The following is a 44,753-nucleotide window of genomic DNA, read 5'->3' on the forward strand; positions in this document are numbered from 1 at the left end:
AACTGTGGAAAAAATGTCCCGGCAGTTAAACAACTGCCAAAGGAATCACCCACCGAACCTGAACCCTCCGAAGAAGGAAACAAGCCGGCCGGGGTATTACTTAATTGGCACTGGCTTATCAAGCACCTTGTTGAGTTCTCAAAGAACAACCACACCCGGTTGACTGCCCCGGGGCACTCGCTCAACTTTACTTGGGCTTTTCCTTCTCGTCAAACCCGGTTAATTTCCCGGAAATGACCTTCAGGAACTGCTCAAGCCCGCAGAAATCTACGCCAGCTATTGCTGAAGCTTTTCTCTGGGGTCCTCCAGGACGGCCGCTCCGGACCTCCGAGGAGTTCCGTTCGCTCGCCCGTCTCCCTGGCGGCTCCGAAAACATTACAGGCCCCCGGCCCGAGCACCAAATCGGCCCCCTGCGAGCCACGTCACAGGGGGCCAATCAAGATCAAGACCACCACCCCAACCCACCCTCCCAGGGGGCCCCCTCGATCCATTGTCCTCGGGTTGGGGGCCCTCGAGGGATGTCGACGGGTGGGGCTGTGGATAGCCGCGAAGGCTGTGGACAGCGCTGGGACGGTGAGCAAGTTGTGCTAGGCGATGCCCACAGCTGCGAGCGCCGGGGGCAAGACCCACGCTCGGAAGGTGAAGAAGCTGCGCCAAGCGCTGCCCACAGCTACGCGGGCCGGGGACAGCGCTCGGAAGGTGAAGAAGCTGCGCCAAGCGCGGCCCACGGCTGTAAAGGCCATGGACAGCGCTGGGGACGTGAAGAAGTTGGGCTAGGCGGTGTAGGCGATGCCGGCGAACGTTCGCTTTCCGCGACGTAGGACCAGGAACTCTCCGTGCAGCAGAGAGCTGGTCTCGGGCACGGCCTCACCGTCGATGATGCGCACGTTGTTCGCGTAGGCGCCGCCCTCGGTGATGGTTCGCCGGGCCTCGTTCGCGCTTGCCACCAGGCCCGACTCCTTGAGCAAGGTTGTGTAGTTGGGCATCTCGCCGCGTACGTCAAGGAGCCCGGCCTCGCCCAACGCCGCGCGCAGGGTGTCGGGCGAGAGCTCGTCGAGGGAACCCCGCCCGAACAGGGCCTGACTGGCCGCGATCGCCTGGGACGCCTCGGCCGGGCCGTGGACCAGGGCGGTGATCTCCTCGGCCAGTGCGCGCTGGGCCAGGCGGGCCTGGGGACGGTCGGCGGTCGCCTTCTCGAGCTCTTCCAACTCCTCGCGGCTCTTGAAGCTGAAGAACCGCAGGTAGTTGTTGACGTCTCGGTCGTCCGCGTTGATCCAGAACTGGTAGAACGCGTACGGCGTGGTCATCTCGGGGTCGAGCCAGATCGCTCCGCCCTCGCTCTTGCCGAACTTGGTGCCGTCGGCTTTGAGGACCAGCGGCGTGGTGAAAGCGTGCACCGGTCCGGCTCCGCGGCGCCGCACGAAGTCGACGCCGGCGGTGATGTTGCCCCACTGGTCGGAACCGCCGAACTGCAGCGCGCAGCCGTGCCGCTCGTGCAGCTGGTAGAAGTCGTTGGCCTGCAGCAGCTGGTAGCTGAACTCGGTGAAGCTGATGCCGCTCTCGAGGCGGTTGCGCACCACGTCGCGGGCCAGCATCTTGTTGACCGGGAAATGCTTGCCGACGTCGCGCAGGAATTCGATGACCGAGGTCGGACCGGTCCAGTCGAGGTTGTTGACCAGGGTGGCCGCGTTGTTTCCCTCGTACGTCACGAAGGGCGCGAGCTGGGTGCGGATGCGCTCGACCCAGCCCGAGACCACCTCGGGCGAGTTGAGCGAGCGCTCGCTGGACTCGCGCGGGTCGCCGATCTGGCCGGTCGCGCCGCCGACGAGCAGCAGCGGGCGGTGCCCGGCCAGTTGGAGCCGGCGAGCGGTCATGACCTGCATGAGGTGACCGACGTGCAGGGACGCGGCGGTGGGGTCGAAGCCCACATAGAACGTGATCGGCTCACCGGTGAGTGCTTCGGCCAGGGCGGCCGGGTCGGTCGAGTCCTGGATCAGTCCGCGCCATGTCAGGTCGTCTACGAGAGTCACCAGCAAAGTGTCCCGCATGGCTCCACAACCGGGACACCGGGTTTCGAACGCGCAGGCCGGCGCCCCGAGAAGGAGCGCGCGGCGCCCCGAGAAGGAACAGGCCGGGCACCGCGAGAAGGAGCGGGCCCGGCGCCGCGAAAAGCGGAGAGCGGAATGCGGAAAGGGCAGGACCCGGCGGTGCGAAACGCGAAGAACAGGACCATGCTGTACGGATGAGTCGCCTGGGTAGCGGTGCACCGCCGATCGAGATCTCGAAGAAGAAGGCTGTCGCCCGTCTCGAGGAGGCGCAGGAACGCCTGTTGCGGCTGCGCCTGATCCTCGGCGGTCAGATCGCCGAGCAGAAGATCGGCCCGCCGCTGACCTGTGTCTTCGAGGGCTGGGACGCCTCCGGCAAGGGCGGTGCCATCAAGCGCCTGGTCGCGCCGCTCGACCCGCGGTTCGTACGCGTCTCCCAGTTCGCGGCGCCCACGTACGACGAGAAGCGGCACCATTTTCTCTGGCGGTTCTGGCCGAAGCTGCCGGGCTGGGGCGGCATGGCCGTCTTCGACCGCTCCTGGTACGGCCGTGTGCTGGTCGAGCGGGTCGAGGGGTTCGCGACCAAGGAGCAGTGGTCGCGGGCGTACAACGAGATCGTCGAGTTCGAGCGGACGCTGGTCGCCGAGGGGATGATCATCGTCAAGTTCTGGATGCACGTGGACGAGGACGAGCAACTGCGCCGCTTCGAGGACCGGGCCGGCGACCCCTTGCGGCAGTGGAAGCTGACCGAGGAGGACTGGCGTAACCGGGAGAAGCGTTCGGCCTACGAGGACGCCGTACGGGAAATGCTCGAACGCACCGACCCGACGTGGGCGCCCTGGCACGTGATCCCCGGCAACGACAAGCACTACGCCCGGCTGGCCGTGGTCGAGACGGTCTGCGAGGCGATCGAGGCCGAGCTCAAGAAGCGCGGCCGCGAGGTCTGACCCGCGATCAGGAGGCGACCGCCTCACGGACGACCGAGCGCAGCCACGAATGCGCGCCGTCGGCGTCGTAGCGCTGGTGCCAGGCCATGCCGATCTCGATCGGCGGCAGGGGCATCGGCGGGTCGAGCGCGACCAGCCCCAGCGACTCGAGGGTGGCCGCGCCGAGCCCCCGGGGCATGAGCCCGACCAGGTCGGTGCGGGCCACCACCAGCAGTCCGGCCGAGAAGGTCGGCACCACCATCGCGACCTGCCGGCGCAGCCCGTGCTCGGCCAGGTCGTCGTCGACCGGGCCGGTGAGCTTGCCCCGGCGGGAAGCGCTGACGTGCGCCGCCGCGGCCAGACGGGGCCGGGTCAGGCGGCCGGTGGCGAGCGGGTGCCCGGCCCGCACCACGACCGCCATCGTGTCGGTGACCAGCGGTTCGACCCGGATCTCGGGCGGCGGCCGGTGGATGACGCCGATGTCGAGGTCGGCCGGCCCGTCGCGGAGCTGGGCGGCGTCGGCGGTCGGGGTCTCACCGAGGAAGCGCAGCACGACCTGGGGCGCCACCGCCCGTACGCGGGCCAGCAGGTCGGGGCCGAGCGAGATGGCGGCGTCGGAGGCGAGCACGGTGAAGGTGCGTTCGAGCCGGCCCAGGTCGGGCTCGCCGGGCGGGGTGAAGACGGCCTGCGCCCGCTCGACCAGGGCGTGCACCTCGGCCCGGATGGCCTGGGCCCGCGGTGTGGGCACCATCGCGCGGCCGGAGCGGACCAGGATCGGGTCGCCGATGGCGGCCCGGATGCGTCCGAGGGCCCGGCTGGTCGCCGGCTCGGAGAGGTGCAGCCGCCGGGCCGCGCCGCCGACGCTGCCTTCTTCGAGCAGGGCATCGAGCGCGGTCAGCAGGTTCAAATCTAATTGCACGAAGCGCAACCTTCACATGTGAAGCATGCATTTGACGTTAGGTATGGCCGATCCTAGCGTCGATCACGTGAGAACGAACCGAACCCTCCCGCTGATGTGCGCGACCGTCCTGGTGCTCCAGGCCCTGGTCGCGGCCATCAATCTGGCGTTGCCGCAGCTGGCCGCGAGCGCCCTGCACCCGACCGGCGGTCAGCTGGTCTGGATCGTCGACACCTACGTGCTGGCATTCGCCGCACTGCTGATCCCGGCCGGTGCGCTCGGTGACCGGATGGGCCGCAAGGGTGTGCTGATCGCCGGTCTGCTGCTGTTCGCCGGGGCCAACCTGGTCAGTGCGTTCGCGCCGTCGGTGGGCGTGCTGCTGGCCGGGCGGGCGCTGGCCGGGGCGGGGGCGGCGATGGCCCAGCCGGCCACTCTGGCGCTGCTGCTGCACCACAGCCGGCCCGAGCGGCGCCCGCACGCGATCGCGTTGTGGACCACGTTCCTCGGGCTCGGCGGCATGGTGGGCAACCTCGTGGCGGGCGCGGTGCTGCACTGGGCCGGCTGGCCGGTGCTGTTCGCGGTCTTCGTGCCGGTGGCGCTGCTGCTCGCGGCCGGGGTGGCGCTGGCGGTGCCCCGGGTTCCGCGCCACCCCGCGGCCCTCGATCCGGTCGGCGCGACACTGCTCACCGGCGGTCTGTTCGCCCTGCTCTTCGGCATCATCGAGGGTCCGGAGCGCGGCTGGGGCGACGTCGCCGTGCTGGGCGGGTTCGCGGCCGGCCTGCTGTTGATCACTGCGTTTTCCGCGTACGCCTTCCGGACCGCCAACCCCCTGCTCGACCCGCGCGTGTTCCGGTTGCCGACCGTGCGGGCCGGTGCCCTGGGCGTCGGTGCCGGCTTCCTGGCGCTGTTCGGGCTGTTCTATGTCAACGCCCAGTTCCTGCAGGAGGTCAAGGGCTACTCGACGCTGGTCACCGGCGTCGCGATCGCACCCCTGGCCGTCGGCATGGGCCTGCTCTCGCGCCGGGCGGTTCCGCTGACCGAGCGGTTCGGCGCGCGGCGCATGATCGGGGCCGGGCTTGGCGTCATCGCCGTCGGCATGCTCGCGCTCTCCACGGCGACGGCGACGACCCCGTACGCCCTCTACGCCGTCTACCTCGTGGTGGTGGCGGCCGGCATGGCCGCCTGTGCCCCCGCCCTGACCGGGGGCATCCTCGCCGGTCTGCCCGCCGACCGGGCCGGCCTGGGCTCGGGCATCAACTCGGCCTCCCGCGAGATCGGGGCCGCGCTGGGCGTGGCGGTGATCGGCACGGTGCTCAACTCCCACGGCGCCCTCGACTCCCCCGCTCACCTCAACGACGGCCTGGCCGTGGGTTACCGGGTGCTCGCCGGAGTGCTGATCGTGCTCGCCGTGACCGTGGTCGCGATGTGGCCGGCACCGGCGAAACAAGAGCCGGAGACGGCAACCGTGTGAGGCCCCCGCGAAGCGAAAGGAACCCGGCCGACGCGGGAGGCCGCCTCGAAGCGGACGAAGGAACCGCCAGGCGCGTGCGGCCCCGGCGGCCGGCGCCAGCCTCAGCCGGCGGGCTTGTACGGCGGCAGGCTCAGCGTCTCGCGGATGGCCTGCTGCACCTCGTCGACCGTCGGCCGGGCGTCGATGTTGTGGACGACCTCCTTGCGGCCGAACAGGTCGAGCACCGGCTTGGTCTTCTCGTGGTAGTCGCGCAACCGGGCCTCCAGGGCCTCGGGGGTGTCGTCGGCCCGGGTGACCAGCTCGTGGCCGCAGATGTCGCAGCGGCCCTCGACCTCGGGCCGGTCGGCGATGAGGTTGTAGTCCATGCCGCAGTTCGGGCAGAGGCGACGGCTGAGCACGCGGCGGCGCACCTCGTCCTCGGGCAGTTCGAGGTGGATGACGGCGTCGATGTCGTAGCTCTCCATGAAGAACTCGGCCTGCCGCCCGTTGCGCGGGAACCCGTCGACCACGAAGCCGTAGTTCCAGTCGTGCCGGTCGAGGCGCTCCCGCACCACCGCCTCGACCAGGTCGTCGCCGACCAGGTCGCCGGCGGACATCGTGCGGCGCACCTGCGCGCCGAGCTTGGTGTGGTTCTGCACGTTCCAGCGGAAGATGTCACCGACGGCGATGTGCACCAGGTCGAGGTCGGCGCAGAGCAGTTCGCTCTGGGTTCCCTTGCCGCTGCCCTGCACTCCCATGATCACGAACTTGCGCATGGTGGCCCTCTCAGTCGGCTGCGCCGATCCGCAGCGGTCCCGGCGCGGGGCGCCCGGTCAGAGTGGTGGGGTCAATGCTCCAGGCGCCCGCCACGGCGAGCACGTCTTTTTCACCCACCAGGACGGTTGTCTCGTCGTTCAGGACACCGGGCAGGCCGGCGTCGCGTTCGGCCGGGTCGGGCTCGCCGTGCCACGACGTGACCTCGCCGGTCTGGCCCACATAGCCGAAGGCGCGGACCAGCTCCCCCTCGGCTGCACGCTGCCAGCGGTGCAACTCGGTGACCCGGTGAGTGGCGAAGAACTGCACCTCGGTGCCGAGCCCGGCCGAGAGCCCGATCACGTCGACCGGCGTGCCGGGACGCATGAGCCACCGGCCGGTGGCGAGCACCCACAGCTGGTCGCGGGCGCCGGGCAGCGGCGGGGTGACGGCCACCCGGTCGTCGGTGAGGTGAGCCAGGTCGATGCCGTCCCGCCACGGCACCTCGCCGAGGTCGCGCAGCCCGAGCGCGGTGATCACGCTCGCGGCGGCGTCGTCCCGGCCGTCGGCACGGACGGCGAGCCAGGCCTGCTTGCCGCCGAAACCGACCATTACGTCCTTATCCATACCCCCAACGCTATCCGGACCGCTCGTGACGCTGTCCAGTGAGCGGGCCCACTCAGCGCCAGCCGTAGTCCTGGCGTAGCCGAGCGGCGATCCGGTCGAACCGCGCCCGCTCCAGGATCGCACCCTCGCGGCGGATGCCGTCGTGGTCGACCTCGATCACCCGATCGAGGCGGATCCAGCTCGGGCGGGACTCGCGGTCCCACGCGCCGGGGCCGAGCGCGAGCCAGTTGCGCTGCCCGTCGCGGTCGCTCTGCGACGACAGCATGAGCGCGAGGACGTCGTGCCCGTCCCGGCCGACCACGAGGACGGGACGGTCCTTGCCCTGGGACGGGTCGTCCTCGTAGGGCACCCAGGTCCACACGACCTCACCCGGGTCGGCGTCGCCGTCCAGGTTCGGCGCGTATTCGATGACCCGCCCGCGGTCGCCGGTCGGAACGTGCCGGGTCTGATGCGGCTGGCGCTGCGCCGGGGCCGGTGCGGGACGGCGGGCAGTCACGCGCTGCAGGAGGGACTTCAGAATCTTGGCCACCGCTGCACCTTAAGGCCTCTCCGATGACCGAGCGCGATCGAAGCGGTTCCCGGCACGCGATCTAAGCGGTGACCGAACGAGAAGGAGGCGGTGGCCGGGCTCGATCAAAGCAGGGCCCAGATCTAGGCTGCCCCCATGACTCCGGACATCGATGCCTGGCAACCGTGGCGGCCCGAGCAGGTCGCCGAGCGGCTGGACGGTGTCGGGGTGCCCTGGTACGTCGCCGGCGGCTGGGCGATCGACCTGCACCTCGGCGGCGGGCTGCGCGAGCACGAGGACCTCGAGATCGCGGTCCCCCGGGAGCGGTTCGAACCGGTCGCCGGGCGCTTTCCCGATCTGGCGTTCTGGGTGGCCGGTGACGGCAAGGTGGTTCCGGCGACGCCGGCCGCGCTGGCCGAGCAGTATCAGACCTGGGCCTACGACACCGCGGCCGACGTGTGGCGTTTCGACGTGTTCCGCGAGCCGCACGACGGCGACACGTGGATCTCCCGCCGCCACGAGAGCCTGCGCCGCCCGTACGGGGAAATGATCCTCACCGACCGCAACGGGATCCCCTACCTCAGCCCCGAGGTGGTGTTGCTGTTCAAGGCCAAGCACCAGCGGCCGAAGGACGAGCAGGACTACGCGGCGGTCGCGCCCCGTCTCACGCCGGCCCAGCGGGACTGGCTTAACCACGCGCTCGGGATCGTGCACCCGGGGCACGCGTGGATCGTCAGTTGACGAAGTCCTGAACCATCCAGGTGACGCCCTTGCCGTCGCGCACGATGCTCAGGCCGATCCGCTTGAGGCCCGGGTTGAGCAGGTTCTTGCGGTGGCCGTCGTTGGGCGGCACCTCGGCCAGCATGCTGTCGGTGAGGCCGTTGGCCGCCTTCACCTGGGCCGAGGCGCTGGCGTCGCTGGAGCCGTAGCCGATGTTCTCGGCCGCGCCCGACCATTTGACGCCCTGGGCGCTGAACCGGTCGCCGATGCCGCCCTCGCCGGGGCACTGGTGCGACAGACCGCAGCCGTCGATCATCTTCTGGTTGTGGATCGCGGCCGCCTTGGACAGGTCGGCGTCGAGCTGGAACGGGGCCAGGCCCTCGTCCTTGCGGGCGGCGTTGATGTGGGCCAGCACCTGCTCGACCACCGTGCCGCTGGTCTCGGGAACGGTCGCCGGCGGCTTGGTCGTCTTCTTCGGCTTGGTGGGCTTGGGCGACGAGGTCTTCTTCTTCGACGGGGTGGGCGACGGCGCCTTCGACGTGGGGGCGGCCGAAACCGTCGCGGAGGGGGTGGCCGACGGCTCGCCGGATGGCGTGGGCGCGAGATCCACCCGCAGGGTCTGCTGCTCCGAGGCCCGGTCGACCGCGGTGTCGGCCTCGGCGTTGCGGGTGATCCCGACGAAGGTGAAGCCTCCCCCGATCACCACGGCCGTGGCTCCGGCCACCAGCGTGTAACGGAAACGGGCGGCGGCGGACATCGGCACGGGAGGGTCACCTCGGGCATGGGGGACAACGCGGCCCTCACTATGCGTCGCCCACCGGCCGTGATCGGCGGCCCTAAGAACTCCTTAAGGTTCGGAACACCGAGATCTAAAGATCCAGGTCGAATTCGCCGTCGCGGACCCCGCCGAGGAACGCGTCCCACTCGGCGTGCGTGAAGACCAGCGCCGCGCCGTCACGGTGTTTGCTGTCACGCACCGCGACGATGCCGGGCAGGTTGACGGCGACCTCGACGCAGTCGCCCCCGTTGCCGCCGCTGCGCTTGCTCTTGTGCCAGATGGCACCGGTCAGGTCAGCCATCGCTCTCCTTGATGATCGCCCCGATGAGATCGTCGGAGTCGGCCCGGGACAACGCGACGGACTCGAGTTCGCCCCAGATCGATTCATAAGTCGTGACTTCGTGGAGCTTATCGAGGTAGAGCGCGCCGGTGAGACTCTCGCAATAGATCGTTGTCGGTTCGGGAGAGGCGGTTCCCACACCGAGGAACTCGAGGATGGTGAACTGTCCGGAACTGGCCGCTTTGTGGGGGCCGGCCGCGAACGGGATCACCCGCACGCTGATGCCCGGCCGGTCCGGCGTGTTGACCAGATGGGCCAGCTGCCGTTGCATACCGAGGGCGTCGGGGATGGCGCGGCGCAGCACCCCCTCGTCGATCAGCACGTCCAGTTCGGGCGCGCGGGGACGCGTACGGGAAAGCAGTGATTGTCTTTCCAGGCGCATGGCGACCGCGTTGTCGACGGCGGCCTCGTCGGCCCCGATCCACTTGCGGAAGATCCACTCGGCGTACTCCGGGCGCTGGAGCAGGCCCGGGATCACGCTCGGGGCGAAGGACCGCAGCCGGCTCGCGGCCTGTTCCATGCCGACGTAGAGCTCGAACCAGGCCGGCACGACATCGCCGTACGCGTGCCACCAGCCCTTCGCCTTGGACTCGTGGGCGAGGCCGATCAGCACCTCGGTGATCCGTGCGGGCGCCCGGTACACGTTGCACATCGCGATGACGTCGTGCTTGCGGACCGGAACCTCACCCTTCTCGATCCGGTACATGCGGGCCCGCGAGAACTCGAGTTCCTCGGCCGCGCCCATCAGGGAGATCCCGGCCTGCTCGCGCAGCTGGCGCAGCAGCCGGCCAACCTGACGGCGGGGGACGGTGGACCCGGTTTCGCTCATCGATCTCCTCTGTCAGGGCGGAACCTGCTGTGCCGAACGAGACAGTTTTCCCGCCTCGATCGAGACAACGAGAATCCCTTTCCGGGAATCTCGCGGCGCCATATATTAAGCCATCTCCATACCTCTCGGTAAGTGTGCAGTTGCTAACGGTAATTCTTTACTCCTGACAAGATCCAATTAGGATGGTTGTCATGACCGACAGGTTCGACTCCGGCACCGCCCACCCGGCCCGCCGCTACAACTACTGGCTGGGCGGCAAGGACAACTTCGCCGCCGACCGAGAGTCCGGTGACCTGCTGGCCAAGTCGTATCCGGCGGCGCGCATCGCGGCCCGGGCCAACCGCGCGTTCCTCGGGCGGGCCGTGCGCTTCCTGGCCGCCGAGGCCGGCATCCGCCAGTTCCTCGACATCGGCACCGGCCTGCCCACCGCCGACAACACGCACGAGGTCGCGCAGGGCGTCGCCCCCGAGTCGCGCATCGTCTATGTCGACAACGACCCGATGGTGATGGCGCACGCGCGGGCCCTGCTCACCAGCACGCCGGACGGCGAGACGACCTATCTCGAGGAAGACCTGCGCAACCCCGAGCGGATCCTCGCCTCGGCCGGGATCCTCGACTTCACCCGGCCGGTCGGGCTGATCCTGGTCGCCGTGGTCCACTTCCTGCCCGGTCAGGAGGAGTCGCTGCGGATCGTGCGCACGCTGGTCGACGCGCTGCCCGCGGGCAGCCACCTGGTGATGTCGCTGGCCACCACCGACCTGCTGACCCCCGAGCTCAAGGCGGCGTGGGACGAGTCCCTGCGTACGGGCCGGTCCGACGTGTACCCCCGCACGCGCGAGGAGTTCGCCGCCTACTTCGAAGGTCTCGACCTCGTGGCGCCGGGGATCGCGCCGGTCGGCGACTGGCGGCCCGACCCGGAGGCCGAGGAGCACCCCACCCCGGTGGAGGCGTCAATCTTCGGCGCGGTCGGGCACAAAAAGGCCGGCTAGGGTCAGCTGCACGGCCGAGATCAGCTCGGCCGACCGGGCGCACGCGGCCTTCGCCCGGTCGAGCGTCTCCTGATAGCGGTGCGGGACCTGCCGCGGGATGGTGGCGGTCACCTGGCGGCGGGACGAGTGCGCGACCGCGATCGTGGAACGGGGCGGGTCGGATTCCTTCAGCGCGGCCCGCAGACGGCGTACGGCCGGGTTGCCCGCCGGGGTCACGTAACCCAGCCGCAGCGCGAGTTGCTCCAGCGTGACCGTGCCCAGGCGGTAGTCGTCGAGCGCGGCCGGGTCGAGGGGCGGACGGGCCCGGCTGCCGCTCGGACGGCGCTTGATCCCGTAGTCGACCAGCAGCTCCCGGACCGCCTCGGCGCTGACCCCGGCCTCCCGCGCGATCTGCGGGCAGCTCAGCCCCTCGTCCTGATAGAGCTTGACGAGCGTGTCGCGGGTCAGCTGGCGGCGCAGCCGCGGGGCCGGTCCGGGCCGGCCGGACGACAGGCGGTAGCGCGCCAGGCGGTAGCGCACCTGACGGGCGGTCGTGCCGGTCAGCGCGGCGACCTGGGCCGCGGTGAACCCCTCCCGGACGACCCAGTCGCGCAGCAGATGCTCGGGCAGCGGGTCTTCGGGCGAGCCGACCACAAAATAGCTGCGGTCGGGAACCAGCACGGCCGCGGTCACCAGCCGTTCCCGCACGCCGTCGGGCGCGAGGCCGGTCTCGGTGGCGATGCGGGAGGTGAGCATGCCGGCCCGCCAGAGAGCGAGCAGGCGTTCCTGCGACAGGAACGGTCCGCCGGTGACGATGCTGTAGCGGCGCAGCCAGCCATAGACGGCGGCACGGCTCAGACCGAGACGGACGCCTATCTCGGCGGCCGGCACACGGTCACGCAGGGCCCACTGCTGGAGCTGATCCGGATCGGGACGCATCGCCACACCCCCGTCCCCATCATGGCCCAGAAGCGCTCCATTTCCGGGTGTGCTTGGCTGATCGGGTGGAGGAAAACTGGCTCGACCTGCCCGCCGCCGAGGTTGACCTGGCTGCCCGGCGTCTGCTCGGGTGGCGTCTGGCGGCCAACGGCGTCACCCTCCGGCTGACCGAGGTGGAGGCCTACAGCGGGCTCGGCGAAGACCCGGCGTCGCACGCGCACCGCGGGATGACCAACCGCAACGCGGTCATGTTCGGGCCGGCCGGGTTCCTGTACGTCTATCAGATCTACGGCATGCACTTCTGCGCCAACATCGTCTGCGGCGAAGAGGGCCGCGCGGCCGCCGTGCTGCTGCGCGCCGGCGAGGTGGTCGAGGGTCTGTCCGTGGCCAGGGAGCGCCGCCCGGCCGCCCGCGGCGACTCGGACCTGGCCGCCGGCCCGGCCAAGCTGATGCAGGTGCTGGCGCTCGACCGGTCGGCCAACGGCACGTCGGTGATCGACGGGACCGGCCCGCTCACCGTGTCGGCGCCGGCCGATCCGCCCGGGGTGATCGAGGCCGGGCCGCGGGTCGGGGTGACCTCGGCCCACGACGTGGCGTGGCGTTTCTGGATCGCGGGCGATCCCACGGTGAGCGCCTACCGCCGGCATTCGGCGAAAACCCGGCGTCGGAGCGTCCCGGACCGCTAGCTTCAGGTCTGATGATCTCGCAGCGGTGGTTGATCGCGGCCGGCGCGATGTGCTCGGCCGGCCTGCTCTGGTCGGTGGTGCTCATCGCGGGCCTGCTGGCGGGCGTGCGCCTGGTGCCGACCGCGGTCGCGGTGGCCGTCGCGGCCGTGCTGACCCTGCCCGCCGTGATCGCCGGGGTGCTCGGCAACCGGTGGTACTACCGGACGACCCGGCCCCGCGTGCGGTGGAGCCTGACCTCGTGGGTGCCGCCGCACGTGCCGCACTGGGCGAGCATGCTGGCCGGGGTCTTCTTCTTCGGCTTCTGGCTCGCCGTCGTGGTGGCCTTCGCCGGGCTCGACGGCCGGACCGACGGGCCGCTCCCGCCGGCCGACCAGGCCCGGCAGCAGGCCCTGGAACAGCAGATCTCGCTGGGCGTGCTGGGGGCGCTGGCCGTGGGCGGGGTGTTCATGACCGGGGCGATCCTGACCCACCACGCCGCCCCGCAGCCCACCGAGACCCAGTCGGCCGGCCAGGCCCTGGCCTGAGCGCTCAGGTGCGGCTCGCGCCCGCTTCCGGGCCGGCCACCCGCTGGGCCAGCCACACCGGCAGCACGGACAGCACGATCAGCACGGCCGCGACCACGTTCACGACCGGCGCCTGGTTGGGGCGGAACAGGTTGTTGAAGATCCAGATGGGTAACGTCTGGATCCCGGGACCGGCGGTGAACGTCGTCACGATGATCTCGTCGAACGACAGCGCGAACGCGAGCAGGCCGCCCGCCAGCAGCGCCGATCGGATCATCGGGAACGTGATGTAGCGGAACGTCTGCCCGGGCGACGCCCCCAGGTCGGCCGACGCCTCCTCGAACGAGACACCGCTGCGGCGCAGCCGGGCCAGCACGTTGTTGTAGACGGTCACCACGCAGAACGTGGCGTGCCCGACGACCACCGAGAACAGGCCCTTGCCGAGACCCAGCGGGGCGATCACCGAGCGCCACGCGCTGTCCAGGGCGATGCCGGTGACGATGCCGGGCAGGGCGATCGGCAGCACGACCAGCAGCGAGACGGTGTCGCGGCCGAAGAACTTGTAGCGCTGCACGGCGAACGCGATCATCGTGCCGAGCACCAGGGCGATCGCGGTGGCGCCGAGCCCGGCCTTCACCGAGGTCCACAGGGCGTCCCGCGCGCCGCCGTTGTTCCACGCGGCCGTCCACCACCGGGTGGTGAAGTCGTGCGGCGGCCATCCGAACGTACGGTCGCCGTTGAAGGAATTGACCAGCACGAGCAGCAGCGGCACATAGATGAAGAACAGGCCGAGCGCCATCACCGCCCGCAACGCCCAGCGCGCCGATGGGGACAGGGTCACAGCTCCTCCAGGGCGCCCGAGCGGCGGACCGCGGTCAGATAGATCACCATGATCAGCACCGGGATGCAGGCGATCGCGGCCGCGAACGGCAGGTTGTTGGCCGCGCCGACGTTGGCGTAGACCAGGTTGCCGATCAGCTGGGTCTTGCCGCCGACGATCTGCACGGTGATGTAGTCGCCCAGCGACAGCGAGAACGTGAAGATCGACCCGGCGAAGATCGAGGGCACCAGGATCGGCAGGACCACTCCGCGGAACGTCCGCCCGGCCCGCGCGCCCAGATCGGCCGACGCCTCGAGCATCGAGTCGGGCAGCCGTTCGAGGCCCGCGTAGATCGGCAGGATCATGTACGGCAGCCACAGGTAGGACAGCACGATGACGACCGCGACCAGACCGTAGCCGGGCGTGCCGATCAGCGAGTCGAGCGGGCCGTCGTTGGCCAGCAGCACCCGCCACGCGTACGCCTTGACCAGGTACGACGCCCACAGCGGGGTGAGGATGGCGATGACCAGCCAGCCCCGCGCCCGCGGCGAGGCCACCTTGGCCATGTAGAACGCCATCGGCAGGGCCAGCAGCACGCAGATCACGGTCACCGCGACGGCCACCCCGAGGCTGCGCAGCGTGACGTTGCGATAGACCTCCTCGGTGACGATGGTCCGGAAGTTCTGCAGCGTGAACTCCCGGACCACCTCCCCGGTGAACCCGTTGACGGCCCAGAACGCGGACACCAGCAGCACGGCCAGCGCACCCAGATAGGCGACGACCAGCCAGAGCATGGGCGCCGAGAGCAGGGCGGCCAGCCGCAACCGCGGGTGCCGGTGGAGAAAGCTCACGCTAGCCCTTGATCGTCGTCCAGGCCTGGGTCCAGGCCGCGTAGTCCTTGCAGGTGACGTCCGTACGCCCGTCGACGCACTGGGCCAGCGGCGTGGTCCAGTACCAGACCTGGTCGAAATAGGCTTCGTCCTCGGCGTGGAACGTCTTGCAGTGGTTCTTGTCGGCGGTCTCGGCGCAGGACAGCTTGTTGGCCGGCGCCTCCCCGAACCACTCGGCGACCCCGGCGTTGGCCTTGGGCGAGATGATGTGGTTCATCCACAGGTAGCCGCAGTTCGGGTGCTTGGCCTTCGACGAGATCATCCACGTGTCGGACCAGCCGGTCGCGCCCTCGCTGGGCAGCACCGCCTCGACCGGCGCCTTGTCGGCCTGGGCCAGGTTGGTGATGACCTGCCAGGTGGTGCCGAGCACGGAGTCGCCGCTCTTGAAGGCCTGCACCTCCTTGGTGTAGTCCGACCAGTATTCGCCGATCAGCTCGTTCTGCTGGGTCAGCAGGTCGGTCGCGGCCTTGAACTGGGTGTCGTCGAGCGCGTAGGGGTTCTTGATGCCGAGGTCGGGCTTGGTCTTCATCAGATAGAGCGCGGCGTCGGCGATGTAGATCGGGGAGTCGTACGCGGTGATCTTGCCCTTGTACGGGGAGTTGGCGTCGAACACCGCACCCCACGAGGTCGGCGCCGGCTTGACCGTGTCGGTGCGGTACATCAGCAGGTTGGCGCCGCGGCCGTGCGGCACGCCGTAGGGCTGCCCGCCGACCGAGTTCCAGGCCTTGTTCTTGAGCCCGTCGAAGACATCGGAGTAGTTCGCGATCAGGTCGGTGTTCACCGGCGCGACGTCACCGCCGTAGATCAGCCGCAGCGACGCGTCACCCGAGGCCGAGACCACGTCGTACTCGCCGGTCTTCATCAGCGTGACCATCTCGTCCGAGGTGCCGGCGACCTTGGTGTTGACCTGGCAGCCGGTCTCCTTCTCGAAGCCGGACACCCAGTCGACCTTGGGATCGGTCGAGCCGTCCTCGACGTAACCGGCCCAGGCGATCACGTTGACCGTGCCCTCACCAGCGCCGAGCGACGCCAGTTTGTCGATCTTGGGGACGCTGAGACCGCCGGGACCCGCCGCCGCGCCCTCGCCGTCGTCACCCCCGCCTCCGCACCCGGCGAGCACGAGCACACCCGCCGCCAGCACCGAGGTCAGCACTCTATGACGCATGGTTCACTCCAATCTCGATCACGTGCTCGTCCTGCCACGTCAGCTGGACTCGTTTCCCCCGCATCTGCGACAAGGTCGATTTCCCCGTACGGCGGTTCTGCTCGACCACGACCATCCGCGCGCCCGCGTCGAGGTCGACCACGAAGCGGGTCACCGGCCCGGCGTAGATCACCTCGGCCACAGTCCCGTTTCCCGCGCCCTCCGTCAGTTCGATCTTCTCGGGACGTACGGAGAAGGTCCCTTCACGACCGATCAGCTGCCGCGCGGCGTCACCCCGGAGCAGGTTGGACGTTCCGACGAACCCGGCCACGAACGGCGTCGCCGGATGCTCGTAGACCTCCTCGGGCGTGCCCACCTGGGCGATCCGCCCGCTGTCGAACACGGCCACCCGGTCGCTCATGGTCAGCGCCTCGTCCTGGTCGTGGGTGACGAAGACGAACGTGATCCCGACGTCGCGCTGGATCTGCTTGAGCTCGACCTGCATCTGCTCGCGCAGCTTGAGGTCGAGCGCGCCCAGCGGCTCGTCGAGCAGCAGCACCCGGGGCCGGTTGACCAGCGCCCGGGCCAGCGCCACCCGTTGCCGCTGCCCACCCGACATCGCGCTCGGCTTGCGCCCGCCGAAACCGGGCAGCCGCACCGATTCCAGCGCGGCCTCGGCACGGGCCCGGCGCTCGCGGCGGGCCACCTTGCGCACCTTCAGTCCATACTCGACGTTCTCGAGGACGCTCAGATGCGGGAACAACGCGTAGTCCTGGAAGACCGTGTTGACGTCCCGCTCGTACGGGGCCTGGCGGGTCACGTCGCGGCCGCTCAACCACACGGTCCCGGCCGTCGGCAGCTCGAACCCGGCGATCATGCGCAGCACCGTGGTCTTGCCGGATCCGGACGGGCCGAGCATCGAGAAGAACTCGCCGTCGGCGATCTCGAGGTCGATCCCGGCCACCGCCTCGACGGCGCCGAACGTCTTGCGTAGCCCGGACAGGGCGATCGCGGGCTCAGTTGTGCTCATGGGCTCACCATCACGAATTCGAGGTCGCCCCGCGGCGCGGGGGCCGGATCGGCCGGCACGCGGGCGGCATGCGACGCCGAGCCGGGGTGGCGGGACGGGTCGGCGACGACAGCACCCCCTCCGCGACGTGTTGCACGTCACCGTAAAGGCGGTGAGTGATCGCGGTAAATGGACAACCATCCAGTCCTTACGCGACATCGTTGTGCGGCAGTACAGTCCCTCAATGAAGCTCCGATTGGCGGATGTCCTCGCCGATCCCGACCTGGGCCTGCGCCTGGTCGACGGCGAACCGGCCGCGCTCAACCAGCCGGTGCGCTGGTGCGCGGTCACCGAACTGGCCGACCCGCGCCCGTTCCTGAGCGGCGGCGAGCTCGTGCTGACCACCGGGCTCAGCCAGACCGAGCCGGCCGCGCAACGGCAGTTCGTGCAACGGGTCGCCGAGCGCCGGGCGTCCGGGCTGGGCTTCGGCATCGGGCTCACCCACTCGCTCATCCCCGACGCGACGATCGCCGCCGCCCGCCAGGCCCGGTTGCCGGTGATCGAGATCCCGTACGCCACCCCGTTCATCGCGGTCGACCGGTTCGTCGCCGACCGGGTGCTCGAGGAGCAGTACGGCCGGTTCGCCGACCTGCTCGACGAGCACGACACCCTGGCCAAGGCATTGCTGTCGGGGCGCGGGCTGGGGGCGCTGATCGAGTCGCTGCACCAGATCCTCGGAGCGCCGGCCATGGTGCTCGACCTCTACGGACGGGTGCTGGCCACGGCGCCGGCCGGTGCGGCCTGGCCGGTCGAGCAGATCCTGTCCGCGGCTCGCGCCAAGGCCACCGGCGAGTCGCCGACCGCGATTCCGGTGAGCGTGGAAGACACCGTGGTGGCCTACCTGTGTTGCCGCCGTCCCCGGCGATCGGCGGACGTCCTGCCGTACGCGGTCTCGCTCGTGGGTCTGGAACTCGCGCGCCGCCAGGCCGAACTGGCCGGCAAGCGACGACTGGCCGGGCAGGTGCTCGAAGACCTGGTGCGCGGGACGATCGGCGCGCCCGAGGCCTCGCGGCGGCTGGCCCCCTTCGGCATCCGCCCCGACGACGAACACGCGCTCGTCGTGGCCGCCGCCTCCTCCCCGCAGGGACTGCTCTCCAGTCCCCCGCTGGCCGGCGCGACCACCGCGGTGTTCGACGACTGCCTGATCGCCGTGCTCGAACCGGGCCGGCCCGCCCGCGAGGCCGCCCGGCAGCTGCACGCCCATCTGGGCCGGCACGGCGGCGAGGTGCGGGTCGGCATCGGCGGCTGGTACACCGGCATGAACGGGCTGCGGTGGAGCTACTACGAGGCGTACGAGGCGATGACCCGTGGGCCCGGCATCAACGAGCGCGAGCAGATGAGCCTGTCCGGGTTGTTGCTGGCCAGTGAGGACGTGCCGTTGCGCGACCTGGCCCGCGACGTGCTGCGGCCGTTGCGCGACTTCGACGCCGCGCACGCCGGGTCGCTGCTGGCGACGCTGCGGGCCTATCTGGACGCCGACGGTTCGGTCGCCACCGTCGCCGACCGGCTGATCGTGCACCGCAACACCGTGCGCTACCGGCTGGAACAGATCGAGCGGCTGACCGGCCGGTCCCTCGCGCGCACGGCCGACCGCGTGCAGCTATGGCTGGCCGTCGCCGCCGCCCGCTTCGACACCTAGCGGCACCCAGTAACGCCGCACCACCCCCACGCTTTCGAGGACGCCGCCGCGGCTCTCGATCGTGCGCGCCGACGCGATGTTGTCGGCCAGGCACGGGATCAGCACCCGGTCGACGTCGAGCACGGCCCGCGCCTCCCGCAGCATCTCCCCCAGCGCCCAGCTCGCCAGCCCGCGCCGCCGCGCCGAGGGCCGGATGCCGTAGCCGATCTGGCCGAGCCCGTTGTCGATCTTGTGGCGCAACGCGATCCCGCCGACGATCCGGTCGCCCTCCACGATCCAGCGCATCGTCGCGTGCCGCCCCTCGGGGCACGGCGTGCCGGTCGGATGCGAGCCCCGCCGGATCCGCTCGACCCAGACGGCAAAACCCTCCGGCGTCCGTACGTCGTCCTCCTCGCCCAGCCCGAAGCCGTCCTCGTGCAGGCCGGGTCCCCATTCGTCGTGACAGTCGAGGAAGGCGTCGTGCAGGCGGGTCGTCGGTTCGATCAGCTCAGGCATGCCGCCACCGTAGGCGCGCGCACGCCGCAGCGCCCCTCGGCGAACCGAAGGGCGCTGCGGGAGGGTGGATCAGCCGGCGGTGTACGTGTTGCCAGTGCCCGGGATCTTGACGCCCAGGCCCTTGCGAGCCTGCTCGGCCTTGCGGGCCACGTCGACGATGTCGTAGACGATGCTCAGTGCGGTCGTGATCATGACGGCCACCGAGATCCAGCCCTCGAGGTCGACATCCGTGCCGTTGAAGCCGCTGAACGCCGGGTTGAAGAAGTGGTCACTGGCCAGCAGGTAGAGGATCACGCCACCGGTGACGACGCCGTGCACCGCGTTCACGGCCGCCACCTGCCGCGTCCAGGCGCCGAGGCGGTAGACCCAGAACGCCCACATCCCCTTGAGGACGACCAGAGCGATCAGCACCGGCCACCAGAACGACCAGTTCGCCGGGTCGAGCAGCGGCTCGTCGGTGAACGTGAACTGCTGCAGCACGATGGCCAGGATCAGCACGGCCGGCCAGACCAGGTTGGCCGCGAACTGCACGCGGGTGAGCGCGCCCGGCTCGTAGCGCGGAAGGTCCTTGGGCGTCCACGGGCGGTTCAGATCGTCCTTGCCGGCGCCGGTCCGCTCGACGATCCAGAAGCCGAGCGTGACCCAGAAGCACATGTGCGCGCCGACCGTGATGATCGTGCCGACCGCCGAGCCGATGACCTCGCCGACGCCGGCGTCCTCGGCCAGCACCTGCACGACCGCCACCACCACGACCACGATCGGCAGGACGATCGTCAGCAGCGCCATCAGCGACCGGCGCCAGACCGGGTAGAGCTCGGGGCCGATCAGATAGTTGGGCCGGTCGGCATAACTGTCGGCCAATCGGTCGGGATCACCGAGCTCGAGCAGCGTGCGCTCGATCGCGGCCTCGCGGGCCTCGCCGGCCTCGATGCGGGCGTCCACCGCGTCTTCGATGGAGGCGCGCAACTCGCGGTCGATGTCGGCGCGCTGCTGCTCGGGCACGCGGCGCAGGGCGGTGAAGACGTAACGGTCGACGAGGCTGGTGGTCATTTGTCGCTCCCGGGGGTCGAGACGGAGTCGGTGGAGAGGTCGCCGATGGCGTCGTCGAGACGAGCCCATTCGGTGCGCAGGGCCTCGGCGACCGCGTCGCCCTGCGGGGTGGTGGTGTAGAACTTGCGCGGCCGGGCCTCGTCGGTGTTCCACGAGCTGGTCAGCAGCCCCTGCGCCTCGAGCCGGCGCAGCAGCGGATAGAGCGTGTTGGCCTCGACCTCGAAACCGGACTCGCTCAACGTCTCCAGCAGTGAATAGCCGTAGCCCGGCGTGCGCAGCACGGTGAGGCTGGCGACGACCACCGTGCCGCGGCGCAGCTCCTGCAGGTGGCTGGCTAGTGTCGCGTCCGTTGTCATGTCCAGAACAATACTGTGTCTCACACACTATGGCAATGCCACACATCAAAGTGCCGAGCAAAACAATGCCTTCGTACGCGACGTCGTGTCCCACAAACACACCGGGGCCGCCCCGGGCGCGCCTCGCGAGCTGCGGAAACACACCGGGCACGTAACGCGGCCGCCGGCCGTGGTGGGTGGTCACCCACGACGCCTCAGAGCCGCAGGCGCCGCTCCACGCGCAGCAGGTACTGCCGGCGGTCCAGTGGGTTGTCGTCCCACCGTTCGCGCGACGGGTAGGGCGGCGGCGCCGGCCGGTAGCTGTCGAACGCCGCCTCCAGCACCCCTTCCCCGCGGGTCAGCCCGGGCACGGCGATCTCCAGCTCACGCAACCGCGCGGCCGGGACCAGCCCCTCGACCACGAAAACCGGACCCTCCACCCGGGACGACTCCAGATAGCGGCCGAACACGCCGAGCGCCGCCCCGAGCGTGTCGGCCGGGCCGTCGAGGCGGAAGCGGTGCAGCGGTTCGCACACGACCGTGCCCGCCCGCGCCAACGCGCTCATCAGCACCAGCGGCAGCAACTTGCGGAAGTCACCGGCCCCGGTCGCGGGCGAGACGAAACCCGTGCGCGTCACCCGGACCCGGACGTCGGTCACCGGCCAGCCGTGCAGACCCTGCGTGAGCGTACGGCGAAGGGTCTCCTCTAGGGCGTCGGCGAAGAACCGCTCCGTCTTGAACAGGTGGATCGGCACCTGCTCGATCGGGACGTCGAGCTCGAACGTCACTCCGGGCGGCCCCGGCTCGACCACCATCTCCAGCGTGGCCAGATAGGGGTTGCCGTCCTTGCCGAGCAGCTCGACGGCGTGGCCCGGGCCGGTGGGCCGCTCGATGTGCAGGACGCTGGTCTCGCGGAAGGCGACCGCGACCCCGTACTCCTCGGCCAGCGTGGTCTCCAGCACTTCCTTCTGCACCTCGCCATAGAGCGAGACGGCCAGTTCCCCGCGCCGGTCGTCCTGGCGCAGCCCGATCAGCGGGTCCTGCTCGGCCAGCTCGGTCAGCGCCGCGTGCAGTTCCCGCCGCTGCCACCCGTGCACCGCCTCGACCACGGTCTCCAGCGTCGGCGGCGCGAACAGCTCGGCCCCAGCGCCGCCCTCTGCCCCCGGCGCCCCGGCCACGTCATCGCCGATCGTGTCGCCGATCCGGATCTCGCGCAGGCCGTGGACCTTGGCGATCTCGCCGGCCGAGACGGACTGCCGTCGCACCGACGCTCCGCCCTCCACACCGTCGATGGCAGTGATCACTCCGTTGGCGTCCGACCCGAACGGAACGTGGTCCCGGACCCGGAGCGTGCCGCCCCGCATCCGCACGTAGGCGATCCGTGCTCCGGCCCGATCCCGCTCGATCTTGAACACGGTGCCGTCCGGCGGATCCGAAGGATCTCCGGAAGCGACCGGCAACAGGTCGGTCAGGCCGTGCAACAGGGCGTCCACTCCGGCCCCGGTGACCGCCGAACCGAAGTAGACCGGGTGCACCTCGACCGACCGCGTGCACGACTGCAGAACGTCACGCAGGACCGCGTACGGGATCGCCTGCTCGTCGCGCACCCAGCGATCCAGCAGAAGCGAGTCGGCGGAGAGGTCGACCAGCCGGGAGACGAACGCAGGATCGGCACAACCGAGCGGATGCGCCGAAGCGCCGGGCGTACCGAGGTCGCGCACGCCGCTCACCGGCACGATGCCGGGCGTCAGCCGGGCCGCGATCTCGCCCAGCACCCCGTCGTAGCGCGCCCCGGCCCGGTCGATCTTGTTGACGAAGATCAGCGTGGGCACGCGGAGGCGGCGCAGGGTGCGCATCAGCACGCGGGTCTGCGCCTGCACGCCCTCGACGGCGGACACGACGAGCACCGCGCCGTCGAGCACGCGCAGGGCCCGTTCCACCTCGGCGATGAAATCCGGGTGGCCGGGCGTGTCGATCAGGTTGACCGTGCGGTCGCCGAGCGGGAACGACGCGACCGCGGTCTTGATGGTGATGCCGCGGCGGCGTTCCAGGGCGAGCGAATCGGTGCGGGTGGTGCCGGCGTCCACGCTGCCGACGGCGTCGATCACGCCGCCGGCGTAGAGCAGGCGCTCGGTCAGGCTGGTCTTACCGGCGTCGACATGGGCGACGATCCCGAGATTGAGAAAGGGCACGCGGAGTCAGATCCTTCGAGGAGACGGCTTCCAACGGGCTGGGCGGGAAACCGTTTCGCATTGCTCCTCCTCCAGAAGACCGGACCTGACTTTCCGGACGCTAGTCCCCTACGGCCGCGGCCGCCTCCGATTAATCACTCACGGCCCGGTCCGCTTCGGGGGCGGGCGAAGCGGTGACCGCGTCGGCCGAGCGCGGGATCAGCGCGGCCAGCACCAGCATCGCCACCGCGACCAGCACCATGCCGATGAAGATGCGGTGGACGGCGTCGGTCAGGCGGGCCGGGTCGACCTCGTCGCTGCCGATGATGGCGTTGGCGATGGCCCCGAACACCGCGGCCCCCAGCGCGCTGCCGAGCGAACGCAGGAAGATGTTGTTCGCGGTCACCACGCCCCGCTCCGACCACCCCACGCTGGACTGGGCCGCGATCAGCGTCGGCGCCGCCGTCAGCCCCATGCCGAGACCGATGATCAGGCAGAACAGCCCGACCGTGAACACCGACGAGTTCTCGTCGAGCAGCAGCAACAGCGCCGACCCGGCCAGCACCAGCGACGTGCCGATCACCGCGCACCAGCGGAACCCGACCCGCAGATAGACCTTGCCGGCCTGGCTGGCCGAGATGGGCCAGCCCAGCGTGAGCGCGGCCAGGGCGAACCCGGCCACGAGCGGCCCCCAGCCGAGCACGTCCTGGACGAACACCGGCACGTACGCGCTGAGCGCCAGCAGGATCGCGCCGACGCCGATCGCCAGCTGGCCGCTGGTGACCAGCAACCGCCGGCGGAACACCCACAACGGCAGCACCGGCTCGGGCGCGCGGCGCTCGACGAAACCGAAGATCACCAGCAGGGCCAGGCCGCCCAGCAGCACGGCCAGGCTGATCGGCGAGTCCCAGGCCCAGGCCTGCCCGCCCTCGAGCACACCCAGGATCACCAGGGTCAGGCCCGCGGTGAGCAGCGCGGCGCCCAGATAGTCGATGACCGGGCGGCCGCGCTGGTGCGTCCGCTCCTGGAACTTGCGCAGGATCATGCCGCCCGCGAGCAGGCACAGCGGGATGTTGACGAAGAAGATCCAGCGCCAGTCGATCCACTCGCTGAACACGCCGCCCAGGGTCGGGCCGACCACCGACGAGACACCCCAGACGCTGGCCACGTATCCCTGAACCTTGGCCCGTTCCCGTACGGAATAGAGGTCGCCGACGATCGTGATCGTGGTCGGCATGATCGCCCCGGCGCCGAGGCCCTGCACGACCCGGAAGATGATCAGCGTGAGCATGCTCCAGGCGGCGCCGCACAGGATCGAGCCGAGCAGGAACAGCCCGATCCCCCACAAGATGACCGGTTTGCGGCCGAAGAGGTCGTTGAGCTTGCCATAGATCGGCACCGACACGGCCTGGGCGAGCAGATAGATCGAGAACAGCCACGGGAACTCGGTGAAGCCGCCGATGTCCTTCACGATCGAGGGCACCGCGGTCGCGATGATCGTCGAGTCGATCGCGATCAGGGCGGTGGACAGCATGACCGCGGCGAGGACGGGCCCGCGCTCGGACCGCAGTCCGACATTGTTCTCCGGCACTCTGTTCACCTACCCCTACCGCCCCGCGAGCGCACGACGGGACCGCCGAGAAGAGTCTGAGATCACCCCGTCCGGGGAGTGATACGCCAAAAGCCGCTCGGGCCGCGATCGGGCGGCCCTAGCCTGACAGCCGTGGCGTGTGTGGTGGTGGCCGAGGACAACCTTGATCATCAGCGGGTGATCGCGGAGGTCGTCCGACGGCTCGGGCACGAGGTGGTGGTCGCGAGCGACGGGCGCGAGGCGCTCGAGGCGGTGATCGACCGCCGCCCCGACCTGCTCGTGGCCGACGTCGACATGCCCCACCTGGACGGGTTGGAGCTGTGCCACGCGGTGCGCGCCGATCCGCGCGTGGCCGCCACCCCGGTCGTGCTGATCACCGCCTACCTGCTGCCCGGCGACCCCCGGCTGGCCTCGACGGGCGCGCTCGCCGTGATCGGCAAGCCGTTCGGGGTGCCCGAGCTGACCGAGGCGCTGCGCACCCACCTCGACGCCGTCCCGGCGCGCATGGCCGAGCCGTCCGTGGCCCCCAGCGACCCGGCCTTCCTGGAGGCGCTGCTCGACACCCTTGACGCCGGGGTCGCCGCATGCGATCGGGACGGCCGCGTGGTGCTGGTGAACCGGGCGATGCGCGAGTTCACCACCGACGGTGTGGCCGACGTGTCGTTCGGCTCGCTGCACGACGACGGGTCGCCGCTGCGCACGCACGAGCGGGCGCTGGCCCGGGCGCTGGACGGCGAGGAGGTCAAGAGCGCCGAGGTGCTGACCCACGACGACCTCGGCCGGCCGCGCTGGTACGCGGTGAACGCCACCCCCGTCCGGGACCGGGAGGGCAAGGTCACGGGCGCGGTCGCCGCCATGCACGACGTGACCACGCAGTACCGCACGCAGCAGTACCAGGACTGCGAGAACCAGGTGCTGAAGGTGATCGCGGACTTCCCGCACGCCAACGACGCCGCCGACCGGATCCTGACCGCGATCGGCGACACCCTGAACTGGCCCTACCTGCGGCTGTGGCTGGTCGACGACATCACCGACCTGCTGCGACCGGCCGGCATCTACACGGCGCCGGGCGAGCGGCCGCTGCCGGTCCCGGTCAGCTTCGCCCGCGGGGTCGGGCTGGCCGGGCGCTGCTGGGAGCAGGCCGAGCTGATCTGGGTGCCCGACCTGCGGTCGCCCGACTCGCCGGTGCTGCCCAGCATGGTCGCGGAGAGCTCCTACCGGGCGGCCGGCGCGGTGCCGGTGCACGGCGGGGACCGGGTCGTGGGTGTGCTGACCTTCTTCTCGTACGCCCGCCAGGAACCCGACCCGGCGCTGGCGGTGCTGCTCACTGGCCTGGCCGCGCTGATCGGCACGTTCCTGGAGCAGCGCCGGGCCGAGGTGCTCGCGCTGCACCTCGCCGCCGCCACCGACGAGTACATCTCGCTGGTCGGCCACGAGTTGCGGACACCGCTCACGTCCATCGGGGCGTACGTGGACCTGATCGCCGAATCCCCCGACGACGCGTCGCTGGGCGAGGTGCGCGAGCTGCTCGACGTGGTGCAGCGCAACAACGCCCGGCTGCGGGACCTGGTCGAGAAGCTGCTCGACCTGGCCGCGCTGGAGTCCGGGCACGCCCAGCTGATGGTCAAGCCGATCGACCTGGCCGAGATCGTGGGGGCCGCGATCGACGCGCTGGTCCCGAGCACGGAGGCCCGGCGGATCACCATCCGCAGCACGTTGCCGCCCCGCCTCGAGATGGCGGGCGACGGCGGCCGGCTGCGGCAGGTGGTGGACGCGCTGCTCGGCAACGCGATCAAGTTCAGCCAACCCGACTCGGTGGTCACGGTGTCGCTGGAGGACGAGCACGGCGAGATCGCGGTGCTGACGATCACCGACCAGGGCATGGGGGTGGCGCCCTCCGAGCAGGCCCGCCTGTTCCGGCGCCTCTACCGCGGCGGCAATGCCCGGCACACCGGGATCCCCGGGGCCGGGCTGGGCCTGGCGCTGAGCCGGGTGGTCGTGGAGCGCCACCGCGGCTCGATCACCCTCGCCTCCCAGGAACAGGCGGGGACGAAGGTGACCGTGCGTCTGCCGCGTAGTCAGGACTGACGGTCAGACCGCGACCGGGACGCCCTCGTTCGATGCCACCTCGTCCCGGCCGGCCCGCACCAGGATCAGCGCGACCAGGGCGGCCACCCCGACCAGGGCCGCGCTCACCCAGAACGCCACCGTGTAGCTGTGCACCGTGGCCACCGCCTGCAGGGCCGGCACCTGGTCGGGGCTGGTGATCTCGCCCCGGTGATCGGTCAGGTAACCGGCCAGGGCCGAGGTGAAGATGGTGTTGAGCAGGGCCGTGCCCAGCGAGCCGCCGATCTGCTGGGTGGTGTTGATCATTGCGCTGGCCACGCCCGCGTCGTGGCCGGCCACGCCGACCAGGGCCGTGTTGGACATGGGCCCGAAGGTGACGCCCATGCCGAAGCTGAGCACGAGCTCGGCCGGGAACACGTGGGTCCAGAAGCCGGTGTCGACGCCGATCTGGGTCAGCATGACCATGCCGATCGCGGCCAGCAGCAGGCCGCCGGACATCAGGACGCGCGGTCCGACCCGGGTCTGCATCTGGGCCGAGAAGCCGGCGCCGGCGATGATGCCGAACGTGAACGGCAGGAACGCCACGCCGGTCATCAGGGCCGAGTAGCCGAGCGTGAGCTGCAGGTAGAACGTCAGGAACAGGAACATGCCGAACAGCCCGGAGCCGATCAGCAGAGCCGAGATGTACGCTCCCCCGCGGTTGCGGTCGAGGATGACGCGCATCGGCAGCAGCGGGTGCGAGCTGCGCAGTTCGATGACGACGAACGACACCAGCAGCAGCACGGCCGCGACCAGCCAGCCGACGGTGACGGCCGAGCCCCAGCCGTCCTCGCTGGCCTTCGTGAAGCCGTACACCAGGGCGACCAGGCCGGCCGTGGAGGTGAACGCGCCGGGCAGGTCGTAGCGGGTGTTGCCCTCGGCCCGGCTCTCGCCGACGAACCGGACGGCGGCCAGCGCGGCCACGATCGCGATCGGAGTGCCGACCAGCAGGGTCCAGCGCCACGAGGCGTACTCGGTCAGCAGCCCGCCCAGCAGCAGGCCGACTGCGCCGCCGCCACCGGCGATGGCGCCATAGACGCCGAACGCCCGGGCCCGCTCGCGGGCCTCGGTGAACGTGACCGTGAGCAGCGACAACGCCGCCGGGGCCATGAGCGCGCCGAACGCCCCCTGCAGCGCGCGGGCCGCGAACAGCGTCTCGGCGTTGGTGGCCAGGCCGCCCAGCGCCGACGCGCCCGCAAAGCCGAGCAGGCCGATGATGAAGGCCCGCTTACGGCCGGTGAAGTCGGCGATCCGGCCGCCGAGCAGCAGCAGGCCGCCGAAGGCCAGCGCGTACGCCGTGATCATCCACTGCCGGTCGGCGTCGCTGATGTTGAGATCGGCCTGAGCGGTCGGCAGCGCGATGTTGACGATCGTGGCGTCGAGCACGATCAGCAGCTGCGACACCGCGATGACGGCCAGAGCCAGCCACCGATTTCGCGGTTTAGGCGATATATCCGGCGGAGTGGAGGCGTCAGAAGTCGTGATGGACATGGAGGGTCCCCCTTAGAAGGGCATGCGGAGATCCACCGGCGTCAGGGACGCGGGTGTTGATGGAGGGAAGAAGTCAGCGTTGGAGCAGGGGCAGGATGATGTCGTCGACGAGGTGGTCGAGGAACGGCTGGTCGATCGGCTCGCCCAGGGCGAAGCCGCGCATGAAGACCACGGCCGGCACGATCTCGTCGATCAGCCGGGCGTCGTAGCCGGGGCGCAGCTCGCCGCGGGCCTCGGCCCGCCCGCAGATGGTTTCTGCGAGCGGAATCTTCGACTCGCGCATCTGACGCAGATGCACGGCGAGTTCCGGATCGGTGTGCAGGGCCATGAACAGCCCGGCCAGCAGCGGCCCCTCGTCACTTCTGATCATGCAGGCGATGTCGTCGAACCACGCCAGCAGGTCGCCGCGGAGCGACCCGGTGTCGGGCAGCGGGGCATCGGCCGCCTTGCAGGCACGCACGGCGTCGAGGACCAGCTCGGCCTTGGTCGGCCAGTGCCGGTACAGCGTCGCCTTGCTCGCCTGGGCCCGGGCGGCCACCGCGTCCACCCGAAGGCCCTGATAGCCCGTCTCGCCGAGCAACTCGTAGGCGGCGCGCAGGATCGCCTGCTCACGCTCGCCGTCGAGGCGCCGGGACCGCCCGGCCGGTGCGGCGGTTCGCGCCTGCTCAGCCATGACAACCCCCCGTCCGGTACGCCTTGCGAAACGAAACTGTTTCGTACACTACGCCTCCTGATCCACTCCCGCGATCTCCGCACCCGATTGTGACGCAGAACGCGGCGCCGCCCCCGGGTGAGGGCGGCGCCGCGGCAACGACCGGTTACTCGCTGATGGCGTCGATCAGGTCACCCACCGGGCGGTCCGGCAGAGCCCGGGCGACGTCGGCCACCGCCACGATGCCCACCAGCTGGTGGCCGTCGATCACGGGAAGGCGGCGCACCTTGTGCTCGGCCATGGTCCGCAGGATCTCGGTGGTGTCGTCGTCGGCCCCGATCGTCACCGGCTTGCCCTGCGCGAACTCGGCGGCCGAGCACGAGCCCGGGTCACGACCCTGGGCAATGGCCTTCACGACGATGTCGCGGTCAGTCAGCATCCCCTTGAGGCGGTTGCCCTCGCCGCAGATCGGCAGCGAACCGACCCCCAGCTCGGACATCTTGCGGGCGGCGTCGGCCAGGGTCTCCTTCTCGCCCACGCAGGTGGCGTCGGGGGTCATGATCTCGCGTGCGGTGGTCACAGCGTCCTCCATGTCGGTTTCGGTGGAAGGACGCCGCGTACCCCCTCCCGGGCCGGACACTCCCGGGGCGCGAGGAAACGGCACCGCCGGAAAGTCCCGGAAGCTGGGAAACTCGACAAAGTCCACTGATTTAGTGGACAAAGCAGGGATTAGCACCGAGACTCGTCCGGTGGACTGGACCCTTGCGCTCGCCGGGCTCGGCGTCGGCATCGTCGTCGGCCTGACCGGCATGGGCGGCGGCGCCCTGATGACCCCCATCCTGGTGCTCTTCTTCGGCGTCCCGCCGGTCGCCGCCGTGTCGAGCGACCTGGCCGCGAGCGCGGTGATGAAGCCGTTCGGCGGCTGGGTGCACGCCCGCCGCGGCACGGTGAACTGGTCGCTGGTCGGCTGGCTGTGCGTGGGCAGCGTGCCCAGCGCGTTCCTCGGGGTGCTGCTGTTGCGCCTGCTCGGCGACGACGAGTCGGTGCAGCAGGCCATCCGCGTCGCCCTGGGCGTGGCCCTGCTGCTGGCCGCCGGCGGCCTGCTGCTCAAGGGGTGGGTGAGCCGCAAGAAGGGCGAGGGTGACGGCCGCATCACGGTCCGCCCGGTGCCCACGGTCGTTCTCGGCGCGCTGGGCGGCCTGGTCGTGGGCCTGACCTCGGTCGGCTCGGGCTCGCTGATCATCGTCGCGCTGCTGGCGCTCTATCCCACGCTGCGCGCCAACAACCTGGTCGGCACCGACCTCGTGCAGGCCATCCCGCTGGTCACCGCGGCCGCCCTGGGACACGCCTTCTTCGGCGATCTGCAGCTCGACCTGGCCGCGGCCGTGCTGGTCGGCTCGATCCCGGGCGTGCTGATCGGTTCCCGCGTCTCGTCCCGCGCCCCGGCCGGACTGGTCCGGGCCGCCCTGGTCATCGTGCTGCTGGCCAGCGCCCTGAAGCTGTTCGACCTCTCGACCACGGTCGTCGGCGTCACCTCGGGCGTGGCCATCGTGATCGCCGTGGCGCTCGGGCTGCGCGCCCGGATGACCCGCACACCGGCCACCGAACCGGAGCGGGAGCCCGTCGCCGCCCCCTGACGCTCACCCCGCGGCGATCCGCGCCGAACAGGAGGAGGGGGACCTTCGCCGGGCGGAACGGGACAAGTCGGCATGAACGTACGGCAGAAGCTGCTCGGCGGCTTCCTCACGGTGGCCGCGATGGTCGCCGTGACGGGTGCCGTCGTGCTGCGGGCCGACGCCGAGACCACCCGCCAGGCCGCGATCACCGAGGCCGAGCAGGTGGCGCGGGGCATCGCCAAGGACGTCGCGTTCGGCCTGGCCGCGGACACCGAGGGCGAGCAGCCGCCATCGCTGATCGAGCACCCGGGAGCACTCCGGGCCTATCTGGAACGGCTGCACGACCTGCAGAACCGCGACATCGTCGTGGTCGACACCGGCAAACGGATCCTGGCCGACGCTGTGCCCGAGAACGCGGGCATGCCGTTCGACCACGACCTCGGCAACGAGGTCGGCCGGACGATCGCCGATGGGAGGTCCCGTGTCTTCGTCGAGACCAGCGTCGACTATCCCGAGGGCATCCAGCAGGTGGTCGTGCCCGTGATCGGCGAAGGCGGCTCCACCCTCGGAGCCGTCATCCTCGAGTACACCCCGCTCTACGAGCAGATGAAGGCGGTCACCGCGCGGGCCGAGACGATCATCCTGATCGCCGGCATCATCTGCATCCTGTTGGTGCTGGCGCTCGGTGTGGTCACCGCCGAGTCGATCGTCCGGCGCATCGGACGCCTCACCCGGGCGGTGGAGAGCATCCGCGACGGTGACTACACCCAGCGGGTGACCCTCGGCCGGCGCGACGAGATCTCCCGGCTCGGGGACGCGTTCAACGACATGGCCGTGCGCCTCGACCGGTCGGCCCGCGAGATCCTGGCCAAGGAGTACACCGACCGGATCCTGGCCAACGCCGGCGAGGGCATCTGCGGGGTCGACGCCCGCGGCCGCATCACGTTCGCCAACGAGGCCGCCGGCCGCATCACCGGTCTGGGCGTCGAGGGGCTGCTCGACCAGGAGGCCGCAACCCTGCTGCCGGACGTGGAACGAGCCGAGGTCACCGTCGACCGGCCGGACGGCACGTCGGTGCGGGTGGCGTACACGGTGAGCCCGATCGAGAAGGACGGCCGGCGGATCGGCGGGGTGGTGGTGCTGCGGGACGTGAGCCGGCAACGCGCGCTCGAAGGCGACCTGCGGCACCAGGCCCTGCACGACGGTCTGACCGGGCTACCCAACCGCAAACTGCTGCTGGACCGGGTCGACCACGCCATGGCCCGAGCGCGGGCCGCCCGGGACGCCGGGATGGCGGTGCTCTATCTGGACCTGGACGGCTTCAAGAAGGTCAACGACAGCCTCGGTCACAACGCCGGCGACGCGCTGCTGCGGACGGCCGCCGAGCGCCTGACCGGCGCGTTGCGACCTCACGACACCGTGGCCCGGCTCGGCGGCGACGAGTTCGCGGTGCTGCTCGAGGACGCGGCCGACCCGGAACGGTCGGCGCAGGCCTGCGTCGACGCCCTCAACAAGCCGTTCCTGGTGCAGGGGCGCGAGGCGACGGTCAGCGTCAGCGTCGGGGTGGTGCCCGGCGCGCAGCGCTACGCCGACGCCGACGAGGTGCTGCGCAACGCCGACGTCGCCATGTATGCCGCCAAGGCCCACGGCAAGAACTGCTACCAGGTCTTCGAGACCCGGATGCACGAGCAACTGCTCGACCGGCTCGACCAGGAGTCCCGGCTGCGCGAGGCCGTGCACCGCGGCGAACTACGCCTGCATCTGCAGCCCGTGGTCGACGTGACGACCCGCGAGCTGCGCGGGGTCGAGGCGCTCGTGCGCTGGGAGGATCCGGAACGCGGGCTGCAGCCGCCGGGAGCGTTCATCCCGCTGGCCGAGGAGACCGGGCTGATCACCGAGATCGACCGCTGGATGATGATCGAGGCCTGCCGGACCGTCCGCGAGTGGCAGGAGTCGTCGCCGGAGACCGCACCCCACTGGGTGAGCGTCAACCTGTCGGCCGCCAACCTCGAGGTGCCGGATCTGACCGACCGGGTCGCCTACGCCCTGGCCGGCACCGGCCTGGCCCCGGAGTGCCTGGTGCTGGAGCTGACCGAGACCGTGCTCATGCGGGACATCGCGGTCACCGCGGGCCGTCTCGAGGAGATGCGCGAGCTGGGCGTGCGGATCGCCATCGACGACTTCGGCACCGGCTACTCGTCGCTGGGCTACTTGCGGGACATTCCGGTCGACGTGCTGAAGGTGGACCGCTCGTTCATCACCGGGCTGGTCGGCCACCAGCGCCAGCAGGAGCTGGTCCGCGCGATCCTGCAGCTGGGCCACACGCTGGGGCTCAAGGTGGTGGTCGAGGGCATCGAGACCGAGGATCAGCTCGACCTGCTGATCACGCTCGGCTGCCGGTTCGCCCAGGGCTATTTCCTGGGCCGGCCGGAGCCGGTCGCGAGCCTGCGTTCCCGGCTCGCGACCGTCCCCGCCCCTTAGCTCTCGACGAACACCGCGACCGTACGGGCCGGCACCGTGAGGGCACCGGTGGCCTTGGTGAAGGACGCCGAGCGGACCAGCGGATCGGCGGAGTTCCGCTGGACCGGGTGGAGCGCGACCGTCCTGCCGGCGAGCGACCCGACGGTCTGGGTGGTGGCCGCCGAGGTGCCGTTGAAGACCACCGTCACCGACTTCCAGGTGCGGTCGATTCCCCGTCCGTCCAGGGTCATCGTGACGACCCCCGGGGTCTCGGCCGCTCCGGAGAGCGGGAACGTCAGCCGCTTCTGCACCTCGGCGGCGGTCGGCAGGCCGAAGACCGGCGACGAGCCGCGGATCTTCAGCAGTTCCTGGTAGCGGGCGTCGGCCACGGCCACGTCGGAGCACCGCGGCACGAGCGCCGGGTCGGCGAGCAGCGGCTTTCCGAACACCCACTTGTCCGAGTTGTCGGCGGCGGGTGGCAACCCACGGCCGAAGCCATTGCCGTCCGCGCAGTCCCAGACGATCTGGTTGAACCAGTCCCCCGAGTTGTACGAGTTGCGGTCGAGCGACTTGGACCGCAGCCGCTCGCTCCCGGTCGTCACGAACCCGGCCCCCTGCCCGAGGGCGGTGGTGGCCAGGGCGACGGACTGGGCCCGCGCCCGTTCCAGCGCCGGCGTGCCGGCGGGCAGCTTGAACGCCATCGCGTCGTACAGGATCTCGTTGTCGTGCGCGTCGACATAGGTGATCGCCTCACCGGGCGCGGCGGTGTAGCCGGCCGGCGAGCCGTTGTAGTCGACCTGCGAACCCGTGACGACCGCGCCTGAGGACGCCGTAAATCGGTACGACGCCAGGTTGCCGCTCAGCCCCACCTTGATCAGATCCTGGTAGTGCAGCAACCGCGCCCGCTGTTCCGCCGCGGAACCGTTCACCGCGTCCCCGTTGGGAGCCGACAGCAGCCCGGTCGCGAAGCCCTGCACCCGCGGGTTCTCGTCGAACGGCCCACCACCGCGTACGGCATCCCGCAGCCGGTCGTTGAACGTCGCGACACCCGTGCCCGCCATGGTGGCCTGGGTCGCCTGCACGAAGCGCGCGTTGCCCGCGACCTCGCCGAAGTCCCAGCCCTCGCCGTACAGGTTGATGCTCTTGCCGTCGACCCCGTCGCGCGCCACCGTGAGCCGGTCCAGCGCCGCCCGTACGGCCAGGATGTTGGCCTTGGGGTGGTGACCCATCAGGTCGAAGCGGAACCCGTCGACCTTGTACTGCCTGGCCCAGGTGACGAGCGAGTCGACGACGAGCTTGCCCATCATCGCGTTCTCCGGCGCCGTGTTGGCGCAGCAGGTGGAGTTGGCGATCGTGCCGTCGGCCAGCAGCCGCTGGTAGTAGCCCGGCACGATCTGGTCGAGCACCGACTTGGGGTCGGTGCCCGCGGCCGAGGTGTGGTTGTAGACGACGTCCATCACCACGCGCAGCCCGGCCTTGTTCACCCCGGCCACCATCTGCCGGAACTCCTTGGTGCGCTGCGCGGGGTCGACCGCGTACCCGCCCTCGGGAACCGTGTAGTGCAGCGGGTCGTAGCCCCAGTTGTAGCCGTCGATGGCGGCCACCGCGGCCACACACTTCTGCTGCTCCTCGGAGTCCGGCGGCAGCGAGGGCAGATCACACGCCGGAACCTTCTGGTCGGCCCGCTTCTCGGGAATGGTCGCGAAGTCGAACGCCGGTAGCAGGTGCAGGTGCGTCACCCCGGCGTCGGCCAGCGCGGCCAGGTGCTTCATGCCGTCGGTGGACGAGTCGGTAAAGGCCGCGTACGTGCCACGCCGCGCGGCCGGCACCGACTTGTCGGCCATCGAGAAGTCCCGCACCGACAGCTCGGAAATCTGGATCTTCGCCGCGGGCACGGCGGCCGGTTTGCGCAGCGCGGACCAGCCGGCCGGGGCCAGCGCCGGATCGGCCAGATCGACGATCCGGCTCAGGTGCGAATCGGTCGACAGGCCCAGCGCGTACGGGTCGGTGACCGCGGCCGTGAAGAGCCGCTGCGCCGCCGGCTGCCACGCGGTCACGCGGTAGGAGTAGTACTTGCCCTTCCACGACGCCGGGCCGCGGACCGACCAGATTCCCGTACGGTCGTCCCGCGTCATGGCCACGATCGACGGGCCGGACTCGGCCGTGTCGAACAGTTGCAGGTCGACCTTGCGGGCCGTGGGCGCCCACACCGACAGCGTGGTGCCGACCGGCCCCAGCTTTGCGTCGGCGGCCGCGGCGGCGTAGACGTCGTCGAGCACGCCCGCCGTCTGCACCCCGGTGGCGGCCAGCAGTTTGCCGGTCGCGTCCCGTTCGGTGAGCACGATCTGCCCGCGCAGCACGTCCTTGACGTCCACGCCCCGGGGCAGCTGGAACGCGTCGTACTGCCACAGGTGCGGGAACCGGGACCGCTGCGCCTCGGTGAGCCCGTCCGCCCGTACGGAAAGCCGGACGCTCTTGAAGTCGCCCGAGACCGTGTTGCCGATGCCCTCCGGCGCGTACACCAGGTCATAGATCTTGCCGTCGGTGGCGCCGCCCGGCTTGAAGGCGACCGTGCCGCGGTCGATCCAGACGGCCGACGCCTTGGTCACGTCGATCACGCCACCCGAGCCGGTCTTCTTCACCACCGGCGCGAGCCGCGGCGAGACACCGGCCAGCAGCCAGATTTCGCGCCCGCCCTCGGCGAACGTGAGCTGCTGGTCGTCCGGCAGATCCTTCTCGTCGCCCTTGTGGATGATGTATTTCAATGCGGTCGCCCCGGCCGCCAGCGGCACCTTCCAATAGGGGCCGAACGAGTCGGTCCCGGTCGGCGGCAGCGGCGCGGCCCAGTCGGTCGGGTTCGCGGCGCCGTCCCAGACGTGCAGCCCCCAGCCGTCGGCGTCGGCCCGCCGATAGTGGATGGTCGCCACGTTCGGGTCCTGCTCGACGCTGGGCGGCGTCGTCGTGATGCTCGCGTCGCCCTGCTTCAGCCAGATCTCCCCGTTCTGCGACGGGTCGAAGAACCGGTCGGCGTCGACGTCCTTCACGCCGTCCTTGCTGACCACGATGAAGCCCACGTTCCTGGCGTTCGGGGCCAACTTCACAAAGGCGAATTTCCCGTACGCGTCCTCGCCGGTGAACGGCTGCCCGGCCGGCCAGGTGGTCGTCATCGAGGGGTCGACGTCGCCGAACACGTAGAGGCCGTAGTCGTCATAGCCCCCGGCCGGCCGCTGATAGTGCACGACCGCGTAGTCGGGGCTGGTCGCCGTGACCGCCGTGCCCACCTTGATGCTGGTGGCGGCCGACGCGAGCCGTCCCTTGCTGTCACGGACGACCGCCTTGTAGCGCACGGTCGTGCCACCGGCCAGTCCCGTGAGGTCGTGGTAGGCCGAGCTGGTGCCGGAGCCGATCAGTTGCCACGGGCCGTCGCCGACCTGAGCCGCGAACGTGACCCGGGCCAGCGGGTCGCCGGTCGTTTCCACCGCCAGTTTCGTGCGCGTAGCCACATTGCCGGCGTCGGGCGAGGTGAACTTGACCGTCGGCGCGGCGGTGGGTGCGGGCAGCGTCTTGTCCGCCTTGAAAGCGACAGCCGACAGCGGCGGCACGGTGATCGTCAGCTTGCCGCCGCTCGTCGGCGTCGCCGCGGTGGATCCGTAGATGCCGCGGAACGTCGCCCCCGCCGACCACGTGTCGACCGTGACGGTCCGCGCGGTCGTCCCGCTGTTGGCCGCCACCACATACTCCACGCGCTGGCCCGGGTCGATCCGCGACGCCGCGAACACACCGTCGGCCGCGTGCCGGGTGACCTGCGCTCCCCCGCGCAACGCCGGGTTCGCCTTCCGCAGCGCCCCCAGCGACGCGATCGTGCGGTAGATCGGGTGCGCGGTGTTGTAGTTGTCCACCGCGTGCGTGCGGTCGGTGCCGATCAGGTCGTCGTCCAGATAGTCGGCGGTCTTCGACGCGAACATGTCCTGCCGCGCGTCCTTGTCGCCGCCGGGCCCGGTGAAACCCTGCTCGTCCCCGCTGTAGACGACCGGCTGCCCGCGGGTCAGGAACATCAGCTCGTGCGCCAGCTGGTCCCGCCGCAGCGCGTCGTCGCCCTTGAGGAACGACCCGATCCGGCCCATGTCGTGGTTGCCCAGGAACGTCGGCAGGCGACCGGCGTCGGTGTCCCGCGCGGTGTAGAGGTCGTCCTTGGCGTAGAGGTCGGCCAGAGCCTTCGCCGAGCCGTCGCCGGCCACGAAGTTCTTGGCCGCCTCCTGGAACGAGAAGTCCAGCGTGGCGGGCAGCTTTCCCTGCCGTACGTAGGTGGACTCGATCTCCTGGTCGGCGCTGTAGACCTCGCCGAACATGAAGAAGTCCTTCTTGCCGGCCCGGGCCGCGGCCTTCTCGATGCCCGCGCTGAACTGCGGCCAGAAGTCGAGGTCGACGTGCTTGACGGTGTCGAGGCGGTAGCCGTCGATGCCGGTCTCGGCGATCCAGTAGGCGTAGATGTCGGTGAGCCCGCGCACGACCTCGGGCCGTTCGGTCCACAGGTCGTCGAGGCCGAAGAAGTCGCCGTACTCGCTGTTCTCGCCGGCGAACGTCGAGTCGCCCCGGTTGTGGTACATCGTCGGGTCGTTCAGCCACGCCGGCTTCTTCACCTTGGCGTCGGCCGCGTTGGCGAAGACCGGCGTGTACGGGAACGACTTGCCGGCCGACACCGCGGGGAACGAGCCCTTGCGGTCGTCGAACGGCCGGCCCTGAGCGTCCTTGTACGGTGCCGTGGCCTTGTCGACGTACGTGTATCTGTCTTCCGCGTACTTGATCACATCGGCCGTGTGGTTGGCGATGATGTCGAGGAACACCTTCAGGCCGCGCTGATGGGCCAGCCGCACGAGCTTCTTGAGCTCGTCGTTGCTGCCGAAGTGGGGGTCGACCTGGGTGAAGTCGGTGATCCAGTAGCCGTGGTAGCCGGCCGAGACGTCGTCGCCGCTGCCCTGCACGGGCCGGTTCTTGAAGACCGGGGCGAGCCAGATCGCGGTGGTGCCCAGCCCCTGGATGTAGTCCAGCTTGTCGATCACGCCGGCCAGGTCGCCGCCGTGATAGAAGCCCTTGTCGGCCGGGTCGAGGCCAGTGGTGAGCCGGTCGCCGGTCAGGCCGCCCTTGTCATTGGCCTTGTTTCCGTTGGCGAACCGGTCGGGCAGCACGAAGTAGTACTGCTCGTTGTCCGCGGGCCGGTCGGTGCCCCACTGGGCGATGACGGCGTCGCCGGGAGCCTTGGGTTCGGCCGCCCGGGCCGGGAGCGCGGTCAGGAACGGCAAGGTCAGTGCTACGGCAGCGGCCAGGAGCCGCCGACTTCTGGAGACCACTATGTCCCTCTCTTATGGGAGAGCCCAGACCTGGACGGCCGGGCCGTAGCCATCGATGGCGGTGGAACCATCGGGTTCAATGTGCAGCGGCTTCGCGCCGCCGTAAAGGTTTTCCAGGGTTGTGTCGGCAGGCAGACCGACCAGCTTGATCGGATCGCCGGCCGCGCGGCGGGCCAGCACGAGAACGCTCTGCGCCGCGCTCTCACGCAGGAAGACCAGGGTGTCGCCGTCGGCGTGGACCCAGCGCAGGCCGCCCCTCCGCAGTGCGGGCGAGGACTTCCGCAGCGCGATCAGTTCGCGGTAGCGCGACAGGGTGACCGTGTCCCACGGCCGGTCCCACGGCATCGGCACGCGGGCCGACTCGTTACCCCCGCCGGTCAGCCCGATCTCGTCGCCGGCGAACACCATCGGCGTGCCGGGCAGCGTGAACAACAGCCCCGCGGCCACGTGCTGCCGCTCGGCGTCGCCCACGACCGTACGGATGCGGGCCGTGTCGTGGGAACCGAGAAGCGACCACGACGCCTCCCACGACCGCCACGACATCTGCGACGCGAACGCGGACATGGTCGCCACCAGCGCGCCGGCATCCCGTACGGGAAGCTCCTCGGGGTTGCCCAGAAACCCGTCGAACGGCACGGTCTCGGCGCGCAGCCAGCACCACACCGGACGGGTGAACCCGGCGTAGTTCATCGTGCCGTGCCAGCCGTCGCGGTCGAGGTCGCCGGTCGCGTCGTGGCCGTGCTCGGCGATCAGCAGCCCGTCCGGCCGCGCGTCCCGCAAGGCCCGGCGCAGCAGCGCGGCGACCTCGTGGTTCCAGTCGTCGGCGCCGTGCCGGGCGGTCATGTTGGCGACGTCGATGCGCCACCCCGAGAGCCCGTACGGCTCGGACAGCCACTGCTGCACGATGCCGCGGAACTCCCGGCGCAACCCGGGACTGGCCCAGTTCAGCTTGGGCAGGCTGGGCACGCCGAGCCAGAACACGCCCGGGTAGTAGAACTCGGGGCGGCGGCCGAACCACGGGTGCGCGTCGCCGGTGTGGTTGGTGGTGAGGTCGCCGATCAGCCGCAGGCCCCGCTCGCGGGCGGCCGACGACAGCCGTTCCAGGGCCCGGTCGCCGCCCAGCAGCGGGTCGACGCGGTCGAAACCGGCGGCGTCGTAACGGTGGTTGGAACGGGCCGGGAAGAACGGGGTCAGATAGATCGTGTCGGCGCCCAGATCGGTGACGTGGCCGAGGCGCCGGGCGATGCCGTCGAGGTCACCGCCGTAGAGGACGCGGACGGCGTCCGGGCCGGGTTCGACCGGCTCGTCCCAGGACGACGCCCGCACGGCCCAGTCCGGGGTCTCCCGCAGATCGGCGGCGGGGGAACGGGCGTACCGGTCGGGAAAGATCTGGTAGATGACGGCGTCGCGGGCCCAGGCCGGCGCCGGCGGTTCGGCCACCAGCCGGAAGTCGGTGCTGTCGGGCACGTCGTGGGCGGTCACCCCGACCGCGGTGAGCCAGCGGACGCCGGTCGTGGTGCCGAGCAGGAACCGGTAGCGGGTGACCGGGTTGTGCGCCTCGATCTCGCCCCGCCACCACGTGTCGCCGCCCGTACGACGGTCGATCCGCAACGACGTGAAGACCGGCTCGCCGTCGCGGACCCATCGCATGTGGACCCGCGACACCCCGGTCCCGCGCGGCACCCGGACGAACACGGTGACCGTGTCGCCGAGCGCCGGCGCGGGATCGCTGACGTACAGCTCGCTGCCGTCGTGGTGCGGCCGGGTGATCATCCCTTCACGGCTCCGGCGGTCAGGCCGTCGGTGATGTAGCGCTGCAACAGCTGGAAGACGAACACTGTGGGGATCGCGGTGAGCAGCGTGCCGGCGCAGAACACGCCGAAGTTGTTGTTGCGCTCCCCCGCCACCAGACCGAACAGGCCGACGGCGAGCGTCTTGGACCCCTGGTCGGTGAGGAACACGTTGGCGATCAGGAACTCGTTGATGGTGCCGATGAACGCCAGCAGCGCGGTGACCGCGAGGATCGGCGCGACCAGCGGCAGCAGGATCCGGAAGAACACCTGCGCGTGCGAGGCGCCGTCCACTGTGGCCGACTCGTCGAGCTCGCGGGGCAGCGTGTCGAAGAATCCCTTCATCAGCCACGTGTTCACGCCCAGGGCGCCGCCGAGGTAGAGCAGGATCAGGCCCCACCACGTGTTGAAGCCGATGCCGGGCCACAGGTCGGTGACCGTCGAGAAGATCAGGAAGATCGCGACGATCGCCAGGAACTGCGGGAACATCTGGATCAGCAGCACCGACAGCAGACCCACGCGACGCCCGCGGAACCGGCGACGGCTGAACGCGTACGCGGCCAGGGCCGAGATGAACACCGAGGCGCCGGACGACGCCAGGGCGATCACCAGCGAGTTGAGGAACCAGCGCCCGAACTGGGTCTCGCTGAACAGCCGGGTGAAGTTGCCGGCCGACGCGCCGGTCGGCACCAGTTCGCTCGACGACAGGGTGCCGAGCGGGTTGAGCGCCGCCGACACCACGAACAGGATCGGGGCCAGCGCGAAGACCAGCATGAGCACGCCGACGAGATGCCGCCAGCCCACCTGCTTGAGCCACGTCATGAGTGCACCTCCTCCAGATGGCGGGTGCGCCGGAAACTGATCGCGGAGACCACGGCGACGATGAGGAAGATGAAGATCGAGATGGCGGCCGCGAAGCCGTAGTTGGCGCCGGCCCCGCCGAACGCGATCCGGTACGTGTAGGTGATGAGCAGATCGGTGGCCCCGTTGCCCGGGTTGTCGGCCGGGAACGGCGCGCCCTCGGTGGTCAGGTAGATCGCGTTGAAGTTGTTGAAGTTGAACGCGAACGACGAGATCAGCAGCGGGGTCAGTGCCACCATCAGCAGCGGCAGCGTGATCCGGCGGAACCCGGCCCAGGGGCTGGCGCCGTCGATGCGCGACGCCTCGCTCAGTTCACGCGGGATCGCCTGCAGCGCGCCGGTGGCGACCAGGAACATGTACGGATAACCCAGCCACAGCTGCACGAGGATCACCGCCAGCCGGGCCGAGGCGCTGCCCCCGAACCAGTCCACGTGGCTGCCGAACAGGTTGTTGATCAGCCCGAAATCGGTGTTGAACATGTCGCGCCAGACCAGCAGCATCGCGAACGACGGCATCGCGTACGGCAGCACCAGCAGCACCCGGTAGAACAGCCGGCCGCGGACCTGGTCGGAGTGCAGGGCCATGGCGAGCAGCAGCCCCAGCACGAACGTGCCACCGGTCGACGCGACGGCGAAACCGAAGTTCCAGACCAGCGTACGGAGGAAGGGTCCGGAGACAGCGGAGTCGGTGAGCACCCGCGTGAAGTTGCTCAGCCCGACGGTGACCTTCCAGCCCTGCGCGAGCCGTTCGCCGTTGTCCGCCACGAACGCGCCGACGTTCTCGTCCGCGGTCCAGGTCTGCCCGGTCGTGGTGTCGCGGATGCAGTCACAGTTCTCGTCGTAGGCGCGGCCGGCCCTTCCCTCGTACGCCCGGGTCAGCCCCGACGAGCGGATGGCCCCGCCCGGGGTCGGCACGGCGAACGCGGTGATCTCGGCGCTGCGCTCGCCGGCCTGCCCGAAGCTGAGCACCGTGTAGCCGCTCGCCACGTCGCCGTCCGGGATCGCCTTCAGACCGTCGGCGTCCCCCACCGAGACCTGCTTGGTGACCGGGTCGGTGATCAGGAAGACCAGCGGGCCGGTGGCCGGGTCGCCGGTGGTCGCGATCCGCAGGGCGTACTGCTGGGAACCCGGCACCCGGGTGACCGACGCCGTCTGGATGGCCACGACGGCCTCCTGCTTGCTGCCCCGGTGGCCGTCGCCGAAGTTCGTGAAGGCCGTGCTCGCCGTGTACAGCACCGGGAACACCTGGAACAACAGCAGAAGGATCGTGCCCGGCGCCAGGTACTTGAGCGGGATGTGCCGCGGCGTCGAATAGAGGTGGACCAGGCCGCCCGTCGTAGCCACGAGGATCGCCAGGCCGATCCAGGCCTCGTTGTCGATCAGCGGGAAGGCGGCCCAGATCGCGATCGCGACGGTCAGTCCCAGCAGCGGGATCTTGACGAGTTGTCCTTTTCGGCCGGACGGTTCCTCCGGGGCCGGGCGGGCCTGCACCACAGGCCCGCCGAGCTTGGTCGCCGTCATCTACTTGCTGATCGCGGCCGAGATGGTCCTGCCCGCCGCCGTGATCGTCTTGGCCGGGTCGGCACCGCCGATCACCGCCGCCTCGGCCTTGCCGAACGGGTCCCAGATCGCCGCCATCTCCGGAATGGCCGGCAGCGGCTGGCCGTCCTTGCCCGCCGCGATGAACTTCTCGAGGTCGGCGTCCTGGGCCTTCACCTGGTCGAACGCCGCGGTCAGGGCCGGCGGCCGCGGCTCGGCCTCATAGAGCGCGACGGCCAGCTCGGGCGTGGTGACGTAGTTGGTGACGAACTCCTGCGCCAGCGCCTTGTTCTTGCCCTTCGACGCGACGTAGAAGCTCTGCACGCCGAGGAACGGCCGCGCCGGCTGCCCGCCGTCGAACCCCGGGACCGGGCTGATGTCGTACTTGAGCTTGGCCTTCTTCACATCGGTGATCGCCCACGGCCCGCTGACCAGGAACGCGCACTTCTTGCCGGTGAACGTCGCGATCGAGTTCTCCGGCGTGATCGACCGCTTCAGCGCGCCCGACCCCTTCTCCCCCAGCGTGGCGATCTTCTTGAACGCCTCGACCGACTCCGGCTTGCCCACACCCAGGTTCTTCGGGTCGTAGTCACCGTTCGCGCTGGTGCCGAACAGGTTGCCGCCGGCACTCGAATACAGCGGATACAGGTGGTACGCGTCGCCGTTCTGGCCGACCTGCAGACAGAGCGTCTCCGAGACCTTCTTGGCCGCCTTCAGCTTGCCCGCCTCGCTCACCAGCGCCTCAATGGTGGCCGGAGCCTGCGGTGCGAGGTCGGTGTTGCGGATCAGGGCCAGATTCTCCATCGCGTACGGAACCCCGTATGTCTGCCCGTTGAAGGTGACCGCCTTGAGCGCGTTGGGGTTGAGGCCGCTCGTCTGCTCGGGCGACAGCTGCACCGGGTCGATCGCGCCGTTCTGCACCAGGTTGCCGATCCAGTCGTGCGCGCCGACCATCACGTCCGGCCCGCTGCCCTGCTGAGACGCGGTGACGAACGTGGTCTGCTGGTCCTTGGAGATGGCCTGGACCTTCACGGTCACGCCGTTCTCGGCCCCGAACTTCTCCGCGAACGGCTTCAGGGCGGCCGACCGCTTGTCATCAGCCCAGATCAGCAGCTCGTTCTGGCCGGCCGGGGCGGCCGATTCGCCGCTTCCCGGGGCCGTCTTGTCGTCGCCGCCACCGCCGCAGCCGGCCAGGGCAAGGGCGCAGGTCAGAACGGCGGCTATGGGTCGGATGCGCATGGGCGTCTCCAGTCGTTTCAGTCTGTGCAGAAACTTTCATCAACTGCAAGGCACGCGTCGCCGCCTTGCAGCGGGGTGGGGACTGCTGTCTCATAGCCGCACCCGAATAAGCGCAGCGTGAAGCACGTACGACCGGCATCGGCCGATGTCGTTGTTGTTGCGGGGACGTTAGCAAGAGCTTGCAACGAATGGAAGAGCTTGCAGGAACTCCCCGGACACACGGCAGCACTAGAGTTGTCGCTATGCGTGCACGGATGGCCGACATCGCCCGTCAGGCCCAGGTCAGTGAGGCGACGGTCTCGCGTGTCATCAACGACCGCCCCGGCGTCTCCCACGAGACCCGCCAGGCGGTGCTCACCGCGCTCGACGTACTGGGTTACGAGCGCCCCGAAAGACTGCGTAAGCGCAGCGCCGGCCTGGTCGGCCTGGTCGTCCCCGAGCTGGACAACCCGATCTTCCCCGCCTTCGCCCAGGTGATCGAGTCAACCCTGGCCCAACAGGGCTACACCCCGGTCCTGTGCACCCAGTCCCCCGGCGGCGTCACCGAGGACGAATACGTCGAGATGCTGCTCGACCGCCAGGTGTCAGGAATCGTCTTCGTCTCGGGCCTGTCCGCCGACACCACAGCCGACCACGCGCGTTACCAGCGCCTGCTGGACCGCCCCCTACCCATCGTCTTGATGAACGGCTACGCCGAGGGCATCGAGGCCCCTTTCGTCTCATGCGACGAGCGCCTGGCCGGCGACCTGGCCGTAACGCACCTGGTAGCCCTGGGACACAAGCGCATCGGCATGATCTCAGGACCGAACCGCTTCATAGCCGTCCAGCGCAAGCTGGCCGGCTACCGCCAGGCTATGAAGCGAGAGCTCGGCGTGGCCGACTCATCGCTGGACGACTACGTCTCGCTGACCCTGTTCGGCGTCGAGGGAGGAGAGGTAGCAGCCGACCGTTTGTTGTCGATGGGAGCAACAGGCCTGGTGTGCGGCTCCGACCTGATGGCGCTGGGCGCAATCCGAGCCGCCCGCCGCCGGGGGTTGTCGGTCCCCGGCGACGTCTCGGTGATCGGCTTCGACGACTCGCCGCTGATCGCCTTCACCGACCCGCCGCTGACAACGCTGCGCCAGCCGGTGACCGCGATGGCCGTGGCTGCGGTTCGCTCGCTGATGGACGAGACCAATGGGCATGGTGCGCCGCACTCGGAGTATCTGTTCCGGCCTGAGCTGGTGGTTCGTGATTCCACCGCGAAAGCCCCTAAACACCGCGATCGGCCTGTTGATACCTCTGCAGCCTGATCTCCTTCTTGCAAGTTCTTTCAGATCCTGCAAAACGTTGGAGCTTCTTGGGTCGGGCGGGCTTGCTTGCGCTTGGACGGTTGGGGGCCGGGGTGACCCCTCACGGCGGTAACCCATCTATTGCCATGAGGGGTCACCCCGGCCCCCAACCTTGCATGGGATCAAGTGACGGCCAGGACTTTGTCG

38 protein-coding genes are annotated in these 44,753 nt (G+C 70.2%); 12 read left to right on the forward strand and 26 right to left on the reverse strand.

Annotated elements, in window-relative coordinates:
• Nucleotides 1–237: hypothetical protein (locus JIG36_RS52990; RefSeq protein ID WP_236050107.1), on the forward strand; the 237-nt coding region annotated here is incomplete at its 5' end.
• 536 nt (nucleotides 238–773) lie between these two features.
• Here the strand turns inward: JIG36_RS52990 and tyrS are convergent.
• The gene (gene tyrS, locus JIG36_RS50020) at nucleotides 774–2,030 is read right to left on the reverse strand and encodes a tyrosine--tRNA ligase (RefSeq protein ID WP_438870819.1); all 1,257 of its coding nucleotides are present in this window, start codon (nucleotides 2,028–2,030) and stop codon (nucleotides 774–776) included.
• 212 nt (nucleotides 2,031–2,242) lie between these two features.
• On the opposite strand from tyrS, the gene JIG36_RS50025 reads away from it, so the two are divergent.
• Nucleotides 2,243–2,992 carry a polyphosphate kinase 2 family protein gene (locus JIG36_RS50025; RefSeq protein ID WP_203384011.1) on the forward strand — a complete coding sequence of 250 codons (750 nt, stop codon included), beginning with the start codon at nucleotides 2,243–2,245 and terminating at the stop codon, nucleotides 2,990–2,992.
• Nucleotides 2,993–2,999: 7 nt separating this feature from the next.
• Here the strand turns inward: JIG36_RS50025 and JIG36_RS50030 are convergent, their stop codons facing one another.
• Nucleotides 3,000–3,890, reverse strand: a complete 891-nt coding sequence (locus tag JIG36_RS50030) for a LysR family transcriptional regulator (RefSeq protein ID WP_203384012.1) — start codon at nucleotides 3,888–3,890, stop codon at nucleotides 3,000–3,002.
• Nucleotides 3,891–3,957: 67 nt separating this feature from the next.
• On the opposite strand from JIG36_RS50030, the gene JIG36_RS50035 reads away from it, so the two are divergent.
• Nucleotides 3,958–5,340 (forward strand): MFS transporter, encoded by a 1,383-nt coding sequence (locus JIG36_RS50035; RefSeq protein WP_203384013.1) that lies wholly within the window; start codon nucleotides 3,958–3,960, stop codon nucleotides 5,338–5,340.
• 101 nt (nucleotides 5,341–5,441) lie between these two features.
• Here the strand turns inward: JIG36_RS50035 and JIG36_RS50040 are convergent, their stop codons facing one another.
• Genes JIG36_RS50040 through JIG36_RS50050 form a run of 3 tightly spaced genes read right to left on the reverse strand, consistent with a single transcriptional unit; the run spans nucleotide 5,442 to nucleotide 7,228 of the window.
• Nucleotides 5,442–6,095 (reverse strand): adenylate kinase family protein, encoded by a 654-nt coding sequence (locus tag JIG36_RS50040; RefSeq protein ID WP_203384014.1) that lies wholly within the window; start codon nucleotides 6,093–6,095, stop codon nucleotides 5,442–5,444.
• A gap of 10 nt (nucleotides 6,096–6,105) precedes the next feature.
• Nucleotides 6,106–6,699, reverse strand: coding sequence for a hypothetical protein (locus JIG36_RS50045; RefSeq protein WP_203384015.1), 594 nt, complete (start codon nucleotides 6,697–6,699; stop codon nucleotides 6,106–6,108).
• A 52-nt stretch (nucleotides 6,700–6,751) separates the two neighbouring features.
• Nucleotides 6,752–7,228: a type II toxin-antitoxin system PemK/MazF family toxin gene (locus JIG36_RS50050; protein WP_203384016.1), complete on the reverse strand. Its 477-nt coding sequence runs from the start codon at nucleotides 7,226–7,228 to the stop codon at nucleotides 6,752–6,754.
• Nucleotides 7,229–7,363: 135 nt separating this feature from the next.
• Between JIG36_RS50050 and JIG36_RS50055 the strand changes: the two genes are divergently transcribed.
• Entirely contained in the window at nucleotides 7,364–7,948 is a 585-nt protein-coding gene (locus tag JIG36_RS50055) for a nucleotidyltransferase domain-containing protein (RefSeq protein ID WP_203384017.1), read from the forward strand.
• Here the strand turns inward: JIG36_RS50055 and JIG36_RS50060 are convergent.
• From JIG36_RS50060 to JIG36_RS50070, 3 genes are all read right to left on the reverse strand, one after another.
• A complete protein-coding gene (locus tag JIG36_RS50060; RefSeq protein WP_236050124.1) occupies nucleotides 7,941–8,684 on the reverse strand; it encodes a CAP domain-containing protein in 744 nt (247 codons plus the stop codon). The genes JIG36_RS50055 and JIG36_RS50060 overlap by 8 nt on opposite strands.
• Nucleotides 8,685–8,796: 112 nt before the next feature.
• Entirely contained in the window at nucleotides 8,797–9,006 is a 210-nt protein-coding gene (locus tag JIG36_RS50065) for a DUF397 domain-containing protein (protein WP_203384019.1), read from the reverse strand.
• Nucleotides 8,999–9,874 (reverse strand): helix-turn-helix domain-containing protein, encoded by an 876-nt coding sequence (locus JIG36_RS50070; RefSeq protein WP_203384020.1) that lies wholly within the window; start codon nucleotides 9,872–9,874, stop codon nucleotides 8,999–9,001. The genes JIG36_RS50065 and JIG36_RS50070 overlap by 8 nt, the downstream gene beginning before the upstream one ends.
• Nucleotides 9,875–10,065: 191 nt before the next feature.
• Between JIG36_RS50070 and JIG36_RS50075 the strand changes: the two genes are divergently transcribed.
• Nucleotides 10,066–10,863, forward strand: a complete 798-nt coding sequence (locus JIG36_RS50075) for an SAM-dependent methyltransferase (RefSeq protein ID WP_203384021.1) — start codon at nucleotides 10,066–10,068, stop codon at nucleotides 10,861–10,863.
• On the opposite strand, the gene JIG36_RS50080 is transcribed toward JIG36_RS50075, so the two are convergent.
• Entirely contained in the window at nucleotides 10,825–11,781 is a 957-nt protein-coding gene (locus JIG36_RS50080) for a hypothetical protein (RefSeq protein ID WP_203384022.1), read from the reverse strand. The two genes, JIG36_RS50075 and JIG36_RS50080, sit on opposite strands and share 39 nt — an antisense overlap.
• Before the next feature lie 65 nt (nucleotides 11,782–11,846).
• Between JIG36_RS50080 and JIG36_RS50085 the strand changes: the two genes are divergently transcribed.
• Both JIG36_RS50085 and JIG36_RS50090 read left to right on the forward strand, forming a co-directional pair.
• On the forward strand, nucleotides 11,847–12,467 hold the full coding sequence (locus tag JIG36_RS50085; protein WP_203384023.1) for a DNA-3-methyladenine glycosylase: 621 nt from the start codon (nucleotides 11,847–11,849) through the stop codon (nucleotides 12,465–12,467).
• Nucleotides 12,468–12,478: 11 nt separating this feature from the next.
• Nucleotides 12,479–12,991 carry a hypothetical protein gene (locus JIG36_RS50090; RefSeq protein ID WP_203384024.1) on the forward strand — a complete coding sequence of 171 codons (513 nt, stop codon included), beginning with the start codon at nucleotides 12,479–12,481 and terminating at the stop codon, nucleotides 12,989–12,991.
• A gap of 4 nt (nucleotides 12,992–12,995) precedes the next feature.
• Here JIG36_RS50090 and JIG36_RS50095 read toward each other — a convergent pair whose 3' ends face one another.
• Genes JIG36_RS50095 through JIG36_RS50110 form a run of 4 tightly spaced genes read right to left on the reverse strand, consistent with a single transcriptional unit; the run spans nucleotide 12,996 to nucleotide 16,854 of the window.
• Nucleotides 12,996–13,811, reverse strand: a complete 816-nt coding sequence (locus JIG36_RS50095; RefSeq protein WP_307873245.1) for an ABC transporter permease — start codon at nucleotides 13,809–13,811, stop codon at nucleotides 12,996–12,998.
• Nucleotides 13,808–14,641 (reverse strand): ABC transporter permease, encoded by an 834-nt coding sequence (locus JIG36_RS50100; protein WP_307873246.1) that lies wholly within the window; start codon nucleotides 14,639–14,641, stop codon nucleotides 13,808–13,810. Before JIG36_RS50100 ends, JIG36_RS50095 begins: the two co-directional genes overlap by 4 nt.
• 1 nt (nucleotide 14,642) lies before the next feature.
• Nucleotides 14,643–15,845, reverse strand: a complete 1,203-nt coding sequence (locus JIG36_RS50105; RefSeq protein ID WP_203384025.1) for an ABC transporter substrate-binding protein — start codon at nucleotides 15,843–15,845, stop codon at nucleotides 14,643–14,645.
• The gene (locus tag JIG36_RS50110) at nucleotides 15,835–16,854 is read right to left on the reverse strand and encodes an ABC transporter ATP-binding protein (protein WP_203384026.1); all 1,020 of its coding nucleotides are present in this window, start codon (nucleotides 16,852–16,854) and stop codon (nucleotides 15,835–15,837) included. Before JIG36_RS50110 ends, JIG36_RS50105 begins: the two co-directional genes overlap by 11 nt.
• Nucleotides 16,855–17,077: 223 nt before the next feature.
• On the opposite strand from JIG36_RS50110, the gene JIG36_RS50115 reads away from it, so the two are divergent.
• The gene (locus JIG36_RS50115; protein WP_203384027.1) at nucleotides 17,078–18,532 is read left to right on the forward strand and encodes a PucR family transcriptional regulator; all 1,455 of its coding nucleotides are present in this window, start codon (nucleotides 17,078–17,080) and stop codon (nucleotides 18,530–18,532) included.
• Here the strand turns inward: JIG36_RS50115 and JIG36_RS50120 are convergent.
• The 5 genes from JIG36_RS50120 to JIG36_RS50140 form a co-directional block, all read right to left on the reverse strand.
• Nucleotides 18,494–19,027: a GNAT family N-acetyltransferase gene (locus tag JIG36_RS50120; RefSeq protein WP_203384028.1), complete on the reverse strand. Its 534-nt coding sequence runs from the start codon at nucleotides 19,025–19,027 to the stop codon at nucleotides 18,494–18,496. The two genes, JIG36_RS50115 and JIG36_RS50120, sit on opposite strands and share 39 nt — an antisense overlap.
• A gap of 69 nt (nucleotides 19,028–19,096) precedes the next feature.
• Nucleotides 19,097–20,077: a permease prefix domain 1-containing protein gene (locus JIG36_RS50125; protein ID WP_203384029.1), complete on the reverse strand. Its 981-nt coding sequence runs from the start codon at nucleotides 20,075–20,077 to the stop codon at nucleotides 19,097–19,099.
• Nucleotides 20,074–20,433: a PadR family transcriptional regulator gene (locus JIG36_RS50130; protein WP_203384030.1), complete on the reverse strand. Its 360-nt coding sequence runs from the start codon at nucleotides 20,431–20,433 to the stop codon at nucleotides 20,074–20,076. Before JIG36_RS50130 ends, JIG36_RS50125 begins: the two co-directional genes overlap by 4 nt.
• A 194-nt stretch (nucleotides 20,434–20,627) precedes the next feature.
• Complete coding sequence (locus tag JIG36_RS54570; RefSeq protein ID WP_203384031.1) at nucleotides 20,628–22,604, reverse strand: elongation factor G; 1,977 nt, start codon at nucleotides 22,602–22,604, stop codon at nucleotides 20,628–20,630.
• A gap of 130 nt (nucleotides 22,605–22,734) precedes the next feature.
• On the reverse strand, nucleotides 22,735–24,174 hold the full coding sequence (locus JIG36_RS50140) for an MFS transporter (protein WP_307873247.1): 1,440 nt from the start codon (nucleotides 24,172–24,174) through the stop codon (nucleotides 22,735–22,737).
• A gap of 132 nt (nucleotides 24,175–24,306) precedes the next feature.
• On the opposite strand from JIG36_RS50140, the gene JIG36_RS50145 reads away from it, so the two are divergent.
• Complete coding sequence (locus JIG36_RS50145) at nucleotides 24,307–26,262, forward strand: ATP-binding protein (RefSeq protein WP_203384032.1); 1,956 nt, start codon at nucleotides 24,307–24,309, stop codon at nucleotides 26,260–26,262.
• A 3-nt stretch (nucleotides 26,263–26,265) separates the two neighbouring features.
• Here the strand turns inward: JIG36_RS50145 and JIG36_RS50150 are convergent, their stop codons facing one another.
• From JIG36_RS50150 to JIG36_RS50160, 3 genes are all read right to left on the reverse strand, one after another.
• Entirely contained in the window at nucleotides 26,266–27,771 is a 1,506-nt protein-coding gene (locus JIG36_RS50150) for an MFS transporter (RefSeq protein ID WP_203384033.1), read from the reverse strand.
• Nucleotides 27,772–27,844: 73 nt separating this feature from the next.
• Nucleotides 27,845–28,444, reverse strand: a complete 600-nt coding sequence (locus JIG36_RS50155) for a TetR/AcrR family transcriptional regulator (protein ID WP_203384034.1) — start codon at nucleotides 28,442–28,444, stop codon at nucleotides 27,845–27,847.
• A gap of 145 nt (nucleotides 28,445–28,589) precedes the next feature.
• Entirely contained in the window at nucleotides 28,590–29,003 is a 414-nt protein-coding gene (locus JIG36_RS50160; RefSeq protein ID WP_203384035.1) for a CBS domain-containing protein, read from the reverse strand.
• Nucleotides 29,004–29,172: 169 nt separating this feature from the next.
• On the opposite strand from JIG36_RS50160, the gene JIG36_RS50165 reads away from it, so the two are divergent.
• Nucleotides 29,173–30,060: a sulfite exporter TauE/SafE family protein gene (locus JIG36_RS50165; RefSeq protein ID WP_203384036.1), complete on the forward strand. Its 888-nt coding sequence runs from the start codon at nucleotides 29,173–29,175 to the stop codon at nucleotides 30,058–30,060.
• Nucleotides 30,061–30,132: 72 nt separating this feature from the next.
• Nucleotides 30,133–32,520 (forward strand): putative bifunctional diguanylate cyclase/phosphodiesterase, encoded by a 2,388-nt coding sequence (locus tag JIG36_RS50170; RefSeq protein ID WP_203384037.1) that lies wholly within the window; start codon nucleotides 30,133–30,135, stop codon nucleotides 32,518–32,520.
• Here the strand turns inward: JIG36_RS50170 and pulA are convergent.
• Genes pulA through JIG36_RS50195 form a run of 5 tightly spaced genes read right to left on the reverse strand, consistent with a single transcriptional unit; the run spans nucleotide 32,517 to nucleotide 43,275 of the window.
• Entirely contained in the window at nucleotides 32,517–37,847 is a 5,331-nt protein-coding gene (gene pulA, locus JIG36_RS50175; protein WP_203384038.1) for a pullulanase-type alpha-1,6-glucosidase, read from the reverse strand. The genes JIG36_RS50170 and pulA overlap by 4 nt on opposite strands.
• 12 nt (nucleotides 37,848–37,859) lie before the next feature.
• Nucleotides 37,860–39,620 carry a glycoside hydrolase family 13 protein gene (locus JIG36_RS50180; protein ID WP_203384039.1) on the reverse strand — a complete coding sequence of 587 codons (1,761 nt, stop codon included), beginning with the start codon at nucleotides 39,618–39,620 and terminating at the stop codon, nucleotides 37,860–37,862.
• Nucleotides 39,617–40,459: a sugar ABC transporter permease gene (locus JIG36_RS50185; protein WP_203384040.1), complete on the reverse strand. Its 843-nt coding sequence runs from the start codon at nucleotides 40,457–40,459 to the stop codon at nucleotides 39,617–39,619. The genes JIG36_RS50180 and JIG36_RS50185 overlap by 4 nt, the downstream gene beginning before the upstream one ends.
• Nucleotides 40,456–42,018, reverse strand: a complete 1,563-nt coding sequence (locus JIG36_RS50190) for an ABC transporter permease subunit (protein ID WP_203384041.1) — start codon at nucleotides 42,016–42,018, stop codon at nucleotides 40,456–40,458. The genes JIG36_RS50185 and JIG36_RS50190 overlap by 4 nt, the downstream gene beginning before the upstream one ends.
• Nucleotides 42,019–43,275 carry a sugar ABC transporter substrate-binding protein gene (locus tag JIG36_RS50195; protein ID WP_203384042.1) on the reverse strand — a complete coding sequence of 419 codons (1,257 nt, stop codon included), beginning with the start codon at nucleotides 43,273–43,275 and terminating at the stop codon, nucleotides 42,019–42,021.
• Nucleotides 43,276–43,517: 242 nt separating this feature from the next.
• On the opposite strand from JIG36_RS50195, the gene JIG36_RS50200 reads away from it, so the two are divergent.
• Entirely contained in the window at nucleotides 43,518–44,567 is a 1,050-nt protein-coding gene (locus JIG36_RS50200; RefSeq protein WP_203384043.1) for a LacI family DNA-binding transcriptional regulator, read from the forward strand.
• Nucleotides 44,568–44,753 lie beyond the last annotated feature (186 nt).

Origin of the sequence: Paractinoplanes ovalisporus (genome assembly GCF_016834655.1) — a bacterium.
GTDB classification, from domain to species: Bacteria; Actinomycetota; Actinomycetes; order Mycobacteriales; family Micromonosporaceae; genus Actinoplanes; species Actinoplanes ovalisporus.

What these genes read in the sequence shown, in the direction of transcription:
- JIG36_RS50090 (WP_203384024.1), top strand. Translation starts at nt 12,479, where the DNA reads ATGATCTCGCAGCGGTGGTTGATCGCGGCCGGCGCGATGTGCTCGGCC.
- JIG36_RS50120 (WP_203384028.1), bottom strand. Translation starts at nt 19,027, where the DNA reads ATGCCTGAGCTGATCGAACCGACGACCCGCCTGCACGACGCCTTCCTC.
- JIG36_RS50065 (WP_203384019.1), bottom strand. Translation starts at nt 9,006, where the DNA reads ATGGCTGACCTGACCGGTGCCATCTGGCACAAGAGCAAGCGCAGCGGC.
- JIG36_RS50075 (WP_203384021.1), top strand. Translation starts at nt 10,066, where the DNA reads ATGACCGACAGGTTCGACTCCGGCACCGCCCACCCGGCCCGCCGCTAC.
- JIG36_RS50110 (WP_203384026.1), bottom strand. Translation starts at nt 16,854, where the DNA reads ATGAGCACAACTGAGCCCGCGATCGCCCTGTCCGGGCTACGCAAGACG.
- JIG36_RS50025 (WP_203384011.1), top strand. Translation starts at nt 2,243, where the DNA reads ATGAGTCGCCTGGGTAGCGGTGCACCGCCGATCGAGATCTCGAAGAAG.
- JIG36_RS50180 (WP_203384039.1), bottom strand. Translation starts at nt 39,620, where the DNA reads ATGATCACCCGGCCGCACCACGACGGCAGCGAGCTGTACGTCAGCGAT.
- JIG36_RS50040 (WP_203384014.1), bottom strand. Translation starts at nt 6,095, where the DNA reads ATGCGCAAGTTCGTGATCATGGGAGTGCAGGGCAGCGGCAAGGGAACC.
- JIG36_RS50070 (WP_203384020.1), bottom strand. Translation starts at nt 9,874, where the DNA reads ATGAGCGAAACCGGGTCCACCGTCCCCCGCCGTCAGGTTGGCCGGCTG.
- JIG36_RS50105 (WP_203384025.1), bottom strand. Translation starts at nt 15,845, where the DNA reads ATGCGTCATAGAGTGCTGACCTCGGTGCTGGCGGCGGGTGTGCTCGTG.
- JIG36_RS50080 (WP_203384022.1), bottom strand. Translation starts at nt 11,781, where the DNA reads ATGCGTCCCGATCCGGATCAGCTCCAGCAGTGGGCCCTGCGTGACCGT.
- JIG36_RS50130 (WP_203384030.1), bottom strand. Translation starts at nt 20,433, where the DNA reads ATGACAACGGACGCGACACTAGCCAGCCACCTGCAGGAGCTGCGCCGC.
- JIG36_RS50115 (WP_203384027.1), top strand. Translation starts at nt 17,078, where the DNA reads ATGAAGCTCCGATTGGCGGATGTCCTCGCCGATCCCGACCTGGGCCTG.
- JIG36_RS50045 (WP_203384015.1), bottom strand. Translation starts at nt 6,699, where the DNA reads ATGGATAAGGACGTAATGGTCGGTTTCGGCGGCAAGCAGGCCTGGCTC.
- JIG36_RS50185 (WP_203384040.1), bottom strand. Translation starts at nt 40,459, where the DNA reads ATGACGTGGCTCAAGCAGGTGGGCTGGCGGCATCTCGTCGGCGTGCTC.
- JIG36_RS50190 (WP_203384041.1), bottom strand. Translation starts at nt 42,018, where the DNA reads ATGACGGCGACCAAGCTCGGCGGGCCTGTGGTGCAGGCCCGCCCGGCC.
- JIG36_RS50060 (WP_236050124.1), bottom strand. Translation starts at nt 8,684, where the DNA reads ATGTCCGCCGCCGCCCGTTTCCGTTACACGCTGGTGGCCGGAGCCACG.
- JIG36_RS50200 (WP_203384043.1), top strand. Translation starts at nt 43,518, where the DNA reads ATGCGTGCACGGATGGCCGACATCGCCCGTCAGGCCCAGGTCAGTGAG.
- JIG36_RS50150 (WP_203384033.1), bottom strand. Translation starts at nt 27,771, where the DNA reads ATGTCCATCACGACTTCTGACGCCTCCACTCCGCCGGATATATCGCCT.
- JIG36_RS50170 (WP_203384037.1), top strand. Translation starts at nt 30,133, where the DNA reads ATGAACGTACGGCAGAAGCTGCTCGGCGGCTTCCTCACGGTGGCCGCG.
- JIG36_RS50155 (WP_203384034.1), bottom strand. Translation starts at nt 28,444, where the DNA reads ATGGCTGAGCAGGCGCGAACCGCCGCACCGGCCGGGCGGTCCCGGCGC.
- JIG36_RS50055 (WP_203384017.1), top strand. Translation starts at nt 7,364, where the DNA reads ATGACTCCGGACATCGATGCCTGGCAACCGTGGCGGCCCGAGCAGGTC.
- JIG36_RS50195 (WP_203384042.1), bottom strand. Translation starts at nt 43,275, where the DNA reads ATGCGCATCCGACCCATAGCCGCCGTTCTGACCTGCGCCCTTGCCCTG.
- JIG36_RS50125 (WP_203384029.1), bottom strand. Translation starts at nt 20,077, where the DNA reads ATGACCACCAGCCTCGTCGACCGTTACGTCTTCACCGCCCTGCGCCGC.